Genomic DNA, 57200 nt, shown 5'->3' with positions numbered 1-57200 from the left:
GCTGCTGCAGATCTTTACCTTGAACAGCATCGGGCCGATCTTCTTCGAGATCATCCAGCGCAAGGGCAATGAAGGGTTCGGCGAAGGCAACTTCACGGCACTGTTCGAAAGCATCGAGCGCGACCAGATGCGCCGCGGCGTACTGTAAGGTCGGTTCCGGCAAGGGTACGTGCCGGCCACGGGCCGGTACACAACAGGACGCTCCAGATGACCAACACGATGCAGGCACGCGGCTACCAGACGGGATTCGGCAACGAGTTCGCCAGTGAGGCCTTGGAAGGCGCGCTCCCGGTTGGACAGAATGCGCCGCAGACCGTCGCCCACGGTCTGTACGCGGAGCAGTTGTCCGGCACGGCGTTCACTGCGCCGCGTGGCGCCAATCGGCGCAGTTGGTTGTATCGGATCCGTCCTGCCGTCACCCACGGTGAGTTCACCGCATTCGCGCAGCCGCAGGTGCAGGGCAGCTTCCACGGACTGGCCGCTGCGCCGGGCCAGCTGCGCTGGAGCCCGCTGCCGATGCCTGAAACGCCGACCGATTTCATCGAAGGGCTGTACACGATGGGCGGCAACGGGGGACCGGACGCACACGCGGGCGTGGCGATCCACCTGTATGCCGCCAACCGCGACATGCAGGGTCGTTACTTCTACAACGCCGACGGCGAGCTGCTGATCGTGCCGCAGCTCGGTCGCCTGCGCCTGTTGACCGAGCTGGGCGTGGTGGAGGTCGAACCGCAGCAGATCGCGGTGGTTCCTCGCGGCATCCGCTTCCGCGTGGAGCTGCCCGATGGGCAGGCACGCGGCTATGTGTGCGAGAACTTCGGTGCGCTGCTGAAGCTGCCGGACCTGGGGCCGATCGGCTCCAATGGACTGGCCAATCCGCGTGACTTCGAGACACCGCACGCGGCGTTCGAGGACATCGACGGTGACTTCGAACTGGTGGCGAAATTCGATGGTCAGCTGTGGCGCGCGCCGATCGATCATTCACCGTTGGATGTGGTGGCCTGGCACGGCAACTACGCGCCCTACCGCTACGACCTGCGGCGTTTCAACACCATCGGTTCGATCAGCTTCGATCATCCGGATCCCTCGATCTTCCTGGTACTGCATTCGCCCAGCGATACAGCCGGCACCAGCAACATGGATTTCGCGATCTTCCCGCCGCGTTGGCTGGTGGCGCAGCATACGTTCCGCCCGCCGTGGTTCCATCGCAACGTCGCCAGCGAGTTCATGGGGCTGGTGCACGGCGCCTATGATGCAAAGGCAGAAGGGTTCGTGCCGGGCGGTGCGTCGCTGCACAACTGCATGAGTGGCCACGGACCGGATGCGCCGACCTTCGACAAGGCCTCCGTGGCGGATCTGTCCAAGCCGGACGTGATCAAGGACACGATGGCTTTCATGTTCGAGACGCGCGGCGTGATCCGGCCGACCCAGCAGGCGGTGGCTGCGGGCCACCGGCAGGCCGACTACCAGCAGTGCTGGAACGGCCTGCGGAACCACTTCCGCACCCGCTGAAGCCGTCCTGCTAAGCGGCCACGGCACCGAACGGGTTGCCGTGCTCGGTGGGCATGACTTCAAGCAGGCGCTCGCGCACGCGTTCGGCATAACCCACTGACGTCAGTGTGGGCAGCGCGAGCAGGGCCGCCTGCATGGCCAGAACCACGTCACCATCGCTGCGGGACAGCTGCAGACCGCGGAGCAGCGTGGCGGCCTGGGGATGACGCTGCATCTCCAGGATGCCCAGCAGATAGATGCGCGCAGCGGCCAGTGACCGCCGTCGCTCGGGACTGGCCGGCGGGATGTTGATCGGCACGCCTGCGTCCGCGGCAGTGGCCGGCCCTGTTGCCGACGGCGTCGCCTCGGGCGTGGTGAGCAGATAGCCCGCCTGCACCAGCTGGATCACCATCGCTGGCGTCTCTGGCCCGATCAACGCGGTCAGCGCGGCCAGATCGCGCTGGCCATCGCAGAGGATGAGCAGGCGCCTCTGGCGCATGTCCAGCGGGGCCCGATGGGCCTGTAATGCAGTGCGGGCTTGGTCTGTCTTGCGCGGGAGCATGGCGGGCGGTCAGTGCGGTGCAGGCCGAGCCTGAACCGTCGCGGTTAAGCGCTGATGACAATGCGGCGTGTGCACACTGCCCGCGTTAGCGTCTGCCCACTACCTTCCAGGAGATACCGTCATGAAGATGCTGCCCCTCGCCGGCCTGCTGGCCCTGTCACTTTCCGCCTGCAGCAAGGCCCCGGAAACCGCGCAGGCCGATGCGCCGTCCACTGCCGGAGCCGCGGCTTCGTCCGGCACCGACGCCAACCTGGCCAGCGACGCGGACATGGCGACAAAGTCGCCGGTCGATCTGCGCAGTGACAGCCCGGCACGCCTGGATGGCTACGGCGCCATCGCCCTTGGCGCCACGGTAGACGAAGTGCGCGGCCGCTTCGGTGCGCCACTGCAGGGTGAGGTGCCCGATGACGATTGCCATTACCTGCGTCCGGAAAAGGAATCGGCGGAAGGCCCGTGGCTGATGTTCGAGAGCAAGAAGCTGGTGCGCTACGACGTGCGCGGCCCGGGCGTCGTGGCACCGGGCGGTGGCCGGGTGGGTATGACCCTGGGTGAACTGCAGCAGCTGTACCCCGAGCGTGCCGACGTGGGTCCGGACAAGTACGACGCGCAGGCCCAGCACCTGCGCGTGCGGCCCGCACAGGAAGGGCAGGCCATCATGGACTTCACGGTGGCCGCGGATGGCAAGGTGGGCGCTTGGCGCGTGGGCAAGTCGCCACAGGTCGACTACGTGGAAGGCTGCGGCTGATCCCTCTCAAGGCGTAGCCGGCGTAGCCACCACAAGGCCTGATGCCGACGTAGAATCGCGGTCATCGCCTGCCGAAGGATCGCCCCATGATTGCCGCCGCTCTTGCATGGTTCCTGCTCGGCCTGTTGCTGCTGGCACTGGGCGGAGATTCAATCGTCAAGGCGGCATCCGGGCTCGCACAGCGCTTCGGCGCGTCGCCCTTCACCGCCGGGCTGGTGCTGTTGGGCCTGGCGACGTCGGTGCCGGAACTCGCCGTCAACGCCCGTGCGCTGGCGGTGGGCCAGCCTGAGCTCGCACTGGGCAACGCGGTCGGCAGCACGCTGGCCAACCTGGGCCTGACCCTCGCGGTGGCGGCACTGGCGATGCCGTTGCTGCTGCGGGCACGCGCGCTGCGCAGCTCGTGGACATGCCTGCTGCTGGGCGCAGTGCTGCTGCTGGTGTTCGGCCTGGACGGCGCACTGCAGCGCTGGGAGGGCGCGATCCTGCTGGCGGCCTTCGGTCTGGCGTTCGGTTGGTTGCTGCATGCGGGCCGGCGCGAGGCACCAGAGGTACAGGCATCGATTGCCGAGTCCGCTGTCTCACGCACGAACCTGTTGTTGAATGTCGTCCGCCTCGCGCTTGCGGCGCTGACGCTGTACTGGGGTGCCCGGCTGGTGGTCGGTGCCGCGTCGGACTTCGGCACGGCGCTGGGCTGGACGCCGCTGCTGGTCGGCCTGCTGCCGGTGGCGATCGGCACCGCGCTGCCGGAAGTGGCGGCGGCGGTGATGGCCGCGCGTCGTGGCCAGGGTGACATGGTGCTGGGCCATGTATTGGGCTCGAGCGTGGTCAACCTGCTGCTGGTGATCGGCGCGATGGCGGTGATCCAGCCGCTCGCCTTGCCGGCCTCCTTCGTGCGGCTGGAGTTGCCGGCGGTGTTGGCGTTCGCCTTGGTGCTGTACCCGATGCTGCGCGGCGACCTGCGCATCAGCCGCGTGGAAGGCGGGGTACTGCTCGCTGCCTTCGGTGCCTGGGTAGGTCTGGAACTGGCGCTGCTGGCAAGCTGACCCCGCGGTCAGCCCTCTCGTTCGTCTGTTTTGCTTTCGTTCGACGTGTAGGTGTCGTTGGTTTCTTCCACCACCTTCTCGCGCACCGGTTCCGGTGGCGGCAACTGCTCTTCTTTCGCCCGCTCGTTACCCGGCAGGGTAGGGCGGGTTTCCATCAGCAGTGACAGCGCCGCCTTGGCCATCAGATGGGCGCTGATCGGCGTGGTGATGAACAGGAAGATCGTGATCAGCAGCTCGCGCGGCTGCGGATCCTGGCCCAGGAAGATGTGATACGCCACCGATGACACCAGCACGCAGCCCACGCCCAGCGTGCTGGCCTTGGTCGGTGCATGCAGGCGCTTGAAGAAGGTGGACAGCTTCACCAGCCCCAGCGCACCGACCAGGATGAAGAAGCAGCCGAACAGCAGCACCACCGACAGCACGATCTGGATGGCCGTGATCATTCGACGATGTCCCGGCGCAGCACGAACTTGCTCAGCACCACCGTGCTGCCGAAACCGAGCATGGCGAGGATCAGCGCGGCCTCGAAGTAGATGGCCGAGTTGAGGTACATGCCGAACAGCATCAACTGGGCAATGGCGGTCACTGACAGGGTGTCCAGCGCGAGGATGCGGTCGGGAACGGTGGGGCCACGCAGCAGGCGCCAGGTGGCCAGCAGCATCGCCAGCCCCACCACGTGCATGCATACCACCAGGGTGTTCTGGATGACATCGAATCCGGTCATGGGAAGATCTCCATCAGCGGGGCCTCGTAACGGCGTTTGATCTCGGTGATCAGGTGCTGCTCATCGTCCAGGTTCAGCACATGCACCAGCAGGTATTTCCGGTCGTCACTCAGCGCGGCGGACACCGTGCCCGGGGTCAGCGTGATCATGCTGGTCAGCGCGGCGATGCCATGGACGTTGGCGATGTCCAACGGAATCCAGACGAAGCCCGGGTGGATCTTGCTTTCCTTGCCCAGCACCTGGCCGGCCACCTCGATGTTGGACACCAGGATGTCCCACAGGGTGACCGCCAGCAGCTTGGGCACGGGCCGCAGGGTCCCGATGCGGGCGAACTCGCGGTCAAGGCGCGCGGCGAACAGGGGTACGACCAGCCCGAGCAGCAGGCCCAGCGCAAGCAGGCCCACGCTGAAGCTGTCCGACATCAGCAGCCAGAACACGATGACCATGATCGTGAGTGGCAGCGAGGGAAAGATCCGGCGCAGCAGGGGACGTTTCTGGGTCATGGATTGCGGACCTCCGGCTGGGTGGCGCGGACCTGGTCAACATAGCCCGAGGGCTGCAGCAGGTCACTGGCGATCGCATCAGCGTGTCGCATCAGCGGCGCAGCAAAGACGGTCATGCCGACGCCGTACAGCAGCAGCAGGCACGCCGCCAGGAGTTCTATCCGGCGCGTCGGTGCCTTGCGCGGCTTGGGCGCGTCAGGCTCGGCGTGGGGGACACGCCAGAACAGCCGGATGCCACCCCGGGCCAGGCCCATGATGACCAGCAGGCTGCTGCCCAGCACCGCTGCCCAGACCGGTGCGGTCAGGTAGGGCGGCATGCCCTGCAGCAGCGCGGCCTTGGCGAGGAAGCCAGACAGCGGCGGCAGGCCTGCGATGGAAATAGCCGCGATCAGGAACAGCACGGCGGGCGTTTCCTTGCCCGGCATCGGCGCGATCACTTCCTTGCGGTCGCTGGCACCGCCGCGACGGCGGCGGATGAGATCGGCGATCAGGAACAGCGCCGCTGCGACGAACGTACTGTGCGGCAGGTAATACAGGCCGGCGGCGAGCACCTGCTGGTTGCCCACCGAGAAAGCGATGAACAGCGTGGCGGCCGACACCACCACCAGATACGAGATCAGCACGCGCAGGCGCACGGCGGCCAGTACGCCCAAGCCCCCCAGCACCAGCGTCACCACGCCGGCCCATAGCAGCCAGTCGCGGCCGTAGCCGGCCATCGCACCGGCTTCGTCACCGAACCACAGGCTCTGGATGCGCAGCACGGCGTACAGGCCGACCTTGGTCATGATGGCGAACAGGGCGGCAACGGCCGCCGGCGCGCGCGCATACGATTCGGGCAGCCACAGGTACAGCGGCATCAGTGCCGCCTTCGCGCAGAACACCAGCAGCAGCAAGCCCATGGTGGCCTTCAACAGCACCAGGTGCGAGGCGGGTACCTCGGCAATGCGCTGCGCGATCTCGGCCATGTTCAGTGAACCCAGCGTGGCGTACAGCAGGCCGAGCGCGATCAGGAACAGGGTGGACGCGGTCACGTTGAACACCACGTAATGCAGGCCGATGCGCATGCGCAGGCCACGGCCACCGCTGAGCAGCAGGCCATACGAAGCAATCAGCATCACTTCGAAGAATACGAACAGGTTGAAGATGTCGCCGGTCAGGAACGCGCCGTTCAAGCCAACCAGCTGGAACTGAAACAAAGCATGGAAGTGCGGTGCGCGGCGGTCCCAGCCGGAGCAGGCATGCATCAGGCAGCCGATGGCGAGCAGGGCGGTGGTCAGCACCATCCACGCCGACAGCCGGTCGGCCACCAGGGCGATGCCCAACCGGGCTGGCCAGTCGCCGAGCAGGTAGACCAGGGCGACACCGTCGGCCGTGCGCGCGAACAACAGCAGCACCGCGGCGAGCAATGCGGTGAGTGACGCCCATGCGACGGCGCGCTGGATGCGCGGCCCGAAGCGCCGGTGTTCCACGAACAACGACAGCGACGCGCCGAGCAGTGGGATCAGGATCGGCAGGATCACCAGATGGTTCATGCGTGGTCCTCGTCGCGGCGCGGCGGTGCATCGTCGTCCGGCTCGTGCGCGTCCACATGGTCACTGTGGTTGTCGCTGCGGCTGCGGATCGCCAGCACGATCGTCACCGCCGTCATCGCAAAGGCGATCACGATGGCGGTCAGCACCAGCGCCTGCGGCAGGGGATCGGTGTAGTTGCCCAGGTTCGCGTCCAGCCCTTCCTTCAATACCGGCGGCTTGCCGGCGACCAGGCGGCCCCCGGCGAAGATGAGCAGGTTGGTGGCATAGGACAGGAAGGTCATGCCCAGGATCACATCGAAGCTGCGCGCACGCAGCAGCAGGTACACGCCGAGCATCGTCAGCACGCCGATGGCGCTTGCAATGGCCAGTTCCATCAGCGCATCTCCCCGGTCAGTGCGGAACGTTTCTGCGGATCGATCTCGCCGCGGCGCGCGGTGCGGGTGCGCGACGGCTTGATGGTGCCCATCATGGAAAGCATCAGCATCGCGCCCCCGAACACCACCAGGTACACGCCGGTATCAAAGCCGATGGCGCTGGCCAGCGGCACGTCGCCGATGATCGGCAGGTGCAGGTCCAGGTGACCGCTGGTCAGGAACGGCACGCCGAACAGCATCGACGCACAACCACTCACGACCGCGATCAGCAGGCCGATGCCGATGCAGCGGATGTAGTCGAAACCAAAGCGCGACTCCACCGAGGCGGTGCCTTGGATGACGTATTGGATCAGCAGCGGCACGGCCAGGATCAACCCGGCGATGAAGCCGCCGCCGGGCGAGTTGTGGCCGCGCAGGAACATGAAGATCGACACCGTCAGCGTCAGCGGGAACATGATCTGTGCCAGGTCGGCCGGCACCGGCAGCTTGATCGGCGGGCCGGGCATGATCTGTTCCGGCGCCATCCGCGACCGCCGCAGCATGGCATGCACCACCAGGGCGGCAATGCCGAACACGGTGATCTCGCCGAAGGTATCGAAGCCGCGGAAGTCGACCAGGATCACATTGACCACGTTGCTGCCATACGCTTCAGGCAGGGCGCGGGCGAGCATCTCACCGGCCATCGTGTTCGGCGGCAGGGTCATGGCCGTGTAGGCCAGCGCGGCCAGCCCGAGGCCGGCCACCAAGGCAATGCCGGCATCGCGGTACTTGCGCAGCTTGGAGCGCTCGGTCACCGACTGCGCCGGCAGGTAGTTCATGCCCAGCAGCATCAGCACCAGGGTGACCATCTCCACCAGCAACTGGGTCAATGCCAGGTCCGGTGCGGACAGGAAGACGAAGGTCATGGCCACCATCAGGCCGACGCCGCCCACCAGCAGCACCGCCAGCAGGCGCTGCTTGTACATGCGCAGGGTGGCCATGGCGCAGGCCATCATCACCGCCCACAGCGCCCAGCCCAGCAACGGCATCGGCTGTGGCGAGGGCCAGTTCGGCCAAGCGGGCGCGGCCAGCCACGGCGCTGCACCGACGATCACCGCCACCACCACCAGGCCCAGCAGCATGCGCTGCAGGCTGCCGTTGGCGATGGCGCCAGTCAGCCGCTGGGCCAGCGCGGAGAGCAGGTCCAGTTGGTGATGGAAAGCGTCACGCCCGGGCGTGGTGTTGCGCACGGCATACAGATTGATCAGCCTGCGCAGCCCGAAATACAGCGCGATGCCGCCGAGTACGCCGGCCGCGCTCATCGCCAGCGGCAGATTGAAGCCATGCCAGATGGACAGGCTGTACTCGGGCATCCGGGCGCCCAGGATGGACGCTGCACCGGCATGCAGTACCGGCGCGATGGTCAGTGCCGGCGCAATACCCACCGCCACGCAGATCACCACCAGGATTTCTACCGGCACCTTCATCCAGCGCGGTGGCTCGTGCGGCACGCGATCCAGATCGTGCGGGCCCTTGCCGAAGAACGTGTCGTGCACGAAGCGCAGGCTGTAGGCCACGCCGAGTACGCCGGCCAGCAGCGCGGCGATGGACATGGCCAGCCGCATCGGCTCCGGGCCCCCCGCATCCAGGGCTTCGGCGAACAGCATTTCCTTGGACAGGAAGCCGTTGAGCAGGGGAATGCCGGCCATCGCCAGCGAGGCGATGATCGCCAGCGCGCTGGTGAAGGGCATCAGCTTCCTCAGCCCGCCCAGCTTGCGCATGTCGCGGGTGCCGGTTTCGTGGTCGATGATGCCGGCCGCCATGAACAGCGATGCTTTGAACGTGGCGTGGTTGAGGATATGGAACACACCGGCGACCACCGCCATCGGCGTGGACAGCCCGAACAGCATCGTGATCAGGCCCAGGTGGGAGATCGTGGAATAGGCCAGCAGACCCTTCAGGTCGTGCTGGAAAATGGCATTCCACGCGCCGATCAGCAGGGTCAGTGCGCCGATGCCACTGACCGTATAGAAGAACAGATCGGTGCCGGCCAGCGCCGGGTGCAGGCGCGCCAGCAGGAACACGCCGGCCTTCACCATGGTCGCCGAATGCAGGTAGGCGGACACCGGGGTGGGCGCGGTCATGGCCTGCGGCAGCCAGAAGTGGAACGGGAACTGCGCGCTCTTGGTGAAGATGCCGGCGAGCACGAGGAACAGCACGTACGGGTACAGCGCGCTGTCGCGGATCTGCTGGCCTGCGGCGAGTACCACGTCCAGATCGAAGCTGCCGACGATGCGGCCGATCAACAGCACGCCACCCAGCAGCGCCAAGCCACCGCCACCGGTGATGACCAACGCCATGCGCGCGCCTTCACGTGCGTCCTGGCGGTGTGACCAGAAGCCGATCAGCAGGAACGAGCTGATGCTGGTCAGTTCCCAGAAGATCATCAACAGCAGCAGGTTGCCGGACAGCACCATGCCCAGCATCGCGCCCATGAACAGCAGCAGATAGCAGAAGAAGCGGTGCGCGTTGTCCTGCGGGCTCAGGTAATAGTGGGCATACAGCACCACCAGGGCGCCGATGCCGAGCACCATCCCGGCGAACATCCAGGCCAGGCCGTCCAGGCGCAGGGTGAAATCCAGCCCGATCTGCGGCAGCCACTGGCCACTGCTGCGCAGCACCTCGCCATCCAGGACGGCCGGCGTCAGCGTGGCAAGCAGGGCGAGACCGGCCAACGGCGCGGCCGCGGCCAACCAGGCGGCCGTGCTGCGCGAACTTCGGGGTAATGCGGCGACCGCCACGGCCAACAGGAAGGGCAGGGCGAGCAGCAGGATAAGGCTTGGGATCATGCAGGGAATACGCGATTCACGAGCAGGTCATGCAGTCTAACAGGCTGCCATTTGCTGCCGATACCCACGAACAGGTCACCAATTGCACGGATCGTGTGCTTATTCATTTTTTTAACCTTTGCCGGTGTCGGGACAGCGGCGCTGCGGGAGCGCGCTGGACACTGTGCCGCATGTGTCGCGAATGGCGCGTGCAGCGCCGCATCCCCCGTACGGCAGGGGCTGCAAAGGGATGGTTGAAACCGTCAGTCGGCCGATCGGATACCGCTCTGGGAGCCAGCGCGGTCGCACACCGTCCACGTTCTGCGTGCTGAATACGCGTCGACCTCGTTCAGCAAGAGCGGGTCAATAGCGCCAATCGAACTTGCGGTAGACCTTGGCCAGCACCCAGGCCGGTCCGATCAGCAGGTAGGTCAGGTCGGTGAGGAAGCTCGGCTTGCGGCCCTCGGCCTTGTGACCGATGAATTGTGCGATCCAGGCAAGCACGAACACCACGGCAGCCAATCGGGCGAGGTTGCCCAGGCCGATCCGTGCTTCCAGCAGCCGGCAGGTGCAACCGATCACGAACAGCACCGCCAGCATGCCCAGTCCCAGCGGCCGCGACAGCCGGTTGTAGAAACACCACGCGCCGAACATCGCCAGGCCGGCCCAGATGCCGTTCTGGAACCAGGTGATCAGCGGCGGCAGGCACCAGAGCAGGGCGACGACCGACCACAGGATGGCCGGTACCGCGACCACATGGATCCGCTGGTTCAGCACATTGCGGTGGTCGTCGGAATAGCTGGCGAAGTAGCGGTCCACGGGGCGGGCAAGCGAGGTGCTGGACATGGTGCCTCCGGTCGAGCCGGCCGCGGGCCGGCAACCTTTCCTGATGGGTGGGGCGGGCTGGGCCCGCCACTACCTCAATCGACGCTGATGCCCGCCAGGCGCTGCAGGGCTTCGGCGTACTTGGCGCGGGTGCGCTCGATCACCTCGGCGGGGATGCTCGGGCCGGGGGCGGTCTTGCCCCAATCGAGCGTCTCCAGGTAATCGCGGACGAACTGCTTGTCATAGCTCGGCGGGCTGGTGCCCACTTCGTACTCGTCGGCCGGCCAGTAACGCGACGAATCCGGCGTCAGCATCTCGTCCATGATGTACAGGCGACCGTCTTCATCGGTGCCGAATTCGAACTTGGTGTCGGCCAGGATGATGCCGCGCTCGCGCGCGTAATCGGCGGCGAAGGCGTAGATGCGCAGGGTGGCGTCGCGGACGCGCTCAGCCAGGTCGGCACCCACCGTCTTCACCATCGCGTCGAAGTCGATGTTTTCGTCATGGTCGCCGACCGCGGCCTTGGTCGACGGAGTGAAGATCGGCTCGGGCAGCTTCTCGGCCTGGCGCAGGCCGTTGGGCAGTTCAATGCCGCTGACCTTGCCGGTGCGCTGGTAATCCTTCCAGCCGCTGCCGATCAGGTAGCCACGGGCGATGGCTTCCACCGGTACCGGCTTCAGCTTTTTGGTGACCACGGCGCGCTTGGCATACAGCGCCGCATCCACGCCGTCGGGCAGCACGCTGGCCACGTCGATGTCGGTCAGGTGGTTGGGCATCAGGTGAGCGGTCTTGGCGAACCAGAAATTCGACACCTGGCAGAGCATTTCGCCCTTGCCGGGAATCGGATCGGGCAGCACCACATCGAAGGCCGACAGACGGTCGGTGGCGACCATCAGCAGGTAGTCCCCCGGGGGCGTGCCAACCGGCAGGCGCTCGCGCGGAATATCGAAAACGTCACGCACCTTGCCGCGATGGCGCAAGGGCAGGCCGGGAAGATCGGATTGCAACAACGTGGTCGGCACGGGCACTCCTGGAGGCTTCGTCGATACGGCTGCCCAGGGACCCGGAGGGCCCGCCGGCCAGCGGGCGGCCTAGTGTAAAGCCGTCCGGGGCGGCTGTGACGTAAAATGGAAGCCCAATTGGCCAAATCTCCCCGGAGCGCCATGCGCTGGTACGGAAAACTGCTGGGTTTCATCGCCGGGGCCCTGCTGTTCCGGCCCAATCCGTTGTTCGGCGCGGTACTGGGGCTGCTGATCGGGCACGCCTTCGATGCGGACTGGTTCCGTCTGAACAAGGAGAACCCGTACCGCGAACTGGGCCTGACCTCGTCGGCCACCGAGTCGGAAATCGACCTGGCCTACCGCCGGCTGATGTCGCAGTACCACCCCGACAAGCTGATCGGCGCCGCCCCGGAACTGCTCAAGCAGGCCGAGGCGAAGAGCCGCCGCGTGAACGCGGCCTACGACCGCATCAAGACCCTGCGCAAGCGCTGAGTTTTTCCCTTTTCCCTCTGTTCCGAAGGCCCCGGCCATGTCCAACTGCATCATTGCCCCGTCCATCCTGTCCGCGGACTTCGCCCGCCTTGGCGAGGAGGTCGACAACGTACTCGCCGCCGGCGCGGACTGGGTCCATTTCGATGTGATGGACAACCATTACGTACCGAACCTGACCATCGGGCCGCTGGTCTGCCAGGCCCTGCGCAAGCACGGCGTGACCGCGCCGATCGACGTGCACCTGATGGTGGAGCCGGTGGACCGCATCATCCCCGACTTTGCCGAGGCCGGTGCCACCTATATCAGCTTCCATCCCGAGGCCAGCCGCCATCCGCATCGCACGATCCAGCTGATCCGCTCGCTGGGCTGCAAGCCGGGCCTGGTGCTCAATCCGGGCACCCCGGTGGACATCCTGGACTGGGTGCTGGACGACCTAGACCTGGTGCTGCTGATGTCGGTCAACCCGGGCTTTGGCGGCCAAGCGTTCATCCCCTCGGCGCTGGACAAGCTGAAGGTCGTCCGCCAGAAGATCGATGCCAGCGGCAAGGACATCCGCCTGGAGATCGACGGCGGGGTAAAGGCCGACAACATCGGCGCGATTGCCGCCGCCGGCGCCGATGCCTTCGTGGCCGGCTCGGCCATCTTCAACGCACCGGATTACCAACAGGTGATCAGCGCGATGCGCGCCAACGTCGCCGCTGCCCGCTGAGAGAAAAGGGGACGGAGGGAATTAAACTCGTTTAATTCCCTCCGTCCCCTTTTCTGCCCATGAACATTCGTCCGGCCACTGTTGCTGATGCAGGTCTGATCCTGCGTTTCATCCGCGAACTGGCGGTCTACGAGAAGGCGGAGTCGTCGGTGCAGACCGACGAGGCCGGCATCGCCGCCAGTCTGTTCGGCCCCGATGCGAGCGCGCAGGCGCTGGTCTGCGAGGTTGACGGCGAAGCGATCGGCTACGCGGTGTATTTCTACAATTACTCCACCTGGCTGGGCCGCAAGGGCATCTATCTGGAAGACCTGTATATCTGCCCGCAACGGCGCGGATCGGGTGCCGGCAAGGCGCTGCTGAAGCACATCGCCCGGCTGGCCGTGGATGCCGGCTGCGGCCGCTTTGAATGGTCGGTGCTGGACTGGAACCAACCTGCCATTGACTTCTACGTCGCCGCCGGCGCCAAGCCGCAGGACGAATGGACCGTGTACCGCCTGGAAGGCGAAGCGCTGCACGATTTCGCCCGGTAACGCCCTGGTAGAGCCGGCTTCAGCCGGCTGTGTCGCGCAGCATCCGGTAGAGCCGGCTTCAGCCGGCTGCGCCCCGCAGCATCCGGTAGAGCCGGCTTCAGCCGGCTGCGTCACGCACGATCGCAGAGTGCAGCCGGCTGAAGCCGGCTCTACCAGGGCCCGAGCGCCCCCAGATCCCAGAGCACCCACCAGTACCAAAGCACCCACCAGTACCAGAGCACCCACCAGTACCAAAGCACCCACCAGTACCAGAGCACCCACCAGTACCAGAGCACCCGCCAAAACCAGAGCGCGGGCCAGTGCCGGAATGCTCCCCCGGAAACAGAGCGGCCATCCAAAAAAAAGGCCCCGCCGCTGCCGGCGTGGCCCTGCTGAAATAATCGGAGGCTGATCCTGCCTCCATCCGTCTTCCCTGCTATGGCCTCCTATGATCCGGGCGAACGGTGACAGGCCGATGACATTCACTGCTACCGAACGCGGCACTGCTAGCCTGTGCCACCCCCCTTCTGTGAAGCCCCCATGAGCCTTTCCCGCTGGCGTTTGATCCTCAACGGAAAATCCGCCGGGGACGTCGACGTACGTGATGCGGTCAAGGTGTGGCGGGAGCGCGGTATCGACCTGGAAGTCCGCGTCACCTGGGAAGGCGGCGACGCCGAACGCTACGTGGCCGAGGCCATCGACAACGGCGTGGACGTCATCATCGCCGGTGGCGGCGACGGCACCCTGAGCGCCGTCGCGGAAACGCTGGCGCACCGCGATGAGCCCGCCGACGCGCTGCCCTCCTTGGCGCTGTTGCCGTTGGGCACGGCGAACGATTTCGCCACGGCTGCCGGGTTTCCTGAAACCCCGGCCGAGGTGTTGGCGCTGATCACCGCACAGGCGCCGCGCGCCATCGACCTGCTGCGGATCGATGCGGACGGCAAAGTCTGGTGGTGCGCCAACGTCGCCAGTGGCGGCTTCGGAACCCAGGTCACCGTGGAAACCGACGAAGGCCTGAAGAAGGTGCTGGGTGGCTTGGCTTACGTTTTGACCGGTATCTCCAAGCTGGGCCGCATCGAGCCGATCCTGGCGCGCCTGCATGGCCCTGGCTTCGAGTGGGAAGGCGGCTTCATCGCGCTCGGCATCGGCAACGGTCGCCAGGCCGGCGGCGGTCAGGCGCTCTGTCCGCAAGCACTCATCGATGACGGACAACTGGATGTCACGGTGATTCCCGAACTGACCGGTGAAGTCGGTGCAATGCTGGGGCAACTGGTCACCGGCGGCAAAGAGGCTGCGCTGGAACGCGTAGCCACGCGCGCGCGCCTGAACCGGATAGAGATCCTTGCGGAAAAGCCGCTCACTCTGAATCTGGACGGTGAACCGGTGGAAGCGCGTCACTTCCGCATCGAATGTGTGCCGCGCCGCGTGCGGATGCATTTGCCCGCAGACTGTGCGTTGCTGTCGGTCAGCAAGCGCTGAGGCTGAGCGCCGCGCTGGACGCTGTTGCAGCCGTCAACGCGTCACAGCAGCGGAATATCCTCTTCCTTGGTGGGAAATCCAAAGGCCTTGCGCTTGGCCCGTATGCCATCTGGCATGGGCGGTCGAGGGATGTTGCGCGCGATCAACCACTGCTGGCACTTTTTCTGCCAGGGAAGCAGATCGGGCGTGGTGATGCCCCAATAGATATCTTCAGCGATGAACATGCGGTCGGGCTTTCCGATCGATGACGTCAGCATCACCGTCGGGTCGGCGCCGTGTTCGAGCAGCCAGTAGACGTGCTCGAAGGCGCCTCGGCCGCTGTACCAGCTGATGACCGTGTCGGAAGGCCCGATGCTTGGCGCATTGATATCCGCCCCGTTCTCCACCAGCAACTGGACGTTCTTCCATTGGTTGCCGCTGATGAATGCTTGGAACAGCAGCGTTTCGTTGTTTGAATTCCGGGTGTCTGGATCACCGCGATGCCTCAGCAGCGCGTCGAGAAATCGTGGATCGTCCATCTTTGCTGCATAGACCATCGCATTGTTGAAGCGGATCACTTCGCCGTTCATTCTTTTGACCAGCCGGGCATCGGGATCGGCGCCGCTTTCCAGCATTGCCTCCAATCCCTGCAGGTTCTTCGCGCGCAGCGGCCAGGCAAGCAGGGGAATGCCCTCGCGGCTGGAGAACTCTTTGTCCGGATTGACGCCTTCCTGCCCTGTAAGCTGCCGAATTGCGTCCACATCCCCATTTTCACTGGCAATCGCCAGCTTGAGTGCATCGCCTTGAAAATACTGTGCAGCGCCATGGCGGGACGGGGCGGCGCAGCCACTGGTGGCAACCAGAAACAGAAGCGCCACGTATGAGAGCGCTTTTGCCGAAGAGATGTGAAGGCTGGTCCGCATGATCTACCTGATAGAAAGCCCTTGGCGGGTGACATTAGCAGAACTTTCTGTTATTCGATGATGGCCGCGACTGAGGAAAGTCGCGTGCTTTTCACTGTGCAATGGAGCTTGCCATGAGTGATCCCGAGATCGAGGCGCGTGTACGCGCCATCCACGAGCAGAACCTTCTCGTCCGGCAATTGCGCGACAGCGGCAATGACGAGCAGGCGAGCAGGCTTCAGGAAACCCACCACGCACGTGAAATGTCGGGGCTGGCCGCTGACGTCTATCTTTCGGCCAAGCACGAAGGTGAAGCACCGACCGGCTGGGTACGGGGTAGCGCTGATCCCGGCGCAGTACGTGCTGTGGGAATCGACCTGTCGGATGCGCAGCTCTCTGACCTTCTGCATCCGCGGCAGTCCGGTTTTCGCGCGGAAATCTATATTCCGGACAAGCGCGTGCTCGGAGAGGATGCGAAGCCTGTCATCGTCTTCAAGGGGTCCACGGGCGAGATCATTGACCCGTCCGCCTTGGGCGGTCGGCGTGAATCCGCGAGCGAGGACTTCCTCAATAATGGCCAGCAGGGAGTTGGCATGCGCAGCGATTATTACGATCGCGCCATGGCACTTGCGGTGCGCGTCCAACAGCAGGTGGGCGAGAACTTCGAAATCGCCGGTCACTCGCTTGGTGGCGGCATGGCGTCGGCGGCATCGGCAGTGACGGGCGCCCGCGCGACCACGTTCAACTCCGCCGGCCTGCATCCGCAGACCGCAGCACGCTATGGGGAAGACAACGGGCTGCCCACCTTCAACACCCGCGATACGGTCCACACTTATGAAACCAGCGGCGAGGTCCTCAATGACGTGCAGAACGGGCTGCAGCGGCTGAGCGATCGCCAGCGGCAGGACTTCGGCCTGCTGGCCAATGAAACCACGATGCTGCTGCGCCAGCCGATGATGCAGGGCCTGGTCACCGGCAAGCTGCAGGCGGCGCTGCCCGAGCACGCGCAAGAGGCCGCCACCCAGCTGATCGAGCGGCTGGCCACTGAACCCGGTGCGCAGGCGCTGCGCAGCGTGCCGGTTGCTGCCGGCAGGATGGAGATCCTGCTGGACCCCAAGACGCGCGACGCGCAGGGCAACCTGATCGACCGGGCGCAGGTAGCGGCTCCCAGCCAGGTGGCCGAGCTGGCCGGCCCGTTGTCGACCGTGCTGGTGGCGGGGGCACAGGGCATGCGGGGCGGGCGGCTGGCCGGCGAGCAGATCGAGCGCATGGGCGCACTGGGCGGCAAAGGGCTGGACGTGGCCGGTGATGTCATCCAGCAGGGCGCGACGATGCAGGGCAAGGCGATCGGCAGCGTGGTGGATTTCGGCGGTACCAGCCTGCGCGTGGGCGTGCAGGGCGGGGCCACGGTGATCGCGCAGGGACGCGAACTCGCCGGCCAAGTCGAGGCGATCAAGCACCGCGTGGAAGGCTATCGCGACCGCACCTTGAGCGGCTGGGGCGCCACCGTGGCGGGCTGGGTGGGCGCTGACGAGACGGCCGAGCAGCTGCGCCAGCGCGGCACACAGTCGCAGGCCGACCACGCGCTGAAGGCCGAACAGGCCACGCAGCAGGCGGCAGGCGACGCCGCCCGGATCCGGGCCGGCGGTGAGCACATCGGTGCGCAGATCCAGGCCGGGACGCAGTGGTCCTCCGATGGCCTGCGCAACGGCTATGCCCAATACGGTGCCACCCTGAACCAGGCCGCCGACTGGAGCGGGCAGCAGGTGGCCGGTGTCACCTCGTATGCGCCCGTCGTGCTCTCTTCCGTTGGCGGGGCGACCACGGCGCTGGGTTCGGCGCTGGCCACCCACACGCCCGCACTGACGATGCCGCAGAACGAACGGAACCTGGCCAGTACCACCGCGTTCACAAGCAACATCAGTGCAGCGTTCGGTGAAGCGACGGCGCGCCACGGCATGGCCGACACGGTGATTCCCAGCCTGGATGCGGAAATCCAGAAGCAGGAAGCCGCCGCCCGGACGTTGCTTGAAGTGCAGCAGCAGGCGCCGTCACCCGCGGCCCGCCCGGTGTCGATCAACGATCCGGACCATGCTGATTTCCGGTTGTTCCAGGGGGCGCAGAGCGGGGTCCACCGTATCGACGCCAGCTACAACCGCGTGCCTGACCTGCAGAGCGATCAGCTGGCCGGCGCGCTTGCCGCCAAGGCAAAGCAGGATGGCCTGCAAACCATCGAGCAGGTGATGCTGAGCGATGACCGGGCGCGCGCCTTCGCGGTGGACACGGCCGATGCCGCGTCCTTCACCAAGCGCTATGCGTATGTGGATGTCGCCTCCGGCCTGCAGCAGCCGTTGAGCGTCAGCACCGAGCAGGCGGCGGAGGTTGACCGCCAGCGGCAGGCACCGGCCATCACGCCGACGCTGACGGCAGGCATCGCTGCCGAGCAGCAGGAACAGCAGGATCACGCCCAGGAGCAGCAGCGCGCCGCCCTGCGCATGGCCTAGCGGGCGCGGGTCGGGGCACGGTGGGCGGGCCGCTGGTGGGCTTGCCCGGCTTCCGCCCGGCCCCACCCATGCGGTACAGTGGCCCGGTGTCCATTCTGACGACCCCGCATAGTCTTTCTTCCGCTCGCCGTTGGTGGCGATGGTGGCCTGTAGCCGTCGTCCGTCCCGCCACCGCCGCATCCCGGAAGGAAAGTCGTGTTGAATACCCCCGCTCAGTTCCAGCAGCAGGCCGCTGAAGGCCACACCCGCATCCCCGTCGTCCGTGAAGTGCTGTCCGACCTGGACACGCCGCTTTCGGTCTATCTGAAGCTCGCCGACGGCCCGCACACCTATCTGTTTGAATCGGTCGAGGGCGGTGAGCGCTTCGGTCGCTATTCCATCATCGGTCTGCCGGCGCGCCGCGTGTACACCTTCCGTGGGCATACGTTGTCCATCGCCGAGAACGGCGTGGAGGTCGAACGCCGCGAGGTCGCCGATCCGTTCGCCGAAGTAGAGGCGCTGCGCAGCGCGCATTCGGTGCCCAAGCTGGACGGTCTGCCGGGCTTCACCGGCGGGCTGGTGGGCTGGTTCGGATTCGAGTGCATCGGCTACATCGAGCCGCGCCTGGCACCGCCTGCGGGCCGCGATGAGCTGGGCACGCCGGACATCCTGCTCATGCACTCCGAAGAGCTGGCGGTGTTCGACAACCTCAAGGGACGGCTGTACCTGATCGTGCACGCCGATCCTCGCCAACCGGGTGCGTGGGACGAGGCACAGACGCGACTGGACGGTTTGGTGGCCAAACTGCGCGCACCGGGTGCGGGCTATCCGGCACCGTTGCACAGCGACGTGCTGGACGAAAGTGACTTCATTTCAGGCTTCACCCGCGACGGGTTCATCGACGCGGTGGAGCGCAGCAAGGATTACATCCGCTCCGGCGACATTTTCCAGGTGGTGCTGAGCCAGCGCCTGAGCGTGCCCTTCAAGGCGCGGCCGGTGGATGTCTACCGTGCGCTGCGTGCGCTCAATCCATCGCCCTACATGTACTTCCTGGATGTCGGTGACATGCAGGTCGTGGGCTCATCGCCGGAGATCCTGGTCCGCCTGCAGCACGACGCCAATGGTGTCGGCGAAGTGACCGTGCGCCCCATCGCCGGCACGCGTCCGCGTGGCGCCACCGTGGAAGAAGACAATGCGCTGGAAGTGGAGCTGCTGGCCGATCCGAAGGAGCGTGCCGAGCACCTGATGCTGATCGACCTGGGCCGCAACGACGCCGGCCGGGTATCCACGGCCGGTACGGTGGAGGTCGGCGAGCAGTTCGTGATTGAACGCTACAGCCATGTGATGCACATCGTCAGCGAAGTGACCGGCACGCTGCAGCCGGGTCTGAGTTATGCCGATGTGCTGCGCGCGACCTTCCCGGCCGGGACGGTCAGTGGCGCGCCGAAGATCCGCGCGCTGGAAGTGATACGCGAACTGGAACCGATCAAACGCAACGTGTACGCCGGCAGCATCGGCTACATCGGCTGGCACGGTGATGCAGACACGGCCATTGCGATCCGCACCGCGGTGATCAAGGACGGACGCCTGCACGTGCAGGCCGGCGCTGGCATCGTCTACGACTCCGACCCGCAGAAAGAGTGGGACGAAACGATGAACAAAGGCCGCGCGTTGTTCCGTGCGGTCGCCCAGGCGGCGAAGGGCCTGTAATCCTTGCATGCGCCGGGTGACTGCGCCGGGCGCGTTTGTGCTTTTTCCCTCCATGACAAGGAATACCGCATGAAGCTGTCGAGCGTTCTGCTGTGGTCGTCGCTGCTGGCTACGCTGGCACCTGAGGCGTTGGCGCAGGCCAACACGATCCCGGACCAGCCGCACCTGCTGGTGAAGGGCGAAGCGCGCCGTGAGGTGATGCCCGACCGCTTCACCCTGCAGTTGACGCTCGCCCAGGTCGACATGGATGCCGACACGGCGCGGGCCAAGGTGCAGGAGGATGCCGCGCGCGTGCTGGCGCTGTTCAAAAAACACGGCGCAGTGGCCGGCAGCGTGCGCGCGGACAACCTCGAGATCGGGCCGGCACACCGTTACGAGCAGGCCCGCCAGGTGTTCATTGGTACCCGCGTCAGTCGCCGCTTGAAGGGCAGCTTTGCCAGCCCGCAGGCGATGCAGGGATTCCTTGGTGCACTCAATGCCAGTGACACGCTGCAGGTCAGCAGCCTGGCGCCGGGCTACTCCGATGTTGTCGCGCTGCGCCGTGAACTGAAAAGTGAGGCCGCTGCACAGACCCGGGACTCGGCCAAGGCCTTGGCAACCGCCTATGGTGCACGCATCCGCGGCCTGTACAGCATCTCCGACGTGGCACCCAGCTTCGCCTACGGCGTGCAGGCCGGGCGGTGGCCCACCGAAGGCGAGTCCGTTATCGCCGAGACGCGACCGACGGATCTGGTCACTCCGCCCGCGCCGCCATCTCCGCAAGCGCCCTACACGCGCGAATCAATTGAAGCCGGACCCATCACGTACACCGAGAATGTGTACGCCATTTTTCTGATAAGCGACGGAACCTGATCCATGTTGTGGATGATCGACAACTACGACAGCTTCACCTACAACCTCGTGCAGTACCTGCAGACGCTGGGTGCCGAGGTCAAGGTGGTGCGCAACGATGCCATGACGGTCGATGAGATCGCCGCGCAGAGACCGGAGCGCATCGTGATTTCACCCGGGCCGTGTACACCCAACGAAGCGGGTGTGTCGCTGGAACTGATCCAGCGGCTGGGCCCGACCACGCCGATCCTCGGCGTCTGCCTGGGCCACCAGGGCATCGGCCAGGTGTACGGTGGCACGGTGATCCGTGCCGGCAACATCATGCACGGCAAGACGTCGGCCATCCGACACGAAGGCAAGGGCGTGTTCGCTGGGCTGCCCGATCGCTACCAGGCCACGCGCTACCACTCACTGGTGGTGGACAAGACGCGGCTGCCTGCATGCCTGGAAGTCACGGCCTGGACCGAGAACGACGACGGGTCGGTCGAAGAAATCATGGGGCTTCGCCACCGCGAACACCCGGTGGAAGGCGTGCAGTTCCATCCCGAATCCATCCTGACCGAACACGGTCACGCGCTGCTGCGCAACTTCCTGCAGCGTTGATCTGCAGGCTGACTCCAAGGAATCCACTGATGCACTTCTCCCCCCAGGAAGCCCTGCAGCGCACGATCGAGCATCGCGAGATCTTCTTCGACGAGATGGTCGATCTGATGCGGCAGATCATGCGCGATGAGGTATCGCCCATGATGACCGCAGCGATCCTGACCGGCCTGCGCGTCAAGAAGGAAACCGTCGACGAGATCGCGGCGGCTGCTACGGTGATGCGCGAATTCGCGCTCCCGGTGCACGTCGCCGACACGCGCCACCTGGTCGACATCGTCGGCACCGGCGGCGATGGCTCGCATACCTTCAATATCTCGACCTGCTCGATGTTCGTCGCTGCCGCCGCTGGCGCACGCGTGGCCAAGCATGGTAATCGCAGTGTCTCGTCGAAGTCCGGCAGTGCCGATGCCGTGGAGGCGCTCGGCGCGGTGATCGAGTTGCGGCCGGAGCAGGTAGCGCGCGCGATCGAGCAGACCGGCATCGGCTTCATGTTCGCGCCGATCCATCACCCATCGATGAAGGTGGTCGCACCGGTGCGGCGCGAAATGGGGGTGCGGACGATCTTCAACATCCTCGGGCCGCTGACCAATCCGGCCAGTGCGCCATCGGTATTGATGGGCGTTTTCCATTCGGACCTGGTGGGCATCCAGGCGCGCGTGCTGCGTGAGCTGGGTACCGAGCGGGCGATGGTGGTCTGGGGTCGCGACAACATGGATGAGATTTCGCTCGGCGCCGGCACGTTGGTCGGCGAGTTGCGGGATGGGAAGGTGCGCGAGTACGAGATCCATCCGGAAGATTTCGGCATCGCGATGTCGGCCAGCCGCAATCTGCGCGTAGATGGACCCGAGCAGTCCATCGCCATGTTGCGGGCCGTGCTGGACAACGAAGCGGGCCCGGCACTGGACATCGTGGCGTTGAATGCAGGCGCGGCCTTGTATGTGGCCGGCGTTGCTGACGACATCGGCGATGGCCTGGCGCGGGCACGCGCGGTGATTGCCGATGGCAGCGCCCGCGACCGTCTGCAACAGTACGTCGACATCACCCGCGTACTGGCAGGCTAGGCTGAAAAGCCGGAAACGACTTAATCCCCTCCGTCCCCTTTTTTCTGTGAGCATCATGAGCGACATCCTGCAGACGATCCTGGCCCGCAAGGCCGAAGAAGTGGCCCAGCGCCGCGCTGCCGTGCCGCTGGAACAGCTGCAGGCGCGCGTGGCGGCAGCTCCGCCGGTGCGTGGTTTCGTGCGCGCGCTGCAGGCGGCGATCGCCAACGGTGACCCGGCGGTGATCGCCGAGGTCAAGAAGGCCAGCCCGTCCAAGGGCGTGATACGGCCCGATTTCCATCCGGCTGACATCGCGGTGAGTTATGAATTCGGCGGTGCAAGCTGCCTTTCCGTGCTCACCGACGTGGATTTCTTCCAGGGCAGCGATGCGTATCTGCAGGAGGCTCGCGAGGCCTGCACGCTGCCGGTGCTGCGCAAGGACTTCGTGATCGACGCCTACCAGGTGGTCGAAGCACGCGTGCTCGGGGCTGACTGCATCCTGCTGATCGTTGCGGCATTGGACGACCGCCAGCTGGCGGAGCTGTCCAGCCTGGCGATGGAGCTGGGCATGGATGTGCTGGTGGAAGTCCACGATATCGATGAACTGGAGCGCGCCCTGCAGGTGCCGGTGCAGATGATCGGCATCAACAACCGCAACCTGCGCACGTTCGAGGTTTCGCTGCAGGCCACGCTGGACATGCGCACCGCCGTGCCGAAGGACCGTCTGTTGGTGACCGAGAGTGGCATCCTGGCACCGCAGGACGTGGCCCTGATGCGCAATGCCGGGGTCAACGCGTTCCTGGTCGGTGAGGCCTTCATGCGCGTGGAGGAGCCCGGTGAGGGCCTGCGTCAGCTATTCTTCGCTGCATGAGCACGATCTATCCAACTCCGCAGGACAGTGCGCCGCTGGTGGTGTTCGATTTCGACCACACCCTGTACGACGGTGATTCCGGCAGCCATCTGTTCGCGACGCTGATCAAGCGCAACCCGCTGCGGTTGCTTGCTGCGCTGCTGGTCACGCCGGTGGCCGGCCCCTTGGTGGCGATGCTGCCCACGCGCCGTGCCGGCATCTCGATCTACGTGTGGATCGCGACCTTCGGCATGCATCGGGCGCGCGAGTTCAACCAGGTGATCGACGCGTATGTGCTGAAGAACGAGCCCAGCCTAAGGGCCAAACTGTTGCCGCAGGCGCTGGAAGTCTTCGCTGCGCACCGGGCTAAAGGCGACCGCGTGGTCGTGGCGACGGGTGCGCCGCCTGAGCTGGCCAAGGCCATCCTGGGCTTCGTCGCCCATGTGGATGTGCCGGTGATCGGCAGTGAAGTCGGGCCGCGTTTCGGTGCCGTTGGCGCCACCCGTCACTGCCACAACGAAGAAAAGATGCGGATGCTGCGCGAGCGTGGCTACGGCAACATCGACGTCGCCTACTCCGACAGTACGGCGGATCTTCCCCTGCTGGTTGCGGCGAAAGCGCCAGTGGTGGTCAATCCGAAGCATGGCAGCGTGGACTTCTTCCGTCGCGTGCTGCCGGAAGGCACCCGCATCCTCAACTGGGGCTGCGCGGACCGCGGTGGTGAAAAGGTCTGATCGACGGCGGTCGTAGCCGGCCTGCCGAATGCGCCCAGACGAGGGTAGAGCCGACTTCAGTCGGCTGCCCTGCACGCGAAAGCAGCCGGCTGAAGCCGGCTCTACCGACAGCGCCGCATCGCCTCACACCTGTAGCGCCGAGCCGTGCTCGGCGGCATGCCGACGGCCGACCCAGTCTGCCGGACGTGGGGGTAGAGCCGACTTCAGTCGGCTGCCCTGCACGCGAAAACAGCCGGCTGAAGCCGGCTCTACCCTCGGTCCTGCGCAGGGAGCCAGCCGGCTGAAGCCGGCTCTACCGACAGGCATGCGCGGCGTTACCGGCCCAGCAGGCCGATGGCTGTGTGGCCGATCTGGTACAGACTGATCGCCAGGACCAGTACGCCAACGGCGACAAGTACCCAGCGCTCCTTGACCCGCTTCACCAACACGGCGGCCAACGGCGCGGCCATCATCCCGCCTATCAATAGTCCCGCCACGATCTGTAGGTGATGCAGGCCCATCGTCAGCAGGAAGGTTGCAGACACCGTCAGCGTCACCACGAACTCTGCTGCATTGACGGTGCCAATGGTCGTACGGGCTTGGCCGCCGCGTGCCAGCAGGGTAGAGGTGGCAACCGGACCCCATCCGCCACCGCCGGTAGCGTCGAGGAAGCCGGCGACCGCACCCAACAGAGGGACGCGCTTGATGTCGCCCTTGGGCATCAACCGGCCTGCCGCGCGCAGCAGAATGACGATCGCAAGCACCAGCAAATACAGATAAATCAATGGCCGGATGACGTCTCCGGGCAGCTGGGTGAGGCCATATGCGCCGACGGCTCCGCCGATTGCGCCAGGGATGGCCAAGCGCACGAACAATTTCCGGTCCACGTTGCCGGCCACCAGGTGCGAAACGCCGGACGCGCCGGTAGTGAATACCTCCGCCGTATGCACGCTGGCGCTGACCTGCGCCGGTGGCAGGCCCATGCTCAACATCACCGAAGACGACACCAGACCGAAGGCCATGCCCAATGCGCCGTCGACCAGCTGTGCGCCCAGGCCGATAAGGATGAACCACCAGAATTCGCTGCTCAGCTCCATGCGCGCAGCCTGCGGTGTGGAGGAATATCGGTCAAGCCACTGCCCGCCACTGCACGCGGTGAGGGTAGGCATGGGCGCGGTAGAGCCGACTTCAGTCGGCTGCCCTGCGTGGGAGGCAGCCGACTGAAGTCGGCTCTACCAGGCGTTGTGGGAGGCAGCCGACTGAAGTCGGCTCTACCAGGAGTTGTGGGAGGCAGCCGACTGAAGTCGGCTCTACCAGGCGTTGTGGGAGGCAGCCGACTGAAGTCGGCTCTACCAGGAGTTGTGGGAGGCAGCCGACTGAAGTCGGCTGTACCGGGCGTTGTGGAAGGCAGCCGACTGAAGTCGGCTCTACCAGGCGTTGTGGGAGGCAGCCGACTGAAGTCGGCTCTACCAAGCGTTGCGGAAGGCGGCCGACCGAAGTTGGGGCAACCGCGCGGCCCGCTGTACGTGGACGCGTCAGCGCGTCCCGTACAGCACCACGGTCTTGCCGCGGGCATGCAGCAGGCCGTCGACCTGCAGCTTCTTCAGCACGCGTCCGGCCATTTCGCGGGAGCAGCCGACCAGACGGGCCAGCTCCTGCCGGGACACGCGCAGTTGACTGCCCTGCGGGTGGGTCATGGCCTCCGGCTCCTCGGCCAGGTCGTGCAGGGTGCGCACGATGCGGTCCGTCACGTCCAGGAAAGCCAGGCGACTGGCCTTGCGGCTGGTATCCAGCAAGCGCTTGGATATCTGCTGGCCCAAGGCATACAGCAGGCGCGGGGCATCAGTGGACAGCGGGCCCAGGAACAGCTGGTGCAGGCGCTCGTAGCTGATTTCGGCCAGCTCACAGGCGGTCCGCGTCCGCAGGATCACCTCACGGCGGTCCGACTCCACGAACAGGCCCATTTCGCCGACGAACTCACCGGTGCCGAAGTAGCCGAGCACCAATTCACGCTCTTCATCCTCTTCAGCAATTATTGAAACGGATCCACTGATTACGTAGTACAGCGTGCCAGCCGGGTCTCCGGGGCGGAACACGTCAGTGCGGGCAGGGTAACGGCGCCGATGGCTGTGAGCCAGGAAGCGGTCGATGGTAGCAATGTCCAAAGCCAACGGACTGGTAGCAAGGCGCACGGTTGACACGATGGTGGCGCTCCCTCTGCGCATGAACGGATTCACGGGGTGTGGGAGCAGCTTAGCGGAGCGGAAATGTTAAGAGCAAACAGATTGCAGGAACCGTTCGTTCGTTCAGGCTCCCCCCGGCGGCACAATTGCCTCATAATTGTTCCTTTCCCCGCTCTTACAGGATCGACCGCCGTGGTCAAGCCGTTGCCTCGCCTGAGGTTGCAAGGTTTCAACAACCTCACCAAGGCGCTGAGCTTCAACATCTATGACGTCTGTTACGCCCGCACCGAAGAGGAGCGTCAGCGCTACATTGATTACATCGATGAAGAGTACAACGCCGACAGGCTGACTCAGATTCTCACGGACGTTGCCGAGATCATCGGCGCGAACATCCTCAACATTGCGCGCCAGGATTACGATCCGCAGGGTGCTTCGGTGACGATCCTGATCTCCGAAGAACCGGTGATCGACAAGAAGCTTGCCGGCAAGGAGTTGATCTCCGATGCCGTGGTTGCGCACATGGACAAGTCGCACATCACGGTGCACACCTATCCGGAAACGCACCCGCAGGAAGGTATTGCGACCTTCCGCGCCGATATCGACGTGGCAACCTGCGGCGTCATTTCGCCGTTGAAAGCGCTGAACTACCTGATCGAGAGTCTGGAATCGGACATCGTGATCATGGATTACCGCGTGCGTGGCTTCACCCGTGACGTAAAGGGCAAGAAGCACTACATCGATCACAAGATCAACTCCATCCAGAACTTCCTGGCGAAGAACATCAAGTCGCGCTATGAGATGTTCGACGTCAACGTCTATCAGGAAAATATCTTCCACACGAAGATGCACCTGAAGGACTTCGACCTGGATCAGTACCTGTTTGAAGAGAAGGCAAAGAACCTTTCCTTCAAGGAACGCATGAAGATCGAGGCGCTGCTGCGTCGCGAGATCGAAGAGCTGTTCCACGGCCGCAACCTGGCCGAGTAAGAAGCCGGTCTGGCGCACTGCGCCGGAACGTTATGCAGGCGGGACGCCCCGTCCCGTGAAACAGCGATCTGCGCAGATTGGTGTTCCACGGCAGAAGACCGACCCACGGCCCGGTGTGAAAGCACTGGGCCGTTTTGTTTCCGTTATAAAAGTTGAGGAGCATCCCCATGCCCTGGATCTATCTCTTGCTGGCCGGCATCTTTGAAATCGGCTTCGCCATCGGAATGAAGTACTCCAATGGTTTCACCAAGCCGTTGCCGACCGTCGCGACGGTGGTGGCTGCGCTGATCAGCCTGTATCTGATGAGTCAGGCCATGAAAACCATTCCGGTCGGCACTGCCTATGCTATCTGGACCGGTATCGGCGCGCTGGGCGTGGCCGTGTTGGGTATTTTCCTGTTCAACGACAGCGCGTCGCCGGCCCGGCTGGGTTGCGTGGCACTGATCGTGGCCGGCGTGATCGGCCTGAAGCTGGTTTCGACCCCGTAACGCAACGCGATCTGTCCGCCATCCGCCATCACCGCACGGATTCTGTAGCGCCGAGCCGTGCTCGGCGGAATGCCGGACGCGCCACGCGATCTCCCCGGTGAGGGTAGAGCCGACTTCAGTCGGCTGGCGTTGCGGAAGGAAGCAGCCGACTGAAGTCGGCTCTACCGCGAGCCGCGAGCCGCGAGCCACCAGCCGCCATCTGCCATCTGCCGCCATCTCCCGTCACCGCACGGATTCCGTAGCGCCGAGCCGTGCTCGGCGGAATGCCGGGCGCGCCACGCGATCTACCCGTTGAGGGTAGAGCCGACTTCAGTCGGCTGGCGGTGCGGAAGGAAGCAGCCGACTGAAGTCGGCTCTACCGCGAGCCGCGAGCCGCGAGCCGCGAGCCGCCGCCCGCGAGCCGCCATCTGCCGTCACCGCACGGATTCTGTAGCGCCGAGCCGTGCTCGGCGGAATGCCGGACGCGCCACGCGATCTCCCCGGTGAGGGTAGAGCCGACTTCAGTCGGCTTGCGTTGCGGAAGGAAGCAGCCGACTGAAGTCGGCTCTACCGCGAGCCGCGAGCCGCGAGCCGCGAGCCACCGCCCGCGAGCCGCCATCTGCCGTCACCGCACGGATTCTGTAGCGCCGAGCCGTGCTCGGCGGAATGCCGGACGCGCCACGCGATCTACCCGTTGAGGGTAGAGCCGACTTCAGTCGGCTGGCGGTGCGGAAGGAAGCAGCCGACTGAAGTCGGCTCTACCGCGAGCCGCGAGCCGCGAGCCGCGAGCCGCCGCCCGCGAGCCGCCATCTGCCGTCACCGCACGGATTCTGTAGCGCCGAGCCGTGCTCGGCGGAATGCCGGACGCGCCACGCGATCTCCCCGGTGAGGGTAGAGCCGACTTCAGTCGGCTTGCGTTGCGGAAGGAAGCAGCCGACTGAAGTCGGCTCTACCGCGAGCCGCGAGCCGCGAGCCGCGAGCCACCGCCCGCGAGCCGCCATCTGCCGTCACCGCACGGATTCTGTAGCGCCGAGCCGTGCTCGGCGGAATGCCGGACGCGCCACGCGATCTACCCGTTGAGGGTAGAGCCGACTTCAGTCGGCTGGCGTTGCGGAACGAAGCAGCCGACTGAAGTCGGCTCTACCGCGAGCCGCCATCTGCCGTCACCGCACGGATTCTGTAGCGCCGAGCCGTGCTCGGCGGAATGCCGGACGCGCCACGCGATCTCCCCGGTGAGGGTAGAGCCGACTTCAGTCGGCTTGCGGTGCGGAAGGAAGCAGCCGACTGAAGTCGGCTCTACCGCGAGCCGCGAGCCGCGAGCCGCGAGCCACCGCCCGCGAGCCGCCATCTGCCGTCACCGCACGGATTCTGTAGCGCCGAGCCGTGCTCGGTGGAATGCCGGACGCGCCACGCGATCTCCCCGGTGAGGGTAGAGCCGACTTCAGTCGGCTGGCGGTGCGGAAGGAAGCAGCCGACTGAAGTCGGCTCTACCGCGAGCCGCGAGCCGCGAGCCGCAAGCCGCACGCCGCAAGCCGCGAGCCGCAAACCACCAACCACCAACCACCAACCACCAACCACCAACCACCAACCACCAACCACTAACCACCAGCCACCAACCACCAGCCGCAAGCCGCAAGCCGCGAGCCGCGAGCCACCAGCCACCCACCGTCAGCCGCAAGCCAACAGCCAACAGCCAACAGCCAACAGCCAACAGCCACCAGCCACCAGCCACCCACCACCGGCCCATCAAAGGCGGTAGGCGATCGTCTTCATGATCTTCGACGCGAGCGCCATTGCCCCGGGGATCGGGAAGGGCAGGCGGCGTGCGCCGGCCTGTTCGGCGTGCTCGGCATGCCGTGCCTCGTCTTCCTTCATCACCTTGATCACTTCCCGGCTGCGCAGATCGCCTGCGGGCAGAGTGGTCAGGTGCTCGTCCAGATGCGCTTCCACCTGGCGCTCGGTCTCTACGACGAACCCCAGGTTCCAACCGTCGCCGCGCAGTCCCGCCAATGTGCCGATCGCGTAGCTGCCGGCATACCAGACGGGATTGAACAGGCTGGGGCGGCTGTCCAGTTCGCCCAGTCGAATGGCGCACCAAGCGAGGTGATCGGTTTCCTCCTGCGCGGCCTCGAGCAGGTGGGCACGGGTCGCGGGGTCGTGGGCCACGGCGGCCTGGCCGAAGTACAAGCCTTGCGCGCAAACCTCGCCTACGTGGTTGATGCGCATCAGACCGGCCGCGTGGCGTCGTTCACTGCGGTCCATGCCCGGCTCGTCAGCCTTGGCGGCAGGGTAGGGGCGCAGGGCCGGCGGATTGCCGAACACGGTGTCCAGTGCGCGCTGCGCCTCGGTCAGCAGGTGGTCCAGCGGGGTGGTCTGGCGAAGCGCGCTCATGGTGGGGCCAATGACGTCGGGGTGCCTCCGATTCTCGCCGCCAGGGCCGCTGCTGCCAAGTCTTGCTGAGCCGGGCAACTTGCACCGCAGGCAAAAGGTGGATAAAATCCCGCCCTTGCGTTTCACCTTCACAACGCGTGGCAGAGTTCCGGCCCTCCTGGCCGCAATGAGCCCGACGACCTATATAGAGTTCTTCATGAGCACTTTCACCGCTAAGAACGAGACCGTCCAGCGCGACTGGTACCTCGTTGACGCCGAGGGCAAGACCCTGGGCCGTCTCTGCACCGAGCTGGCCCGCCGTCTGCGTGGCAAGCACAAGCCGGTCTACACCCCGCACGTTGATACCGGCGACTACCTGGTCGTCATCAATGCAGAAAAGATTGTCGTCACCGGCAAGAAGCTGCAGGACAAGATGTATCACCGTTTCACCGGTTACATCGGCAACCTGAAGACCGAATCCCTGGCTCAGGCGCTTGAGCGCCACCCGGAGCGCGTGATCGAGACCGCCGTGAAGGGCATGCTGCCGAAGGGTCCGCTGGGTCGCCAGATGTACCGCAAGCTCAAGGTCTATGCAGGCACTGAGCATCCGCACGCCGCACAGCAGCCGCAGGTTCTGGATATCTAATCATGGCTATCACTCAAAACTACGGCACTGGCCGCCGCAAGTCCTCCACCGCCCGCGTGTTCCTGCGTAAGGGTTCGGGCAAGATCACCGTCAACGGCCGTCCGCTGGACGAGTTCTTTGGTCGTGAGACCGCGCGCATGATCGTGCGCCAGCCGCTCGAGCTGACCAAGAACACCGAAAGCTTCGACATCCTGGTCACCGCCGCTGGCGGCGGCACCACCGGTCAGGCCGGTGCGATCCGCCTGGGCATCGCCCGCGCGCTGGTCGAGTATGACGAAACCCTGAAGTCCGAACTGCGCAAGGCGGGCTTCATCACCCGTGACGCCCGTGAAGTCGAGCGTAAGAAGGTCGGTCTGCACAAGGCACGTCGCGCCACCCAGTTCTCCAAGCGCTGATCCACCGCGCCTGGCGTGGGGCCCTTCGGGGCTCTGCTGGGAGGAAAACAAAAACCCGGCTTCGGCCGGGTTTTTGTTGTTTTAAAGAACGGTCACATCGTCGATCAGGACCTTATCTACCCGCCTGCATCATCCCCGATGGAGTAGAGCCCCCTTGTTGTTCAAGGGGGCGCGCCAACGGCGCGGGGATAAGGTGGAATACGCGCCCAAATACTAAAAAAGGCCTGATCAACGATCAGGCCTTTTTTAGTATTTGGCTGCCCCGGATGGATTCGAACCACCGAATGCCTGAGTCAGAGTCAGGTGCCTTACCGCTTGGCGACGGGGCAAAATAGGTAAATCAATTCTCTCACTTTCCAGGTCGAAAACCAACTCCGACATGGTGGCTATGGGTGGACTCGAACCACCGACCCCAGCATTATGAGTGCTGTGCTCTAACCGGCTGAGCTACATAGCCTTGGTGAGCCGCGTATTCTGGGCATGTGTACGAAGCATGTCAATACTTTTGTGTTCCGCTTGTGGGCCGACAGGCGGCATGGGATAGTCCCTGTCAGTAGATTTCTAGGAGTCCGCATCGTGATCGATCCGGACGGCTATCGACCGAACGTCGGCATCGTGTTGATGCGCCAGGATGGTCAGGTGTTCTGGGCACGTCGTGTGCGCCGGGATGGCTGGCAGTTCCCACAGGGCGGCATGAACACGGATGAGACGCCCGTCGAGGCCATGTATCGAGAGTTGCAGGAAGAAACGGGCTTGTTGCCTGAGCACGTTGAAGTGCTGGGAGCAACGCCTGGGTGGTTGCGCTACAAGCTCCCCGCGCGGGCGATCCGCCGCAATGAGCGACAGGTGTGCATTGGCCAGAAGCAGGTCTGGTTCCTGCTGCGCCTGACCGGTGACGAGTCGCACGTACAGCTGGATCTGACCGACAGCCCCGAGTTCGACAATTGGCGTTGGGTGGATTTCTGGTACCCGGTGGAACACGTGGTGATGTTCAAGCGTGGCGTTTATGCACGTGCGCTGCGGCATCTTGCGCCCATGGCCCGCGGTGTCGACGGTGCGGATGTATCGCAGATGCCGACAGGCGCGCAGGAGGCCTGGATGCCAGGCCATGCCGCGGGGCATGATCGCCCGAGAAAGCGGGCGACCACGAAAGGGTACTGGCCGAAAAAAGTGCAGGGCGACCCTACGTAAGGCCCGCCCGATGGTTGTGGCCTGAACCATAGCGAGAATGATTCAGGGAGTTAATTGACAACCATTCGCGTTTGAAGTGGAATGACGGCAGGCCAGTCCGGCCTGCCAGCGTCAAAGCCCACTGTGTACGTCTGCATCTGCAACGGAGTAACCGATCACCAGATCCGCGCTGCCGCGAGTGATGGCTGCACGACGGTGGCCGAGCTGACCATGCGCACCGGCTGCGGTGCCACCTGCGGTTCCTGCCTGGACATGGCCGGTGACCTGCTGGCCAAGGCGATGGGCACACATGATCTGCCGTTGCCCGTACTGGGTCTGCAGGCTGCCTGACAGTGCCTTGAGCGTGCGTGCGTGATTGAGCACGATTCGCGTTCCTTCATCGCCGCGCCAAAGCCGCTACAGTGCCTGCGTTTTCAGCGTGCAGGAGCACCCCCCATGAAAGGCGACGCCACCGTCATCCAGTACCTCAACAAGGTGCTGTACAACGAGTTGACCGCGATCAACCAGTACTTCCTGCATGCAAAGATGCTGAAGAACTGGGGCATCAAGGAGCTTGCAGAGCACGAGTACAAGGAATCGATCGACGAGATGAAGCATGCCGACATGCTGTCCGATCGCATCCTGTTCCTTGAAGGACTGCCGAATTTCCAGGCACTGGGCAAGCTGCGCATCGGCGAGAACCCGACCGAGATCCTGCAGTGCGACCTGGCGCTGGAAAGCGAGGGCGTCGTGGTGTTGCGCGAGGCCGTCGCGCATGCAGATGCCGTCGGCGATTATGTCAGCCGCCAGCTGTTCACCAAGATCCTGGATTCCGAGGAAGAGCACATCGACTGGCTGGAAACGCAGCTGGATCTGATTGCCCGCATCGGCGAGCCGAAGTACCTGCTCAGCAAGCTGGAAGACTGAGCGAAACGGTGCGCCGCGCGGGGCGCTCGCCGAGCATGGCTCGGCGCTACAGAAGCAGATGCATGCGTCCGCGCGCGCCGTAGCGCCGAGCCACGCTCGGCGGCTTCTGTCAGCGCGCTGGACGCCAACCCGCCAGCGCGATCCGCGCCCGGGCAAACTCGGCCACTACCCGCGCCGCCGCGATGGTCGGCTTCTCGAGGCTCTCTGCGCGGGCTTCCAGTTCAATGCGACGTGCGGCGGTCGACAACGCCAGTGCGCCGACATTCGCGCTGGATGACTTCAGGCTGTGGGCAAGTCCGCGCAGGCGCTCGGTATCGCTGGCCTGGGCGGCGTCCTGCAGGTGCTGCACCAGCGCTGGCGTGTCATCCAGGAACGCGGTGATGATCGCCTGGGTGCTGTCACCAATCACCTCATGCAGCTCATCCAGTACCGAGGGGTCCAGCGCGGGCTGCGCGGTGTCCGCGTCACTGGCTGACAGCGTCTCGGCCAATGCATCGGCCATCGGGTCTGCTGCAACGGCACCGGTCTCCGGGTGGCCCCACCGTTCCAGCATGCCGCGCAACAGCCGCATTTCCACGGGCTTGGACACGTAGTCATCCATGCCGGCCTGCAGGCAGCGTTCTCGATCACCGGCCATGGCATTGGCGGTCATCGCGATGATGGGCAGCCGGGGCAGGTGATGGGCGGCTTCGTGTGCCCGCCAGCGTTGGGTTGCCGCATAGCCGTCCAACACCGGCATCTGGCAGTCCATCAGCACGACGTCCACGCCGCCGGCATGCAGTTCCTGCAGTGCCAGCTCGCCGTCCACTGCCGTGCGCACCGTGCACCCCAGGACCTCCAGCACGCGTTGGGCGACCAGCAGGTTGACGCCGTTGTCCTCAACCAGCAGCAGGCGCAGGCCAAGCGGCGTTGTCGGGGCTTTCGTCAGTGGGCGCAGCGACGCCTCGCCCAGCAGTGGCGCGGGCCGTGCCGAGGCGCGTACCGGCACCAACAGGGCATGCAGGGTGCTGTCGCTGACCAGTTCATCCAGCCAGTGCTGGCCGTTGCGTGACGCGGCGTTGCCGAGCTGCAGCCATAGCACCTGCGGCGCGTCGTCGCCGCGCTCCGCCAAGGCCCGCTGCAGGGAGGCGTCGCCGTTGCGCAGCAGGCGCCCATCCACCACCAGCCATGCCAGCGGCCGCGTCGCGGCGCGCAGCGGCTCAAGCGCTTCGGCCAGGGTAGTGACCGCCTGCACCTGCAATCCATGCTGCGCCCCCACGCGGTGTACGCGCTGCTGCAATGCGGGGTCCTGACTCAACAGCAGCAGGTGGCCCAGCTCCGGACCGTACCCGTTGCCCGTATCGCCGGCCGCTTTTGACAGGGGTATTTCAAACCAGAACGTGGCGCCCTGGCCGGGCTGCGATTGCACGCCGATCGTCCCTTGCATCAGTTCGATGATGCGTCGGCAGATTGCAAGGCCCAGCCCTGTGCCACCGTACATGCGGGTGGTGGACGCATCGGCTTGGCTGAAGGACTGGAACAGCCGCGGTTGCTGCTCCGGGGCGATACCGATGCCGGTGTCCACTACTTCGAAGCGCAGGGCATGGCGCCGCACGGTCTCGCCCAGCCGTCGCACCTTGACGCTTATCTTGCCGCGCGCGGTGAACTTGATGGCATTGCCCAGCAGGTTGCCCAGCACCTGCCGCAGGCGGACCGGATCGCCGCGCACGGACAAACGCACCGAAGGGTCGATCTCCAGCTCGATCCGCAGGCCTTTGGCCTCGGCAGCGCGTTGCATCAGCTGCACCACGCCCTCGAGCAGGTCACGCAGGTTGAAGGTGGTGTCCTCCAGTTCCAGCGCGTTGGCCTCCAGGCGGGAGTGGTCCAGGATGTCATCGACGATGCGCAGCAGCTGCTGCGAACTGAACGCCGCCGTCGCCAGCATCTGCCGTTGTTCGGCCTCCAGCTGCCCGCGCCCGATCAGGTCGAGCATCGGGATGATGCCGTTCAACGGCGTGCGGATTTCATGGCTCATCGTGGCAAGGAACTCGCCCTTCGCCAACGCGGCGGCTTCGGCAGCCTGCTTGGCCAGCAGCAGTTGTTGTTCCAGCTGTCCCTGCTGGTCATGCAGCCGCTGCAGGTGGTCACGCTGCTGCTGCAGATCGGTCAGTCGAAGGTCGCGTTCGCGTGCGCGTTCGTGGCGCGCGGCGAGCCGCTGCCCATGCAGGAAGAACAGGGCCACCGCCGCCGCTGCGGAAAGCGCGGCCAGCCAGGGCCACGGCCCGGCGAGCTCCAGCGCGGCCGCTATCGCCAGTGCCACGGTCGCCAGTGCGACCCCCATGGCCGGCCACCAGCTTGATGTGCCCCGCCCCTGGGCCATCGGTTACAGCACCGCGTTGAGGAAGTCGAAATCCAGGTCGCTGCCAGCGGACTGCACCATGTTGCCCTGGATGAAGTCGACACCGCCCACCCACATGGCGGCGGCCGCCTGCGGATCTTCGATCTGCTGGCCGATGATCTGCAGGTTGGCCCGGTGCGCCGCTTCGATGGCACTGCGCATCTCGTCGCGGGTCTGCGGATTGGCATGGCTGCTGGAGAAGCGTGCCGCCATGCGTACGAAGGCCAGCGGCAACTGGGTCAGCAGGGCATTGGCCTCCGCGCTGGGTTCGAACTGGCTGAGGCAGAAGCGCACGCCCAGCGTGGCTACCCGCGCGCAGAACTGCTGCAGTGTCACGGTGTGGATCAGGGCATCGGGCAGGCGCACGTCGATCACCAGCGCACTGCCCTCCAGGCGGCGCTGCTGCAGCGATTCCAGCAGCCAGTCGGCGAAGGCATCGCGGGCGAGCGTGCGCAGCGATTGCGACACGAACAAGTGCAGCGGCGGTGATGCGTGGCGGTAGTGGTCCAGCAGGCCCAGCGCGTGGTCCATGACCTGCTGGTCCAGATCGGCGATGCGCCCGGCGGCTTCGGCAGCCGGGATCACCTGGCCGGCCGTCAGCACGCTGCCATCGGCCTGGCGCAGCCGCAGCAGCACCTGGTACTGCGCGTTGCCGCCGCCGGCGACGGCGACGATCGGCTGGTAGGCCAACTCCAGCTGCCCGTCCAGCATGGCCAGATGCTCATCACTGCTGGCCTCGACATGCGGCACGTGACCGGCAACGCCGGCCGTGAGCAGGCGGGCCTGCAAGGTGGTGCGCTCGATGGCTTCCAGCGCGCTGCCGACATCGGCAAAGCCCGGCGACAACGGCGCAAAGCCGATCACCCCGCGCAGGTGCACCGATTCTTCATCGCGTATCACGAAGGCGCGCGCGGAAAGCTGTTCGCGCAGGGTCTTCGCGGTGGCGTCCAGTTGCTCTTCGTCGATGCCGCGCGCCAGGGCAAGGAAGCTGTTGTCGTTCAGCCGGGCCAGCAGGTACGGCTGCGCGGCTTCTGCCAAGCGCTGCCCTGCCTGCACCATCAGGCGCTCGAATGCGGCGTAGCCATAGCGTTCGCGCAGTCCCAGCGCGCTGGCGATCTCGATGAAGAACACGCCGCCGTGATCACGGTGGGACAGTGCGGCGGCCAACTGCTGCAGCAGGTGGTGGCGCGTCGGCAGGCCGGTCTCCGGATTGTTCAGCAGCGGTCCGCCACGCTCGCCCGATGCGCTGGCCGCCTGCGCGCGCGCACGGCGGATGCGGTTGGACACCGCCGCAATCAGGTGGCGTGGACGGATCGGCTTGCTCAGGTAGTCGTCTGCGCCGCTGTCGAGCACTTCGAACTGGCGCTCAGGGTCCGGGTCACCGCTCAGGAACACGATGGGCAGCATCTGCATGCCCGGCATCTGGCGGATCATCGCCGTCAGGCGCATGCCGTCCAGACCAGGCAGGTGCAGGTCCATCAGGATCAGGTCCGGTGCATGCTCGTGGATCGCGGGCTGCACGCTTTCCGCATCGCCGACGACCACCGCTTCCATGCCTGCGCCGTGCAGCACGCTCTGCGCGAACAGCGCCTGCGCGCGGTCATCTTCGACGACCAGCACACGGTAAGGCGCGTCACTGGGCAGCAGGTCGGACGGCGCGCCCGCCTGGGCATCCATGGCGGCAGGCAACGGCGGCGGGGTGGCTGCAGGAAGCGCGACCACGTTGTCGGCGAGGGCGGTCGGCTCGACCGGCGCCGACGCCCAGCGCTGCCAATGATCGGCCGGTGGGGTTTCAGCACGTGCGTTGCGTGGGGAATTGGGATCGTTCACGAAGTCGGCAGCGTCGAAGGTAGGGGGATTATGCGGCAGGGCCTGTGCGCGAGATATCGCGATGCCCCCCCGTCAACCAACGTACACCCTTCCACAATGCGCGCCAGACCAGCCACACCGCCAGGGCACCGGCCAGGCTGCAGGCCAGCACCACGATCAATGCCAGCCACGGATGGGCCAAGGCCAGTGCCAGACCGCCGACGACCAGGGTGTCTTCGGCCGCCGAAGCGACCCAGTTGCTGGCGGGCTCCGGCGAGGTGTTCAACAAGGCGCGGGTGCCGGCCTTGAGGCCATGGCTGGTCAACGCCACCGCTGCGCCCGCAAGCAGGGTGCCGTTGCCGAGGTCGCCATCCGGCGACAAGGTGGCTGCGGCGAGGAATGCGCCAGCAGGCACCCGCGCCAGCGTCTGCAGCAGGTCCCAGGCCGAATCCACGCCGGGAATCTTGTCGGCGAAGAATTCGGCGACGGCCAGGACGGCGGACGTGCCGAGCACCCAGTACGATTCGGTGGCCTGCAGCGCCGGCGGCAGGTCGACCCAGCCCAGCAGCCCGGCCAGACCAACGCCGAATACGGTCAGGTAGACCCGGATGCCGGCCAGCCAGGCCAGCAGGATCCCGATCACGAACAAGTGGGCGTCGGTCATGGCGCAGGCTCCAAAGGAAAGCTCGGTCAGAGCGGCGGCTGGCCACTCCGAAGGGGCCGCACGCCGGAAGGCTGCACTATCAGCGAAGGCGTCGCTGAATGCCACAGGCGGGCAGTCGGCACGGGCGGAGCGCGGCCTGCGTCCTGAACTACAATAGGCGCGACTGACTGCCTGACGCTGTGCCTGCCCTGCGCAGCGCGCAGCCCCGGAGACCTGCCATGAACCATCGACCGCCTTCGCGCGTCCAGATCCGCCTGCCGGGCCATGCCGCCCCGGGTCCCCGCCGCCCGTGGCTGCTCGTAGCGATCGGCCTTGCCGTGCTGCTGCTCGTCGGCCTGCTGGGTTTCTGGCTGGGCCGCCCCGGTGGTGAGGTCGGTGACACGCTGCAGGGGACGCAGAAACGTGCCGATGCCTTGCAGCAGGAGCTGGTGGAACTGCGCCAGCGTCAAGCCACGCTGGAAGCCTCCGATCGGATCAGCCGCGCCGCCAACAACGAAGTGCAGGCATCGCTGGCCGAGCGCGACGAGGAAATCGCGGGCCTGCGCGCCGATGTGGCCTTCTACGAGCGCCTGGTGGGGGCCACCAGCCAGCGCAAGGGACTCAATACGCATTCGATCGAGTTCCGCTCCGAAGCGGCCGGTACGTATCAGTACACGGTGGTGCTGACCCAGAACCTCAACCGGGGTGCTATCAGCCAGGGTCAGATGCGTTTTACCGTGGAAGGCGTCAAGAATGGACGTCTGGCCACGGTCAGCTGGGATGACCTGCACCAGCGCAGCAAAGTGCCCGGACAGGAGTATTCCTTCCGGTACTTCCAGCAGTTGAGCGGCAGCGTCATCCTGCCGTCGGACTTCACCCCGCAACGGGTGAAGGTCACACTGGGTAGTGGAACGGGGGGTTCCACGCAGGTATTCGACTGGAAACAGGCCGGTGCACCGGCCACGAACGGGGAGTAGGACAATGTTTGGAAGCAGCAAATCCAGCCGTGATGGGCAATTGGTCGTCGATGCATTGATCGGCAGCCAGGTAGTGATCCGCGGTGATGTGGAATTCAGTGGTGGCCTGTATGTGGAAGGACGTATCCACGGCAAGGTGATCGCACAGGAAGGCGCCAGCGCCGCCAATCTCACGCTTGCCGAGAACGGGGTCGTCGAAGGCGAGATCCGTGCCCAGGTCGTGGTGATCAGCGGCCGGATGGACGGTGACGTGCATGCGACCGAGCGCGTCGAGCTGACCCCGAGCGCGCGAGTGAACGGCAATGTGCACTATCAGGTCGTGGAAATGGCGGCGGGTGCCCAGCTGAACGGTCGGCTGATCCATTCCAGCGCCCCGATGGCCGCGCTGCCGCCGCCGGAAACCGGCAAGGATGAGGCCGCATCCGGCAAGGGCGACACCGCTGCCCGCCGCAAGCTGGCCGAGGCCATGGCTTGAAAGCCGACCCCCGCGGCCCCATGCTGAAGCCATGAGCACGTTGATCTCCCTACCCGGCACTGCCGCTGCAGCGCCGGGCTATCAGTCCCTCGACCGCCCGTTGAACTTCACCGAGTCCGCTGCGGCGAAAGTGCGCGAGCTCGTCCAGGACGAAGGCAACGCTGATCTGGCGCTGCGCGTCTATATCCAGGGCGGTGGCTGCTCCGGTTTCCAGTACGGGTTCGAGTTCGATGAGAACCGCGCCGAGGATGACCTCGCCGTGCAGACCAGCGGCGTCACCCTGCTGGTGGATCCGCTGAGCCTGCAATACCTGATGGGCGCCGAGGTTGATTACACCGAGAGCCTGACCGGCGCGCAGTTCGTGATCCGCAATCCCAATGCGAAGACCACCTGCGGCTGCGGTAGTAGTTTCAGCATGTAAGGGCACGGGGCGGCGCGTAAATGCGCTGCCGCGACTTGCCAGCCGCAGCCCATGCGTTCAGGCTTGGCAGATGCCTACCCATCTCTCGCCGCTGTCCGGTTTTTCCTTTGTCGATGAGCCGCTGGAGCGCGCTGATGCCCTGCGTGCCGATGCCGACGCCCTTGCGCGTCTTTGGCCCGATGCACGCATCCTGATCCTGGACCGCGACGGCACGGCGTTCACCGGCGCTGACGACCAGCCGTTGCCGCTGACCGGTGCCGATCTGGGCGGTGGTCCCGGGACAGCGATCTTCCTTGGCCTGCGTGGTGCGCAGGCGTGGTTCTCGGTGGAAGCGGCGGCGCTCGATGTGACCGCACCGGGGCGCATGGACCTGCGCCAGGCTGCGCTGTCGTGGTCGATGGGGGATGCGACCGCCTTCAGTTACGCGCGCGGCATGTCGTACTGGCATTCGCGCAATCGCTTCTGCGGTGTCTGTGGTGGCGAAGTGCGTTTCGAACGAGGGGGCTTCGTCGGCCGCTGCCAGCAATGCGCGGTGGAGCATTACCCGCGCGTGGACCCGGCAGTGATCGTCGCCGTGCAGAACCGCGGCCGCCTGCTGCTGGGTCGCCAGGCGAGCTGGGCGCCGCGGCGCTATTCGGTACTGGCCGGTTTCGTCGAGCCGGGCGAATCGCTGGAACAGACCGTGGTGCGCGAAGTCTTCGAAGAGAGCAAGGTCAGGGTATCGGCGTGCCAGTATCTCGGCACCCAGCCGTGGCCGTTCCCGGGTGCGCTGATGGTGGGCTTCAGCGCACAGGCCGAGGATGACGCGCCGGAAGTGGACGGTGAGCTGGAAGACGCACGTTGGTTCAGCAAGGAAGAGGTCGGTGCCGCGATCGCCCGCGACGTGCACGATGACGGTGACGGCATCCGCCTGTCACCCCCGATCTCGATCTCGCGTAGCCTGATCGAGCACTGGTACCGCCAGCAGCCCTAGGAGCGTCGCATGTTCACCACGCTGGTTGCCGTACTGGTCGCGTTGGCCCTGGGCCATGTGGTCCCCGCGTTTGCGTCACGGCTGCGGCGCTTTGAAGGCTTCCGCCACTGGCTGACATGGCTGGGTGCGCATGCGGGACCGGCATGGCGCGGCCCGGCCGGCGTGGCAGTGGCCGTCGTGCCGCCCGTGCTGCTGCTGGCCCTGCTGGCCTGGTGGCTGCATGACCGGCTGTATGGACTGCCCGGGCTTCTGCTGGGCATCGCGGTGCTGTGCTGGTGCTGGGGGCCGCGTGATCTGGATCGTGATGTCGAGACGATCATCGATGCCGATGAGGCCGCCGTGCGTCACGCCGCCTTGCAGAACCTGCAGTCGGCGGGCGGAAGCCTGCGCGACGATGTGCCTTCGCTGGTGGACGCCACGGTGTACAACGCCCTGCGTCGCTGGTTCGCGGTGCTGTTCTGGTTCCTGTTGCTGGGCCCGGCCGGTGCGTTGGGGTATCGCCTGTTGGCGCTGATGGCCATCAGCCCGATGCGCGCACGGGTGCCGCCGGACACCTTGGACGTGGCGCAGCGCGTCCTGGGCTGGCTTGAATGGCCGGTCGCTCAGGTGATGTCGCTGTCGATGGCGTTGGTTGGCAACTTCGACACGGCGTGGACCGCATGGCGTCAGGCGCATGGCGAGCGCTGGCGGCGCGATGTGGGGTTCCTCGGCGCCGTGGCGCGCGCCAGTGTCAGTGCCGAGCTGCGCGAAGAGGCCCACGATTACACCGATATGGGCTTGCTGCCCGTCTGGCAGCGTCTGCCCGAACTCCGCGACGCCATGAGCCTGGTCTGGCGGATGCTGCTGCTGTGGCTGGCCGTGTTGGCGCTGCTGGTGATCGCCGGTTGGATAACCTGACCATCAGGGCTGGCCAATCCCGGGTAGAGCCGACTTCAGTCGGCTGGGCGATTCTGGGCGATCCTAGGTAGAGCCGACTTCAGTCGGCTGGCTGTCCGATCAGCCGACTGAAGTCGGCCCTACCAGGGAATCCGGCTGTGGCTGTCCGATCAGCCGACTGAAGTCGGCTCTACCGGGGGACCGGTGCATCCGGCTCACCCGGGCGCAAGCGCCATGAACGGTGCCCACGGCAGGTTGCGCAGCACCGCATACCCCAGCAACACCACCAGCCACATCATCGGATTGGCGAGCATCCGTATCAGCGGATCAAGCACGCGCATGCGCACGCCGGCCCCATTGAGCAGCATCAGCAGCAGGAACGGCAGACTGATCACCAACAGCGGATTCATGGCCATCGCGCCGGCCAGGTCGCCGTGGACCAGAGAGTAGAGGCAGCGCGTGCTACCGCAGCCGGGGCAGTACAGTCCGGTCAGCGCGTAGAGCGGGCACGAGGGCAGGGGATTGCCATCGGCATAGGGGTTGACGTGGTGCAACACGACGGCAGCGCCAGCCGCCAGCGCAACGGCCGTGCCCAGCGGCAGCCAGCGTTGCAGAGACGGCGGTAGGACAGGCAACGGCATCGCTCGTGCAGGGAACGGGATCCGGCATGTGCCGGACCCCGTCGATCCGCTTAGTAGCCGCTGTTGCTCAGCGCGCCCATGCCGCCGAGGGCAACCACGAAGATCGCGTACAGCACCAGTACGACGACGCCGGCGATGGCAGCCCACATCGAGAACTTCTTCGCCTTGTCCGAGGCTTCGCGTGCACCGACGATGTCGCCGGCAGCAATCTTGCCGTTGACCTGTGCGGCAAAGACGATCGACACGATGCCCAGCGGCATGCAGCAGAAGAGGGTGGTCAGGATCGCCCAGACGAGGTGGTTCGGGATCTGCGGGTTGACTGCATTCATTGCATAAGCTCCTTGGGATGGTGGGTGGTGACTCAGTTACCGGAGAGGGCGCCCAGCGCAGCGATGCCGCCGAACAGTCCGAACCACAACAGCAACAGGACCGGCAGCGCAGCAGCCGAGGCCACTGCCCACCATCCCGCCCTGCGCGATGCGTCGTGTGCGCCCACGAGGTCGCCCGCAGCGCGGCGACCATCGACCTGGGCGGCATAGACGATCGACACCACGCCCAACGGCAGGCAGCAGAAAAGCGTCGACAGGATCGCCCAGACCAGATGGTTCGGGACGAAGACCGACGAAGTGCCCAGCGGTGGTGGGTGATTCAAGAGCGAGACTCCATTCCATGGTGGCCGGCAGGATCAACGGCGTGCCGGTGCGCCCCCCTGTGGCTGGGTAATCTACAGCAATGAACGACAGGTGTATGCGTCTTCGGCGTGTTTTCTGGAACCGATTACATCGATCCCGTCGCGGACAGACCCACCATGTGGATGGGGCATCACGTCGATGGCTCAGGCGTTGTCCCCGCGGAGCGCCCGCACCTGCGCTTCCAGCAGGTCGGCGTTGGTCGTTGCGCCATCCACGGCAGACGCGGCCGCGACGTCGATCGTCGCGCGGAACCGCCGTGGTACGCGCATGCGGCCAAGGCGGCTGTCGCGCCGGCTCCACATGCTGCTCCACATGCCGCGCAGCGCCATCGGCACCACCGGTACGGGACGGCGCTTGAGGATCTTCTCCACGCCACTTTTGAAGGCCGTCATGTTGCCATCCCGGGTCAGCGCACCCTCCGGAAAGATGCACACCAGTTCGCCTTCGGCGAGCGCCGCATCGATCTCGTCGAACGCGCGCTGCATCAGGGCAGGGTCCTCCTTCGCACCGGCAATCGGGATGGTCTTGGCGGTGCGGAAGATCCAGCTCATCACCGGGATGTTGAAGATGCGGTAGTACATCACGAAGCGCACCGGCCGCGGGATGCTGGCCGAAAGAATGAGCGCATCCAGATAGCTGACATGGTTGCAGACGATCAGCGCCGGGCCCTCGTCCGGCACGCTCGCTTCGATGCCGTGCGGACGCAGGCGATACAGCACGCGCACCATCAACCAGCTGAGGAAGCGCATCAGGAACTCGGGCACGATCGTGAAGATGTAGATCGCCACCAGCGCATTGGCGACGCCCAGTGCCAGGAACAGCTGCGGGATCGTGATGCCCGCGGCATGTGCCGCCAGCCCAACGCCCGCCGCGGCGACAATGAAACCCGAGTTCTGGATGTTCAGGGCAGCGAACACACGCGACATCTCCGACTTCGGCGTGCGGCTCTGTATCAGTGCGAACAAGGGCACCACGAAGAAGCCGGTGAACAGGCCGATGCCGAGCAGGTCGATGATGATGCGGGTACTGCCGGCCTGCTGGACGAACTGGATGACGGACAGTCCTTCCGCCGTGGCCTCACCGGCCCGCGCGAAGTACAGGTCGAGCAGGAAGGCGGTCATGCCGAAGGCCCCCAGCGGAACGAGTCCGATCTCCACCCGTCGCCCGGACAGCTTCTCGCAGAGTAGCGAACCGACACCGGTGCCGACGGAGAACAACGCGAGGGCGAAGATGTACAGCGTGGGCTCGCCACCGAGGTTGGTGACCGCATAGGTCGGCAACTGCGACGTCAGCACGGTGCCGACGAACCAGAACCACGACACGCCGAGGATGGCGTTGCGTACGGCCTTCTGCTTCTTCGCCATGCGCAGCACGGCCAACGACTCCGGAAGGGGATTCCAGTTGATCTTCAACGTGGGATCGCCCGCATCTACCTTGGGAATCATCCGCGCGCACAGGTTGCCGCAGACGGCGAGGGCGATCACTGCGGTTGCGGCGACCACCGGGCCGTGGCTGCCGGCAAGGGTGAAGATCAACCCGCCGACGATCATGCCCGTCAGGATCGACATCGACGTGCCCATTTCCACCAGCCCGTTGCCGCCGGTCAGCTCTTCCGGCTTCAACACCGACGGCAGTACCGAATACTTGACCGGACCGAACAGGGTGGATTGCAGGCCCGTACAGAACAGCGCCACCAGCAGCACCGGCATGCTCTGGGTCAGGAAGCCGGCCGCGGCCAGCGTCATGATCACGATCTCCATGGTGGTGGTGATCACGATCAGGCGGGATTTCTCCAGCTTGTCCGCGATCTGCCCGGCCAGCGCAGAGAACAGGAAGTACGGCAGGATGAAGATGGCCGGCGCCAGCGTGGTGTACAGCGAGCGTTCGTCGGCAGACACGCCGAGATAGAACAGCAGGCCGATGATGGCCTGGCGGTACACGTTGTCATTGAATGCGCCGAGCGACTGCACGATGAAGAACGGCAGGAAGCGGCGCTGACGGAGCAGGTTGAACTGGCTGTGGCCTGACATGGAAACTCCCTTCGGACCGGCGGAAGCCTAGCATCCGGCGCGTAACGGATGCTTGCCTGCGGCGGGTTGGACGAAGGCAAGTGCAACGTCAACGTCAACGTCAACGTCAACGTCAGCGGCTACAGGGCTGCGTGGCGGCGGGGCGGGGTGGGTTGACGGGGGACGGCAAGGGCCGCATCCATGCGGGCCTCGTTTCGTGCCATCCATGGCACTCAACGCCCCCGCCAACCCACCCCGCCCCACCCTCGACAGGTTCATGGCGGCTCTGGGTTTACATCAGTAGCGCCGACCCATGGTCGGCGAGCGCAGCGGGCCGTTGGCGGAAACATTCCGCCGAGCACGGCTCGGCGCTACCGATGACGGTATCCCGTCGGGTGGAGGGAGCCCCTGAGTCGGCGGGGGGGTGTGGGTGCTGGTGAGACGGGGCCCACGGTTTGCGCAGCAAAGCGTGGGAGCGGCAGCGCGAATGCGATGACGTGGACCCCGCATGGATGCGGCCCTTGCCGTCCCCCGCTCAGTCCCATCGCCCGGCCCAAACCCAGCGGCAGCACCATCAGCCAGCCGCGAGGGGCCCGACCCGTTCGCCGATCACGACCGCACCGGCACCCGCACCGCCTCGTTCGCCGCCGCCCGCAGCTTCGGCAGCAATCGCAACGCCAACGCTACCTGCGTGCGGATCAACTGCAGCTTCGGCGGCATCGCATCGTCGAACTGCTCCAGCTGCTCGGCAATGGCGCGGTCGTTTTCATTGTCTGCATCGCCGATCTGCTCGCGCTCTGCCAATGCACGCGCCAACTGCTGCAATCCCTGTTGCACCCGCTCACCGGCGGACAACGCCAGCGGATCCTGGGCAAAGCTGTCCACTTGGTCGCGATGTGCACCCAAGGCCGAAAGATGCCCGAGCAGCGTGTTGGACAGGGCAAGGAACCGGAAACTCGCATCCAGATTGCGGCGGACATGGCCGGGCTCGCGCAGCATGTTGGACAGCGCCGTGGACAGGGCCGCATCCGCGTTGTGCATGTCGCGGCGTGCGATGCGGTAGGCCAGATCATCGCGCATGCCGCTGCGGTACTGGCCCAGCACGGCCTCCAGATAGCGCGCAGCACTGTCCAGGACGCGCGCCAGCACCTTGTTGAGCTGGCGCCCCTGCCAGTCGGGCAGGATCAGGAACGCGGCGGCTGCGGCAATGGCGCAGCCCAGCACCGTATCGACCATGCGCGGCACGATCAGCAGGAAGCCGTCACCGATCAGGTTGAAGCAGGTCAAGGCCATCACCGTGATCGCACCGGAGGCCATCAGGTAGCGGTCGGTACGGGTGAAGAAGAACAACAGGGCGGACAGCAGTGCGATCAGCAGTTGGCTGTGCAGGTCCTGGAACAGCTGCAGCAGGGCCCACGTCAGCACCAGGCCGACCAACGTGCCGGCGATGCGTTGCGCCAGCCGCTGCCGGGTGGCGCCGAAGTTCGGCCGACAGACGAACACGATGGTCAGCAGCACCCACGATCCGTTCTGGAAGTTGAACAGGGAGATCGCAGCGAAGCCAACGACCAGGGCAATCGCCATGCGCAGACCATGGCGGAACAGCACCGAGCCGGGCGTCAGCTGCTGACGCAGCCGCGTGCCCATTTCGCGCAGCGTGTGCGGGTTGTTGTCGCGCAGGCGGGTGTCGACGTTATCCAGGGTGGCGTCGGAGTTTTCGGCATCCAGCAGGCGGCGGCCGATGCTCTGCAGGTTGTTCACCAGCAGGTCCAGCGAGGCCAGCAGGCGGCGCCACTGCGGGCGATCCTGACCACGCAGGAACGCCAGCGAATCCACCAGATCGCGCGCCGCCTGTTGGTTGCTGTCGCCGTACACGAAGGGCCGGCGGACGCGGATCGCTTCGCCCAGTCGCGCGCAGGCTTGCCCCTGCAGGTCCAGCAGGCGCTGGCAGCGGTACAGCACATCGCTGTGGAAAAACGCATCCACCAGCGCGCCATAGGGGTAGTGCGATGAGCTGGCGCGCTCGTGGAAATCCTGCGCGGTGTAGTACAGCCGCAGATACAGGCCGGAGTTCACCGCCGGCCGGCCGGAACGTCCGAAGCGGGCGAGGATCGCGGTCTTGGCGACGTTCAATGCGTCCACCACGCGGCGGTTCTGCTCGGCCAGCGCCAGCTGACGCCGTTGCAGGTCGGCCTCGCGTACCGGCTCAAACAGCGTGGCCTTCAACTGCAGGTAACGACCCAGTTCCACGTACAGACGGGCCACGCGCTCGCGCACCGGACGGTTGGCGAAAAGTGCCGTCCACAGGATCGACAGCAGGCCGTACCACGTGGCGCCTGCGAGCAGATGGCTGACGGCCTCCAATGACGTGCGCCAGTCCTGCGCACCGTGGTGCTCGAGCCCGATCATCGTGTAGATGGCCAGCGTCACGGTCGCTTGCGCGATCGACGCATAGCGCTCACCGAGGCCACCCAGCAGGGTCAGCCCGAAGGTGGACAGGGCCAGCGCGCTGATGAACAGCCACGGTACCGGGAACAACCAGACCACCGCTGCGGCGGCCAGGCAGAAGCACAGCAGTGACAGCACGACAGCCTTGGTGCGGCCCCACGCATTGTCATCCGTCTCCGCGATCGCACTGGCGATGATGCCCAGAAACACCCCGGGCAACGCCGTGAGCGCATCGAAATGCCAGCACACCGCCATCGCCGCGGTCAGGGCGATGAACACCCGCAGGCCATAACTGGCCTTCTCGTGCGCCCACAGGCGGCTCAGACGGGATTCTCGGGCAGGCATGCGGACCCAGCAACAGAAGCAGCCTCCATTATCGTGAAAAAAGGGGACGGAGGGGATTAAGTCGCATTCGGCCGCCTATGGTCGAATGCGACTTAATCCCCTCCGTCCCCTTTTTTCAGGCACGGGCGGCGCGTTTGAGCTGCTTCTTCTCGTGGCGGCGGGTGCGCCAGCTGCGCCAGCGTTCGGCCAGGCACGAGAAGATCACGTACAGCGCCGGGGTGCTGAGCAGGGTCAGGCTCTGCGAGAACAGCAGGCCGCCGATCATGGCGATGCCCAGGGGGCGACGCAGTTCGGAGCCTTCGCCGATGCCGATCGCCAGCGGTACCGCGGCCAGGATCGCCACCATGCTGGTCATCATGATCGGGCGGAAGCGCACGATGCTGGCTTCGCGGGCAGCTTCCAGCGCGCTTTTACCGTGCTCGCGCTGCGCGACGACGGCGAAGTCGATCATCATGATCGCGTTCTTCTTGACGATACCGATCAGCAACACCAGCGCGATCATCGAGATCACCGACAGTTCGGTGTTGGTGCCATACAACGCCAGCAATGCGCCCACCCCCGCAGCGGGCAGGGTGGACAGGATCGTCACCGGGTGGATCAGGCTCTCGTACAGCATGCCCAGCACCAGGTACACCGTCAGGATGGCGGCGATCACCAGCACCAGCATTTCCATCGGGTCCGAATCGAAGCTGAAACCGCCACCCTCGGCCAACCGGATGTCACCGGGCATGCGCATGCCCGCAACGGTGCTTTCGATGATCGCCTTGGCCTCGCCCATGCTGGTACCGGGCGCCAGGTTGTAGCTCAGCTCCATCGTGGTGTACTGGTTTTCATGGGTGATCTGCGAAGGCGCCAGCCCCGGTACCTGCTCGGCTACCGCGGTGATCGGCACCATCTGGCCATTGCCTGCGCGCACATAGACCTGGTCCAGCGCACCCGGGGTTGCCGTCTGTTCCGGCAGGGCGTTGACCACCACGCTGTACTGGTTGATGTCCGAGTAGATCGTGGAGATCTGGCGCTGGCCGAACGCGCCGTACAGCGCGCCGTCGATGTCGCCCACCGAAATGCCCAGGCGTGCCGCCTTGGCGCGGTCGATCACGATGTTCTGGCGCAGGCCCGCCTCGTCCACGTCGGTGCCGACGTCGGCCAGCTTGGGGTTCTTCTTCAGCACGGCCTGCAGCTTGGGCAGCCATTCCTGCAGTTGCGCCAGATCGTTGCCCTGCAGCGACACGCGGTACTGCGCGCCCTGGCTTGAACCACCGCCGTCGCCGCTGGGCAGATCCTGGATCGCACGCAGGCGCAGTTGCAGGTCCGGGTAGCGGTCGGCCTTGGCGCTGAGCCGTGCCAACGCCTGCGCGGTGGTCTCGCGGCGTCCGTCCTTGCGGGCCTTCAGCTCGATGTTGAACTGCGCGCTTGAGCCCTGCCGGCCACTGCCCAGGCGCACGCCGACGGTCTTCACCGCCGGATCGGCCATCAGCATGTCGGTAATTCGGTGCTGACGGTTGACCATGTCTTCGAACGACACCGTCGCGCTGGAGTTCGCGCGGCCCCAGATCAAGCCGGTGTCCTGCGCCGGGAATGCGCCCTTTTTCACCGCACCGAACAGGAACACCGTGGCGGCGATCAACAGCAGGGGGGTGAGCGACAGCAGCAGGGCGTGGCGCAGCGAGAAGTCCAGCATGCGGGTGTAGATCCGCAGCATGCGGTCGTGCCCGGCATCCAGCCAGCGGCCGAAGCGGCTCGGCGTGCCCGCATCCGCGTGCGGGTCGAGGAAGCGGCTGCACAGGGCGGGCGTCAGGGTGAGCGAGATGATCATCGACACCACGATGGCCGCCACCAAGGTGACGGTGAACTCGCGGAAGAACGCGCCCATCATGCCCTTGGCGAACAGCAGGGGAATGAACACCGCCACCAGCGAGGCGGTGATCGAGACGATGGTGAAGCCGATCTCGCGTGCACCGGTGAAGGCGGCCTGCATGCGCGGCATGCCCTCGTCCAGGTGGCGCATGATGTTCTCGATCACCACGATCGCATCATCGACCACGAAGCCGATGGCGATCACCAGCGCCAGCAGGCTCAGGTTGTTCAAGGTGAAGCCGAGCGCGTACATCACCAGCGCCGCACCGGCCAGTGACAACGGCACGGTGACAGCGGCGATCAGGGTCGGGGCCAGCCGGCGCAGGAACAACGCCATCGTCAACACCACCATCGCCAGCGCGATCAGCAGGGTGATCTGCACTTCATGCAGCGACCCGCGGATGGTCGGCGTGCGGTCGAAGTACGGGGTGAGCGTGGTGCCCGGCTGCAGGTAATCGCGCAGCGTGGGGATCTGCTCCTTTACCCGGTCCACGGTCTCCACGATGTTCGCCCCTGCACGGGTGAACACATACATCACCACGGCGGGTTTGTGGTTGAACCACGCAGCCTGGTACGCATCCTGCTGGCCGTCGTACACAGTGGCGACATCCTGCAGGCGGATCACCCGGCCGTCTTCGCCGGTCTTGATGATCAGATTGGCGAAGTCGGCCGCGCGTGCCACCGAATCGTTGGCGATGATCGCGGTGGTGGTGTTGCCGTCGCTCAGGAAGCCGGTGGGCGAGGTGACATTGGCAGCGCGCACGGCGTTGCGCAGGTCATCGGCCGTCAGGCCGAGGGCGTTCATCTGGCGAAGGTTGACGTCTACGCGCACCGCAGGCGTGGAGGCACCGGCGATATCCACCGACGACACGCCGGTGATCTGCCGGATGCGTTGCGCCAGCAGCGAGTCGGCCACGTTGTAGAGATCGTCGGCGGACTGGGTTTCAGAGGTCAACGCAATGGCGATGACCGGATCGTCGTTCGGGTTGGCCTTGGAGAACATCGGCGAACCCAGTCCGGACGGCAGGTCGGCCTGCGCCGAATTGATGGCGGTCTGCACGTCCAGCGCGGCCGAATCGATGTCGACGTCGCTCTGGAAGATCATGAACACCAGTGAGCTGCCTTCCGAGCTCGACGAGCGCATGCGGTCGATGCCCGGTAGCTGGCCCAGGTGGCGTTCCAGAGGCGCGGTGACCGTGGACGCCATGGTCGATGCATCGGCGCCGGCCTGGTTGGCGTGCACGAAAATTACCGGGATCTGGATGTTCGGCAGCGCCGACACACCCAGCTTCAGGTAGCAGATCAGGCCGATGATGAACAAGCCGATCGCCAGCAGGGCCGTGCCGATCGGGCGCCGGATGAAGGGGCCGGAGATGTTCAACGTGCGGCTCCCGCCGTGCGCGTCGTTGCACTCACGCCTGCGGCTCCTGCGCCGGGGGATGGCGATCGCCACGACGCAGCGCGCGCTGCTCACGACGCCGTGCGGTCCAGTCGGAGAACCGTTCCATGTAGAGGTAGATCACCGGCGTGGTGTACAGGGTCACCAGCTGCGACAGCAGCAGGCCGCCGACGATGGCGATACCCAGCGGACGACGCAGCTCCGAACCGATGCCGGTACCCAGCGCAAGGGGCAAGGCGCCGAGCATGGCGGCAGCGGTGGTCATCATGATCGGGCGGAAGCGCAGCAGGCACGCCCGACGGATTGCCTCATGCGCGTTGGCGCCGGTTCGACGCGCCTCGATGGCGAAGTCGACCATCATGATGCCGTTCTTCTTGACGATGCCGATCAGCAGCACGATGCCGACGATGCCGTCCACCGACAGGCTGAGGCCGCTCAGCATCAGGGCAAGCAGCGCGCCCACGCCCGCCGGGGGCAGGGTGGAGATGATGGTGATGGGGTGGATGTAGCTTTCATACAGCACGCCCAGCACGATGTAGATCACGACCAGCGACGCCAGCAGCAACCACACCACGTCGGTCTGGCTGCCGGTGAACTCCGCGGCCTTGCCGATGAACTGTGCATGCACCTGCGAGGGCAACTTCAGTTCGGCCTGGGTTTCTTCGATGGCCTTCACTGCGGCGGACAGCGAGTACCCGCTGGCCACGTTGAACGAGATGGTGACCGCCGGCAGCTGCTGCTGGTGGCTGACCAGCAACGGGGCACTGGTGACCTTGCTGTCGGCCAGCGCGGACAGCGGAATGATGCCGCCGCCGCCCACGGTGATGCCGGTGTTCTGGTTGCCGATGCCGGTGGCCGTGGACGAATTGGACGAGGTGACCTGGCCGAAACTGGTGGCGTTGGTGCCGGTCAGTGCACCGGTGCCATTGGACGCGACGGCCAGCTGTTCCATCAGGGCGGTGCTGGTACGGAACTCCGGCGCGACTTCCAGCACCACGCGGTACTGGTTGAGCTCGGTGAAGATGGTGGAGATCTGGCGCTGGCCGAACGCATCGTAGAGCGTGTCGTCGATGGTCTGCATCGGCACGCCGAGCACGCTGGCCTTGTCGCGGTCGATGGTCAGCTCCAGCGCGCGGCCCTGGTTGGACAGGTTGTTGTCCACGTCGGCCAGCTCGGGCCGTTTGCGCAGCGCTTCGGTCATGCGCAGCGCATGGGTCGCCACTTCGTCGGCCTGTACGTCCGACAGCACGAACTGGTAATCGGTGGCCGCGACGCGGGTATCCAGGGTCACGTCCTGCACCGGCTTCAGGTACAGCGCGATGCCGGGAATGTTCTTCACCGCGTCCTGCAGGCGCGGCAGGATCACCGCCATGCCATCGCGCTCACCCCGTTCCTTCAGCACGATCGACAGCTGGCCCTGGTTGAGCGTGGGGTTCATCGAGCCGGCGCCGATGAAGGCCGATACACCGGTCACGTCCGGATCCTGGCGCAGCGCCTCGGCCACGGCCTTGGTGCGCTGTTCCATCTGCGGGAAGGCGACGTTCTGGTCGGCCTGCACCACGGCGGTGATCATGCCGGTGTCCTGGTCCGGCAGCAGGCCCTTCGGGATCAGGATGTACAGCACCACCGTCAACACCAGTGCCGCGCCGGCCACTGCCAGGGTGATCGGCTGGTGGGCCAGCACCCAGTCCAGGCTGCGCTCGTACAGGCCCACGGTGCGGGACCATACGTTCTGCTTGCCGGCCGCGGCCGCGCGTTCGTGCGCGTCTTCGCCTTCCGGCAGTTCGTCCGGCTTGAGCAGGTAGGCGCACATCATCGGGGTCAGGGTCAGCGAGATCAGCATCGACAGCGTGACCGCGATGCTCAGCACCCAGGCGAACTCATGGAACAACCGGCCGGTGACGCCGGGCATCAGCAGCAGCGGCAGGAACACCGCGACCAGCGACACGGTCAGCGACAGCACGGTGAAGCCGATCTGGCGCGCGCCGATCTCCGCGGCTTCCTTGCCACTCTTGCCCTGCTCGATGTAGCGGACGATGTTCTCGATCATCACGATCGCATCGTCCACGACGAAGCCAGTGGCCACCACGAGGGCCATCAGTGAGAGGTTGTCCAGCGACATGCCGGCGAACGCCATCACCGCGAAGGTGCCGGCAAGCGACAGCGGCACCGCGACTGAGGGAATGATCGTGGCCCACAGGCGGCGCAGGAACAGGAAGATCACCGCGACTACCAGGCCGATGGTCAGGATCAGGGTGAACTGCACCTCATGCACCGACGCACGGATGGTTTCAGTGCGGTCGGAGAAGATCTCCAGGTGTACGTCGGCGGGCAGCACGCCCTGCAGCTGCGGCAGCAGCGCACGCACGCGTTCGACGGTCTGCACGATGTTCGCGCCGGGTTGGCGCCTCACCTCCAGCAGCACCGCTGGCTTGCCGTCGGCCCAGGCCGCCAGCTGGTCGTTCTCTACGCCATCGACCACGTTGGCGACGTCGGACAGGCGCACCGGCGCGCCATTGCGGTAGCTGATGATGGTGTCGCGGTACTCGGCGGCACTGGTCAGCTGGTCGTTGGTGCCGATGCTGTAGGACTGGGTCTTGCCATTGAGCGACCCCTTCGGTGCGCTGACGTTGGCCTGGGTCAGCGCACTGCGCAGGTTCTCCAGGGTCAGTCCCATGTTGGACAGCTGTGCCGGGTTGACCTGGATGCGGACGGCCGGGCGCACGTTGCCGGCGATCGACACCAGGCCGACGCCCTGCACCTGCGACAGGCGCTGGGCGAGGATCGAGTCAGCGTAGTTGTTGACCTCACGCAGCGGGCGCGTATCGGAGGTCAGCTTCAGCGTGACGATGGCCGCATCGGCCGGATTCACCCGGTTGTAGACCGGCTGGTAGGGCAGTGAGGAGGGCAGGGTGGCCTGGCGGATGGCGGCCTGCACGTCCTGCGCGGCGATGTCGATGTCCCGTTCCATCGAGAACTGCAGGATGATCGTGGACAGCCCCGCCGACGAATCGGACGTCATCAGTTCCAGCCCGGAGATCTGCCCGAACTGGCGCTCCAGCGGCGTGGTGACCAGCGACGCCATGGTCGTGGCGTTGGCGCCCGGGTACTGGGTGGTCACCACCAGGCTGGGTGCATCGATCTCCGGCAGTGCCGACACGGGCAGCTGGCGGTAACCGAGGATGCCGAGCAGCAGCAGCCCCGCCATCAGCAATGAGGTGGCGATCGGGCGACGGATGAAAAGGGTCGAAAAGCCCACGGGCAGATCCTTGCTGGGACATCATGACGATGCCGGCAGAGGTGCCGGCACCGATGAATCAGGCGGGGCCGCGATCAGCGCGGGCCGCCACCGGGACGGCGACCGCCGTTCTGCTGCTGTGCGGCCTTGAGTTCGGCTTCGGTCGGTGCTGCCGGGGTTTCGCCCGGCTTGAGTGCGTTGACCTTGGCACCGGGCTTGAGCCGGAACTGGCCTTCGCTGACCACCCGCTCGCCGCCCTTCAGGCCTTCGGTGACCTGCACATGGCTGTCGCCCACTTCCACGCCGCTGCGCACGGTCTGCATCTTCACCGTGTTGTCCGGCTGCACCACATAGACGTACTCGCCATCAGGCCCGCGCATCACCGCCTGGGTGGGAATGACGATGCCGCCACCAATGGTGCGCAGCTGCAGGCGGACGTTGACGAACTGACCCGGCCACAGGATGTTGTCCTGGTTGGCGAACAGGGCACGCGCGCGGAACGTGCCGCTGTCGCTGCTGATCAGGTTGTCGACCACATCCAGGGTGCCGTCGCCGCTGATCACATGGGCATCGGTGCGATCAAGCGCGGCGATCTGCACGGCACCCGCCTGCTGCGCGGTACGCACGTCACCGAGCTGGCGCTCGGGCAGGTTGAACACCACGTGGATCGGATGGACCTGGGTCAGGGTGACCAGCGCCGTGCCGGCACTGACCACGTTGCCGGCGTCGACGGCGCGGATGCCGGCCACGCCGGTGATCGGGGCGGTGACCTTGGTGTACTGCAGCTGGACCTGGGCGGCGCGCATGCTGGCCTCATTGGCCGCCACGGTGCTTTCGAACTGGGCCACCTGGTTGCGCTGCGTATCCAGGTCGGTCTTCGCTACGTACTGCTGGTATTCCGGCGCACTGGAGCGCTGGAAATTGGAGCGTGCGGTCGCCAGCTGGGCCTGGTTCTGGCGTTTGGCGGCCGCGGCTTCGTCATAGCTGGCCTGCGCGGTGCGCGGATCGATCACCGCCAGCACGTCGCCCTTCTTCACTTCCTCGCCTTCGCGGAAATTGAGGCTCATCAGTTGGCCGCCGATCTGCGGGCTGACGGTGACGGTGTTCATCGCGCTCACCGTACCGAGGGCACTGGCGTACACCGGCACGTCCTGGCGCTGGGCTTCCACCACGGTCACCGGCACCGGGCCGGTATCGGCCGGGGGGCCGCCCCGCTCGCCGCGCTCACCCGCCGCAGCGGCCTCGCCGGCAGGCGCCTCCTTGCCGCCGCCCATGAAGCGCAGGCCGACGAACACGACCACCAACACTGCCGCCACCAGCAGCACGATCTTCCACAAACGCGACATTCCAATCACTCCTGGGGGCTGGGCCGGGCGAACGCCCAGCTGGCAAGGTGCCAAGCATACCTGTGGGCCGTGTCAGTGCCTGCATGCCAAAAGGGCCGGATGCTCCGACCCTGCCAGGAGCCAAAGGTTCCCGAAAGCGACAGCTTGGCCTACATTCAACCGCAACCCTACCGTGGAGATCCCGATGCCCCGTCGCGCGCTGCTGTCATCCGCCCTGTTGCTGGCCCTGCCGGTGCTCGCCCATGCGCAGTCCGCCGAGCGCCCCGAAGTCGCTGCTGCTGCGCAGAAACTGCAGGCCCAGGTGGTGGAGTGGCGCCGTGATTTCCACGCGCATCCGGAGCTGTCCAACCGCGAAGAGCGGACCTCCGCAGAGGTCGCCAAGCGGCTGCGCGCGATGGGCCTGAAGCCGAAGACCGGCATTGCCCACCACGGCGTGGTGGCGATCATCGAAGGCGGCAAGCCGGGCCCGAAAATCGCCCTGCGTGCCGACATGGATGCGCTGCCGGTCACCGAGCAGACCGGGCTGCCGTTCGCGTCCAAGGCGACCAGCACGTACCGCGGGCAGACCGTCGGGGTGATGCACGCCTGTGGCCACGACGCGCATACCGCGACCCTGCTGGGCGTGGCGGAGGCCCTGGTGGCGATGCGCAAGGACCTGCCGGGGCAGGTGATGCTGATCTTCCAGCCCTCGGAAGAGGGCGCTCCGCCGCCGGAAGAGGGCGGTGCGGCCCTGATGCTGAAAGAAGGTGTGTTCGCTGATTTCAAGCCCGAAGCAATCTTCGGCCTGCACGTGTTCTCCAGCGTGCAGGCAGGCAAGATCGCCGTACGCGGTGGCCCGCTGATGGCGGCCTCCGATCGCTTCGGCATCAAGGTGATCGGCCGCCAGACCCACGGCTCGGCGCCGTGGAACGGGGTGGACCCGATCGTGGCCACGGCTGACCTGATCGGCACCGCGCAGACCATCGTCAGCCGCCGTACGAACCTGGCGCAGCAGCCGGCGGTGGTCACCTTCGGTGCGATCAACGGCGGCATCCGTTACAACATCATCCCGGACGAAGTGGAGATGGTGGGTACCATCCGCACCTTCGACGAGGGCATGCGCCAGCAGATATTCGCCGACCTGCGCAACGTCGCCGAGCACACCACGGCCGCGCATGGCGCCACGGCGGTGACCGAAATCTACGAAGCGGAAGGCAACCCGGCGACGGTGAACGACCCGGCGCTGACCGCCCGCATGCTGCCAAGCCTGCAGGCGGTGGTGGGCGCGGACAACGTGTACGAGCCGCCGCTGCAGATGGGCGCGGAGGACTTCTCGCTGTTCGCCAAGGAAGTGCCGGCGATGTTCTTCTTCGTCGGTTCCACCAGCGAAGGAATCGACCCGGCCAAGGCACCGGCCAACCATTCGCCCAAGTTCCTGCTGGATGAAAAGGCCTTGGACGTAGGGTTGCGCGCGTTGCTGCAGGTGAGCCTGGATTACCTGAACGGTGCGCCAGCCGAGGCCTGAGAGGGTCTGCTGCGGTCCTGCGTCTTGAAGCCACAGCCACAGCAGGAGCTGCGGGCCGCCTGTGGGCGGGGCGGGGTGGATTGGCGGGGGACGGCAAAAACTGCGTCCATGCGGGCCT

At 65.7% G+C, this 57200-nt stretch carries 52 protein-coding genes and 2 tRNA genes (1 of these 54 running past the window's edge); 28 read left to right on the top strand and 26 right to left on the bottom strand.

The features are described from left to right. Window positions 1-148, top strand: partial view of a 4-hydroxyphenylpyruvate dioxygenase gene (gene hppD / locus IFT65_RS16910; RefSeq protein WP_188325280.1) — the 3' portion only. Its footprint begins 965 nt before the window's first position; the window shows 148 of its 1113 coding nt (coding positions 966-1113); the start codon falls outside the window, past its left edge; the stop codon is at window positions 146-148. Window positions 149-207: 59 nt separating this feature from the next. Beyond that, window positions 208-1512, top strand: a complete 1305-nt coding sequence (gene hmgA / locus IFT65_RS16905) for a homogentisate 1,2-dioxygenase (protein WP_192082554.1) — start codon at window positions 208-210, stop codon at window positions 1510-1512. Window positions 1513-1522: 10 nt separating this feature from the next. Here hmgA and IFT65_RS16900 read toward each other — a convergent pair whose 3' ends face one another. Further along, window positions 1523-2053, bottom strand: a complete 531-nt coding sequence (locus IFT65_RS16900) for a hypothetical protein (RefSeq protein ID WP_192082552.1) — start codon at window positions 2051-2053, stop codon at window positions 1523-1525. A 121-nt stretch (window positions 2054-2174) separates the two neighbouring features. On the opposite strand from IFT65_RS16900, the gene IFT65_RS16895 reads away from it, so the two are divergent. Both IFT65_RS16895 and IFT65_RS16890 read left to right on the top strand, forming a co-directional pair. Then, the gene (locus IFT65_RS16895) at window positions 2175-2798 is read left to right on the top strand and encodes a hypothetical protein (protein ID WP_192082550.1); all 624 of its coding nucleotides are present in this window, start codon (window positions 2175-2177) and stop codon (window positions 2796-2798) included. An 86-nt stretch (window positions 2799-2884) separates the two neighbouring features. Continuing rightward, window positions 2885-3841 (top strand): sodium:calcium antiporter, encoded by a 957-nt coding sequence (locus tag IFT65_RS16890; protein ID WP_192082548.1) that lies wholly within the window; start codon window positions 2885-2887, stop codon window positions 3839-3841. Window positions 3842-3849: 8 nt separating this feature from the next. On the opposite strand, the gene IFT65_RS16885 is transcribed toward IFT65_RS16890, so the two are convergent. From IFT65_RS16885 to IFT65_RS16850, 8 genes are all read right to left on the bottom strand, one after another. Further along, window positions 3850-4284, bottom strand: a complete 435-nt coding sequence (locus tag IFT65_RS16885) for a Na+/H+ antiporter subunit G (RefSeq protein ID WP_192082546.1) — start codon at window positions 4282-4284, stop codon at window positions 3850-3852. Continuing rightward, window positions 4281-4565, bottom strand: a complete 285-nt coding sequence (locus IFT65_RS16880; protein WP_188325274.1) for a K+/H+ antiporter subunit F — start codon at window positions 4563-4565, stop codon at window positions 4281-4283. Before IFT65_RS16880 ends, IFT65_RS16885 begins: the two co-directional genes overlap by 4 nt. Continuing rightward, window positions 4562-5068 carry a Na+/H+ antiporter subunit E gene (locus IFT65_RS16875; protein WP_188325273.1) on the bottom strand — a complete coding sequence of 169 codons (507 nt, stop codon included), beginning with the start codon at window positions 5066-5068 and terminating at the stop codon, window positions 4562-4564. Before IFT65_RS16875 ends, IFT65_RS16880 begins: the two co-directional genes overlap by 4 nt. Beyond that, window positions 5065-6600: a monovalent cation/H+ antiporter subunit D gene (locus tag IFT65_RS16870; protein ID WP_188325272.1), complete on the bottom strand. Its 1536-nt coding sequence runs from the start codon at window positions 6598-6600 to the stop codon at window positions 5065-5067. The genes IFT65_RS16875 and IFT65_RS16870 overlap by 4 nt, the downstream gene beginning before the upstream one ends. Continuing rightward, window positions 6597-6974: a Na+/H+ antiporter subunit C gene (locus IFT65_RS16865; protein WP_192082544.1), complete on the bottom strand. Its 378-nt coding sequence runs from the start codon at window positions 6972-6974 to the stop codon at window positions 6597-6599. The genes IFT65_RS16870 and IFT65_RS16865 overlap by 4 nt, the downstream gene beginning before the upstream one ends. Then, window positions 6974-9802: a monovalent cation/H+ antiporter subunit A gene (locus tag IFT65_RS16860; RefSeq protein WP_192082542.1), complete on the bottom strand. Its 2829-nt coding sequence runs from the start codon at window positions 9800-9802 to the stop codon at window positions 6974-6976. Before IFT65_RS16860 ends, IFT65_RS16865 begins: the two co-directional genes overlap by 1 nt. A gap of 342 nt (window positions 9803-10144) precedes the next feature. Next, complete coding sequence (locus IFT65_RS16855; protein WP_188325270.1) at window positions 10145-10627, bottom strand: Mpo1-like protein; 483 nt, start codon at window positions 10625-10627, stop codon at window positions 10145-10147. A gap of 74 nt (window positions 10628-10701) precedes the next feature. Then, window positions 10702-11628, bottom strand: a complete 927-nt coding sequence (locus tag IFT65_RS16850) for a phosphoribosylaminoimidazolesuccinocarboxamide synthase (protein WP_192082541.1) — start codon at window positions 11626-11628, stop codon at window positions 10702-10704. Window positions 11629-11769: 141 nt separating this feature from the next. On the opposite strand from IFT65_RS16850, the gene IFT65_RS16845 reads away from it, so the two are divergent. The 4 genes from IFT65_RS16845 (at window position 11770) to yegS (ending at window position 14796) form a co-directional block, all read left to right on the top strand. Beyond that, window positions 11770-12099: a DnaJ domain-containing protein gene (locus IFT65_RS16845; protein ID WP_188325268.1), complete on the top strand. Its 330-nt coding sequence runs from the start codon at window positions 11770-11772 to the stop codon at window positions 12097-12099. A 37-nt stretch (window positions 12100-12136) separates the two neighbouring features. Further along, on the top strand, window positions 12137-12808 hold the full coding sequence (gene rpe, locus IFT65_RS16840) for a ribulose-phosphate 3-epimerase (RefSeq protein ID WP_057509104.1): 672 nt from the start codon (window positions 12137-12139) through the stop codon (window positions 12806-12808). Window positions 12809-12867: 59 nt separating this feature from the next. Further along, window positions 12868-13338 (top strand): GNAT family N-acetyltransferase, encoded by a 471-nt coding sequence (locus tag IFT65_RS16835; RefSeq protein ID WP_192082540.1) that lies wholly within the window; start codon window positions 12868-12870, stop codon window positions 13336-13338. 519 nt (window positions 13339-13857) lie between these two features. Continuing rightward, a complete protein-coding gene (gene yegS / locus IFT65_RS16830; protein ID WP_192082538.1) occupies window positions 13858-14796 on the top strand; it encodes a lipid kinase YegS in 939 nt (312 codons plus the stop codon). Window positions 14797-14837: 41 nt separating this feature from the next. On the opposite strand, the gene IFT65_RS16825 is transcribed toward yegS, so the two are convergent. Next, a complete protein-coding gene (locus IFT65_RS16825; RefSeq protein ID WP_192082536.1) occupies window positions 14838-15698 on the bottom strand; it encodes an ankyrin repeat domain-containing protein in 861 nt (286 codons plus the stop codon). Between the two features lie 113 nt (window positions 15699-15811). Here IFT65_RS16825 and IFT65_RS16820 point away from each other — a divergent pair, with 113 nt between their 5' ends. From IFT65_RS16820 to IFT65_RS16790, 7 genes are all read left to right on the top strand, one after another. After that, complete coding sequence (locus IFT65_RS16820; RefSeq protein WP_249405202.1) at window positions 15812-18181, top strand: XVIPCD domain-containing protein; 2370 nt, start codon at window positions 15812-15814, stop codon at window positions 18179-18181. A 198-nt stretch (window positions 18182-18379) separates the two neighbouring features. Then, on the top strand, window positions 18380-19870 hold the full coding sequence (gene trpE, locus IFT65_RS16815; RefSeq protein WP_188325263.1) for an anthranilate synthase component I: 1491 nt from the start codon (window positions 18380-18382) through the stop codon (window positions 19868-19870). A gap of 69 nt (window positions 19871-19939) precedes the next feature. Beyond that, the gene (locus IFT65_RS16810; RefSeq protein WP_192082532.1) at window positions 19940-20722 is read left to right on the top strand and encodes an SIMPL domain-containing protein; all 783 of its coding nucleotides are present in this window, start codon (window positions 19940-19942) and stop codon (window positions 20720-20722) included. 3 nt (window positions 20723-20725) lie between these two features. Continuing rightward, the gene (locus IFT65_RS16805; RefSeq protein ID WP_188325261.1) at window positions 20726-21304 is read left to right on the top strand and encodes an aminodeoxychorismate/anthranilate synthase component II; all 579 of its coding nucleotides are present in this window, start codon (window positions 20726-20728) and stop codon (window positions 21302-21304) included. Between the two features lie 29 nt (window positions 21305-21333). Then, window positions 21334-22365, top strand: coding sequence for an anthranilate phosphoribosyltransferase (gene trpD / locus IFT65_RS16800; RefSeq protein ID WP_188325260.1), 1032 nt, complete (start codon window positions 21334-21336; stop codon window positions 22363-22365). Between the two features lie 55 nt (window positions 22366-22420). Then, window positions 22421-23215, top strand: coding sequence for an indole-3-glycerol phosphate synthase TrpC (gene trpC / locus IFT65_RS16795; protein ID WP_192082530.1), 795 nt, complete (start codon window positions 22421-22423; stop codon window positions 23213-23215). After that, window positions 23212-23928, top strand: a complete 717-nt coding sequence (locus IFT65_RS16790) for a haloacid dehalogenase-like hydrolase (protein ID WP_188325258.1) — start codon at window positions 23212-23214, stop codon at window positions 23926-23928. Before trpC ends, IFT65_RS16790 begins: the two co-directional genes overlap by 4 nt. 314 nt (window positions 23929-24242) lie before the next feature. On the opposite strand, the gene IFT65_RS16785 is transcribed toward IFT65_RS16790, so the two are convergent. Further along, window positions 24243-25004, bottom strand: a complete 762-nt coding sequence (locus IFT65_RS16785) for a sulfite exporter TauE/SafE family protein (protein ID WP_188327371.1) — start codon at window positions 25002-25004, stop codon at window positions 24243-24245. Window positions 25005-25442: 438 nt separating this feature from the next. Then, window positions 25443-26132: a cAMP-activated global transcriptional regulator CRP gene (crp, locus tag IFT65_RS16780; protein WP_188325257.1), complete on the bottom strand. Its 690-nt coding sequence runs from the start codon at window positions 26130-26132 to the stop codon at window positions 25443-25445. Window positions 26133-26282: 150 nt separating this feature from the next. Here crp and speD point away from each other — a divergent pair, with 150 nt between their 5' ends. Together speD and sugE are read left to right on the top strand one after the other, a co-directional pair. Further along, entirely contained in the window at window positions 26283-27077 is a 795-nt protein-coding gene (gene speD / locus IFT65_RS16775) for an adenosylmethionine decarboxylase (RefSeq protein WP_188325256.1), read from the top strand. Between the two features lie 167 nt (window positions 27078-27244). Continuing rightward, window positions 27245-27565, top strand: a complete 321-nt coding sequence (gene sugE / locus IFT65_RS16770; protein ID WP_188325255.1) for a quaternary ammonium compound efflux SMR transporter SugE — start codon at window positions 27245-27247, stop codon at window positions 27563-27565. 1725 nt (window positions 27566-29290) lie between these two features. Here the strand turns inward: sugE and coq7 are convergent. Continuing rightward, window positions 29291-29935, bottom strand: a complete 645-nt coding sequence (coq7, locus tag IFT65_RS16765) for a 2-polyprenyl-3-methyl-6-methoxy-1,4-benzoquinone monooxygenase (RefSeq protein WP_192082529.1) — start codon at window positions 29933-29935, stop codon at window positions 29291-29293. Window positions 29936-30131: 196 nt separating this feature from the next. On the opposite strand from coq7, the gene rplM reads away from it, so the two are divergent. Together rplM and rpsI are read left to right on the top strand one after the other, a co-directional pair. Then, window positions 30132-30560 (top strand): 50S ribosomal protein L13, encoded by a 429-nt coding sequence (gene rplM, locus IFT65_RS16760; protein ID WP_006398837.1) that lies wholly within the window; start codon window positions 30132-30134, stop codon window positions 30558-30560. A 2-nt stretch (window positions 30561-30562) separates the two neighbouring features. Next, the gene (gene rpsI, locus IFT65_RS16755) at window positions 30563-30955 is read left to right on the top strand and encodes a 30S ribosomal protein S9 (protein WP_188325253.1); all 393 of its coding nucleotides are present in this window, start codon (window positions 30563-30565) and stop codon (window positions 30953-30955) included. Window positions 30956-31209: 254 nt separating this feature from the next. On the opposite strand, the gene IFT65_RS16750 is transcribed toward rpsI, so the two are convergent. Together IFT65_RS16750 and IFT65_RS16745 are read right to left on the bottom strand one after the other, a co-directional pair. Beyond that, window positions 31210-31284: transfer RNA gene (locus tag IFT65_RS16750), tRNA-Gln, on the bottom strand. A 51-nt stretch (window positions 31285-31335) separates the two neighbouring features. Then, window positions 31336-31412, bottom strand: a tRNA-Met gene (locus IFT65_RS16745). A 119-nt stretch (window positions 31413-31531) separates the two neighbouring features. On the opposite strand from IFT65_RS16745, the gene IFT65_RS16740 reads away from it, so the two are divergent. The 3 genes from IFT65_RS16740 (at window position 31532) to bfr (ending at window position 33052) form a co-directional block, all read left to right on the top strand. Continuing rightward, window positions 31532-32146, top strand: a complete 615-nt coding sequence (locus IFT65_RS16740; RefSeq protein ID WP_188325252.1) for an RNA pyrophosphohydrolase — start codon at window positions 31532-31534, stop codon at window positions 32144-32146. Window positions 32147-32269: 123 nt separating this feature from the next. Continuing rightward, on the top strand, window positions 32270-32476 hold the full coding sequence (locus IFT65_RS16735; protein ID WP_188327370.1) for a (2Fe-2S)-binding protein: 207 nt from the start codon (window positions 32270-32272) through the stop codon (window positions 32474-32476). Window positions 32477-32581: 105 nt separating this feature from the next. Beyond that, complete coding sequence (gene bfr, locus IFT65_RS16730; protein ID WP_192082528.1) at window positions 32582-33052, top strand: bacterioferritin; 471 nt, start codon at window positions 32582-32584, stop codon at window positions 33050-33052. 109 nt (window positions 33053-33161) lie between these two features. Here the strand turns inward: bfr and IFT65_RS16725 are convergent, their stop codons facing one another. The 3 genes from IFT65_RS16725 to IFT65_RS16715 are packed head-to-tail and all read right to left on the bottom strand — an operon-like array spanning window position 33162 to window position 37902. After that, entirely contained in the window at window positions 33162-35372 is a 2211-nt protein-coding gene (locus tag IFT65_RS16725) for a hybrid sensor histidine kinase/response regulator (RefSeq protein ID WP_192082526.1), read from the bottom strand. Between the two features lie 42 nt (window positions 35373-35414). Further along, window positions 35415-37259, bottom strand: coding sequence for an EAL domain-containing protein (locus tag IFT65_RS16720; protein ID WP_192082524.1), 1845 nt, complete (start codon window positions 37257-37259; stop codon window positions 35415-35417). Between the two features lie 28 nt (window positions 37260-37287). Further along, window positions 37288-37902, bottom strand: coding sequence for a DUF4126 domain-containing protein (locus tag IFT65_RS16715; RefSeq protein ID WP_188325248.1), 615 nt, complete (start codon window positions 37900-37902; stop codon window positions 37288-37290). A gap of 218 nt (window positions 37903-38120) precedes the next feature. Here IFT65_RS16715 and IFT65_RS16710 point away from each other — a divergent pair, with 218 nt between their 5' ends. The 5 genes from IFT65_RS16710 to ampE all read left to right on the top strand — a co-directional run bounded on the left by IFT65_RS16710 (window position 38121) and on the right by ampE (window position 41624). After that, the gene (locus tag IFT65_RS16710) at window positions 38121-38858 is read left to right on the top strand and encodes a DUF6776 family protein (protein ID WP_192082522.1); all 738 of its coding nucleotides are present in this window, start codon (window positions 38121-38123) and stop codon (window positions 38856-38858) included. 4 nt (window positions 38859-38862) lie between these two features. After that, entirely contained in the window at window positions 38863-39333 is a 471-nt protein-coding gene (locus IFT65_RS16705; RefSeq protein ID WP_188325246.1) for a polymer-forming cytoskeletal protein, read from the top strand. 31 nt (window positions 39334-39364) lie between these two features. Continuing rightward, on the top strand, window positions 39365-39754 hold the full coding sequence (erpA, locus tag IFT65_RS16700; protein WP_188325245.1) for an iron-sulfur cluster insertion protein ErpA: 390 nt from the start codon (window positions 39365-39367) through the stop codon (window positions 39752-39754). Between the two features lie 70 nt (window positions 39755-39824). Next, the gene (gene nudC, locus IFT65_RS16695) at window positions 39825-40727 is read left to right on the top strand and encodes an NAD(+) diphosphatase (RefSeq protein WP_188325244.1); all 903 of its coding nucleotides are present in this window, start codon (window positions 39825-39827) and stop codon (window positions 40725-40727) included. 9 nt (window positions 40728-40736) lie between these two features. Next, window positions 40737-41624 (top strand): regulatory signaling modulator protein AmpE, encoded by an 888-nt coding sequence (gene ampE, locus IFT65_RS16690; RefSeq protein WP_192082520.1) that lies wholly within the window; start codon window positions 40737-40739, stop codon window positions 41622-41624. 194 nt (window positions 41625-41818) lie between these two features. Here ampE and IFT65_RS16685 read toward each other — a convergent pair whose 3' ends face one another. From IFT65_RS16685 to IFT65_RS16650, 8 genes are all read right to left on the bottom strand, one after another. Continuing rightward, window positions 41819-42244 (bottom strand): DUF2752 domain-containing protein, encoded by a 426-nt coding sequence (locus IFT65_RS16685; protein WP_192082519.1) that lies wholly within the window; start codon window positions 42242-42244, stop codon window positions 41819-41821. Between the two features lie 50 nt (window positions 42245-42294). Further along, complete coding sequence (locus IFT65_RS16680) at window positions 42295-42573, bottom strand: CD225/dispanin family protein (protein ID WP_192082517.1); 279 nt, start codon at window positions 42571-42573, stop codon at window positions 42295-42297. Window positions 42574-42605: 32 nt separating this feature from the next. Then, window positions 42606-42896, bottom strand: coding sequence for a CD225/dispanin family protein (locus tag IFT65_RS16675; protein WP_188325240.1), 291 nt, complete (start codon window positions 42894-42896; stop codon window positions 42606-42608). Window positions 42897-43079: 183 nt separating this feature from the next. Next, window positions 43080-44966, bottom strand: coding sequence for an MFS transporter (locus IFT65_RS16670; protein WP_192082516.1), 1887 nt, complete (start codon window positions 44964-44966; stop codon window positions 43080-43082). A 588-nt stretch (window positions 44967-45554) separates the two neighbouring features. Continuing rightward, the gene (yccS, locus tag IFT65_RS16665; RefSeq protein ID WP_192082514.1) at window positions 45555-47738 is read right to left on the bottom strand and encodes a YccS family putative transporter; all 2184 of its coding nucleotides are present in this window, start codon (window positions 47736-47738) and stop codon (window positions 45555-45557) included. Window positions 47739-47853: 115 nt separating this feature from the next. Next, window positions 47854-50976: an efflux RND transporter permease subunit gene (locus IFT65_RS16660; RefSeq protein ID WP_192082513.1), complete on the bottom strand. Its 3123-nt coding sequence runs from the start codon at window positions 50974-50976 to the stop codon at window positions 47854-47856. Between the two features lie 31 nt (window positions 50977-51007). Next, window positions 51008-54253, bottom strand: coding sequence for an efflux RND transporter permease subunit (locus IFT65_RS16655; protein ID WP_192082511.1), 3246 nt, complete (start codon window positions 54251-54253; stop codon window positions 51008-51010). 74 nt (window positions 54254-54327) lie between these two features. Beyond that, the gene (locus IFT65_RS16650; protein WP_192082510.1) at window positions 54328-55578 is read right to left on the bottom strand and encodes an efflux RND transporter periplasmic adaptor subunit; all 1251 of its coding nucleotides are present in this window, start codon (window positions 55576-55578) and stop codon (window positions 54328-54330) included. A 184-nt stretch (window positions 55579-55762) separates the two neighbouring features. Here IFT65_RS16650 and IFT65_RS16645 point away from each other — a divergent pair, with 184 nt between their 5' ends. Beyond that, on the top strand, window positions 55763-57082 hold the full coding sequence (locus IFT65_RS16645; RefSeq protein ID WP_192082509.1) for a M20 family metallopeptidase: 1320 nt from the start codon (window positions 55763-55765) through the stop codon (window positions 57080-57082). Window positions 57083-57200 lie beyond the last annotated feature (118 nt).

Origin of the sequence: Stenotrophomonas sp. CFBP 13725 (genome assembly GCF_014841935.1) — a bacterium.
Classification (GTDB): Bacteria; Pseudomonadota; Gammaproteobacteria; order Xanthomonadales; family Xanthomonadaceae; genus Stenotrophomonas.
Note: the sequence above shows the minus strand (reverse complement) of the source record. Positions and strands in the feature narration are given on the sequence as shown.

Coding starts and splice junctions, on each gene's coding strand:
- hmgA (WP_192082554.1), top strand. CDS start 208: ATGACCAACACGATGCAGGCACGCGGCTACCAGACGGGATTCGGCAAC.
- IFT65_RS16900 (WP_192082552.1), bottom strand. CDS start 2,053: ATGCTCCCGCGCAAGACAGACCAAGCCCGCACTGCATTACAGGCCCAT.
- IFT65_RS16895 (WP_192082550.1), top strand. CDS start 2,175: ATGAAGATGCTGCCCCTCGCCGGCCTGCTGGCCCTGTCACTTTCCGCC.
- IFT65_RS16890 (WP_192082548.1), top strand. CDS start 2,885: ATGATTGCCGCCGCTCTTGCATGGTTCCTGCTCGGCCTGTTGCTGCTG.
- IFT65_RS16885 (WP_192082546.1), bottom strand. CDS start 4,284: ATGATCACGGCCATCCAGATCGTGCTGTCGGTGGTGCTGCTGTTCGGC.
- IFT65_RS16880 (WP_188325274.1), bottom strand. CDS start 4,565: ATGACCGGATTCGATGTCATCCAGAACACCCTGGTGGTATGCATGCAC.
- IFT65_RS16875 (WP_188325273.1), bottom strand. CDS start 5,068: ATGACCCAGAAACGTCCCCTGCTGCGCCGGATCTTTCCCTCGCTGCCA.
- IFT65_RS16870 (WP_188325272.1), bottom strand. CDS start 6,600: ATGAACCATCTGGTGATCCTGCCGATCCTGATCCCACTGCTCGGCGCG.
- IFT65_RS16865 (WP_192082544.1), bottom strand. CDS start 6,974: ATGGAACTGGCCATTGCAAGCGCCATCGGCGTGCTGACGATGCTCGGC.
- IFT65_RS16860 (WP_192082542.1), bottom strand. CDS start 9,802: ATGATCCCAAGCCTTATCCTGCTGCTCGCCCTGCCCTTCCTGTTGGCC.
- IFT65_RS16855 (WP_188325270.1), bottom strand. CDS start 10,627: ATGTCCAGCACCTCGCTTGCCCGCCCCGTGGACCGCTACTTCGCCAGC.
- IFT65_RS16845 (WP_188325268.1), top strand. CDS start 11,770: ATGCGCTGGTACGGAAAACTGCTGGGTTTCATCGCCGGGGCCCTGCTG.
- rpe (WP_057509104.1), top strand. CDS start 12,137: ATGTCCAACTGCATCATTGCCCCGTCCATCCTGTCCGCGGACTTCGCC.
- IFT65_RS16835 (WP_192082540.1), top strand. CDS start 12,868: ATGAACATTCGTCCGGCCACTGTTGCTGATGCAGGTCTGATCCTGCGT.
- yegS (WP_192082538.1), top strand. CDS start 13,858: ATGAGCCTTTCCCGCTGGCGTTTGATCCTCAACGGAAAATCCGCCGGG.
- IFT65_RS16825 (WP_192082536.1), bottom strand. CDS start 15,698: ATGCGGACCAGCCTTCACATCTCTTCGGCAAAAGCGCTCTCATACGTG.
- IFT65_RS16820 (WP_249405202.1), top strand. CDS start 15,812: ATGAGTGATCCCGAGATCGAGGCGCGTGTACGCGCCATCCACGAGCAG.
- IFT65_RS16810 (WP_192082532.1), top strand. CDS start 19,940: ATGAAGCTGTCGAGCGTTCTGCTGTGGTCGTCGCTGCTGGCTACGCTG.
- IFT65_RS16805 (WP_188325261.1), top strand. CDS start 20,726: ATGTTGTGGATGATCGACAACTACGACAGCTTCACCTACAACCTCGTG.
- trpD (WP_188325260.1), top strand. CDS start 21,334: ATGCACTTCTCCCCCCAGGAAGCCCTGCAGCGCACGATCGAGCATCGC.
- trpC (WP_192082530.1), top strand. CDS start 22,421: ATGAGCGACATCCTGCAGACGATCCTGGCCCGCAAGGCCGAAGAAGTG.
- IFT65_RS16790 (WP_188325258.1), top strand. CDS start 23,212: ATGAGCACGATCTATCCAACTCCGCAGGACAGTGCGCCGCTGGTGGTG.
- IFT65_RS16785 (WP_188327371.1), bottom strand. CDS start 25,004: ATGGAGCTGAGCAGCGAATTCTGGTGGTTCATCCTTATCGGCCTGGGC.
- crp (WP_188325257.1), bottom strand. CDS start 26,132: ATGCGCAGAGGGAGCGCCACCATCGTGTCAACCGTGCGCCTTGCTACC.
- sugE (WP_188325255.1), top strand. CDS start 27,245: ATGCCCTGGATCTATCTCTTGCTGGCCGGCATCTTTGAAATCGGCTTC.
- coq7 (WP_192082529.1), bottom strand. CDS start 29,935: ATGAGCGCGCTTCGCCAGACCACCCCGCTGGACCACCTGCTGACCGAG.
- rplM (WP_006398837.1), top strand. CDS start 30,132: ATGAGCACTTTCACCGCTAAGAACGAGACCGTCCAGCGCGACTGGTAC.
- rpsI (WP_188325253.1), top strand. CDS start 30,563: ATGGCTATCACTCAAAACTACGGCACTGGCCGCCGCAAGTCCTCCACC.
- bfr (WP_192082528.1), top strand. CDS start 32,582: ATGAAAGGCGACGCCACCGTCATCCAGTACCTCAACAAGGTGCTGTAC.
- IFT65_RS16725 (WP_192082526.1), bottom strand. CDS start 35,372: ATGGGGGTCGCACTGGCGACCGTGGCACTGGCGATAGCGGCCGCGCTG.
- IFT65_RS16715 (WP_188325248.1), bottom strand. CDS start 37,902: ATGACCGACGCCCACTTGTTCGTGATCGGGATCCTGCTGGCCTGGCTG.
- IFT65_RS16710 (WP_192082522.1), top strand. CDS start 38,121: ATGAACCATCGACCGCCTTCGCGCGTCCAGATCCGCCTGCCGGGCCAT.
- IFT65_RS16705 (WP_188325246.1), top strand. CDS start 38,863: ATGTTTGGAAGCAGCAAATCCAGCCGTGATGGGCAATTGGTCGTCGAT.
- erpA (WP_188325245.1), top strand. CDS start 39,365: ATGAGCACGTTGATCTCCCTACCCGGCACTGCCGCTGCAGCGCCGGGC.
- nudC (WP_188325244.1), top strand. CDS start 39,825: ATGCCTACCCATCTCTCGCCGCTGTCCGGTTTTTCCTTTGTCGATGAG.
- ampE (WP_192082520.1), top strand. CDS start 40,737: ATGTTCACCACGCTGGTTGCCGTACTGGTCGCGTTGGCCCTGGGCCAT.
- IFT65_RS16685 (WP_192082519.1), bottom strand. CDS start 42,244: ATGCCGTTGCCTGTCCTACCGCCGTCTCTGCAACGCTGGCTGCCGCTG.
- IFT65_RS16680 (WP_192082517.1), bottom strand. CDS start 42,573: ATGAATGCAGTCAACCCGCAGATCCCGAACCACCTCGTCTGGGCGATC.
- IFT65_RS16670 (WP_192082516.1), bottom strand. CDS start 44,966: ATGTCAGGCCACAGCCAGTTCAACCTGCTCCGTCAGCGCCGCTTCCTG.
- yccS (WP_192082514.1), bottom strand. CDS start 47,738: ATGCCTGCCCGAGAATCCCGTCTGAGCCGCCTGTGGGCGCACGAGAAG.
- IFT65_RS16650 (WP_192082510.1), bottom strand. CDS start 55,578: ATGTCGCGTTTGTGGAAGATCGTGCTGCTGGTGGCGGCAGTGTTGGTG.
- IFT65_RS16645 (WP_192082509.1), top strand. CDS start 55,763: ATGCCCCGTCGCGCGCTGCTGTCATCCGCCCTGTTGCTGGCCCTGCCG.